Source organism: Oxalicibacterium solurbis (assembly GCF_014635845.1).
Taxonomy (GTDB): Bacteria; Pseudomonadota; Gammaproteobacteria; order Burkholderiales; family Burkholderiaceae_D; genus Oxalicibacterium; species Oxalicibacterium solurbis.
On record NZ_BMDP01000004.1, the window covers coordinates 230,687 to 288,357 of the forward strand.

A 57,671-nucleotide genomic window follows, 5' to 3' on the forward strand; every position below is an offset into this window, starting at 1 on the left:
TGCACGGCACGCGTCAGGGCGGCGAATTCGCCGACGAAATTCTCGCGCAGCAGCTGGCGGCGCGCGTTGGCGACGTGTGCGGCGAAATTGTCGTTGTCGCCGGTCAGTTCCGCCCACAACTTGCCGAGCGGCGTGGCGCCGCTGTCGTCGTGCAGCAAGGCGCCGACCTGTTCCATGAAATCGTAGCCGGTGGTGCCGTCGATGGCCCAGTCGGTGCGCAGCGTTTCGCCATGCGCGAGAATTTTTTCGACGACGATGTAGGGATGGGTATCCGGCGCGTCGGCCGGCCGCTTCGCGGACAGTGCGGAAAGCGCGGCACGCAGTTTCCGGCAATAGGCGATCGGATCGGCCAGGCCGTCGACATGGTCGATGCGCACGCCGTCGATCAGGCCTTCTTCGTACAGCCGCAGGATCAGCGCATGCGTGGCGTCGAAAACGTCGTTGAGTTCGACGCGGATGCCGGCCAGGTCGCTGACTTCGAAGAAGCGGCGCCAGTTGATTTCTTCCGCCGCATTGCGCCACCAGGTCAGCCGATAATTCTGCCGCTCCAGCAGGCGATGCAATCGACTCACGCCGCCTTGCGCATCGGGCGCGAAGGCGTGCAATGCCTGCGCGATCGCCGTCATGCCGTCGCTGCTGCGCGCGATGTTGCGCAAGATCGCACAGCGCTGATCGTGGCGCTGGCAGGCATCGTCGCCGTTCGGATCGATTTCGGAGAAGCCGGCGGTGGCGGCATGGATCGCGGTGCCGCCGTGCCGCAGCACGAGTCCGTAGGTCCACGGCGCCAGCGGAAAGCGATGCGCGAAGTAGCCGAGATACAGCTGGCCGCTTTCCGCATCGAAGTGCAGGCGCAGGTCGCCGGAACGCAGCGTCTGCGCGTACTGGTCGCCGAGGAAGGGCAGCAGGATCTTGCCGCGCAGCATCGGGTCCGGCGAATTCCAGTCGATGTCGAACCAGCGCGCGTAACGGCTGTGGCGTCCCCATTCGAGCACGTGCAGCCACCACGGATTGTCGGCGCCGCCGACGCCCATGTGGTTGGGCACGATGTCGACGATCAGGCCCATGCGTGCGCCGCGCAGCTTTTGCACGAGGCGGCGCAGTGCCGGTTCGCCGCCGAGCTCGGGATTGATGTGCGTCGGGTCGACGATGTCGTAGCCGTGCATGGAGCCGGGCCGCGCGGTCAGGATGGGCGACAGGTACAGATGGCTGATGCCGAGCGCCGCGTAGTAATCGACAACGCCGGCGGCATCGTCGAAGGTGAATTCCTTGTGCAACTGCAGGCGCGCGGTGGCGCGGGGAATGCTCATCGTTTTTCTTCTTTCTATTTTGTTTTTCTACGTTTCTTTTCCTGCTTCCTTTGCGTTACGTGTGTTGCGTGCCTGCGCGAGAACGGCCAGTCTTTCCGCCGCGTCGCCCTCCAGCATCGCACTCACCGGCAGCGGCAGGCGGCGTCGCCAGTTCGGATGCGTATCGATGGTGCCGGGCAGGTTCGGTTGTTCTTCGAGGCCGAGCATGTCCTCCAGCGGCACGATGACCAGCGGCGCAGGCGTCATTCCGACGAAGCGCAGGATGGCGTTCAACGGCGGCTGCGAATCGTTGCCGTCGACATGCGTATCTGGAAAAACCTCGGGCAGCGCTTCGTTCAACGCATGCGTCAGCATCCAGCGTTCGTGCGCGCGCGCCGCATATTCGTGTTCGGCGCTGGCGTCGGCGGCCAGCAGATCGAGTTTGGCGCGCCATGCCACATCGCGGGCGTGCCACCAGCCGGCGACGGTCGGCAGATCGTGCGTGTCGGTGGTGGCGATCGCATGCGGCGACCAGTGCGACGGCGGACGGAAGCGATCGCCTTCGCGTTCGAACCACAGTACGCGTATGCCCATCAGTCCCGTATCGGCCAGCGCTTCGCCGAAGCCGGCCGGCACGGTGCCGAGGTCTTCGCCGATCACGATCGCCTTGTAGCGATGGCTTTCCAGCGCGATCAGTCGCATCAGGTCTTCGCGCGGATAGCGCAGGTAGACGCCGTGCGTGCCGTCCATGCCTTCGGGCACCAGCCACAATCGCTGCAGGCCGAGGATGTGATCGATGCGCACGCCGCCGGCGTAGTGAAAGGCCGCGCGCAGCATTTCGATGTAGGCCTGATAGCCATACTGCCGCAGCGCGCGCGGCGAGAAGGCGGCCAGTCCCCAGTTCTGTCCGCGCGGGCCGAGCAGGTCGGGCGGCGCGCCGACGGAAAGCCCCGTCAGCATCTGTTGCTGGCGGCTCCATGCCTGGCTGCCGCCGCTTTCGGCGCCGACTGCCAGATCGGTGATCAGGCCGATCTTCATGCCGGCCTCGCGCGCGGCGCGTTGCGCGTGCTGCAGTCCGCGCGCGGCCTGCCATTGCAGGAAGGCGTGAAACATCACTTCGTTGTCCTGCGCTTCGGCAAAGGATGCGACGGCATCGCCGCGCGGATCGCGGAACTGTTCCGGCCAGTCGCGCCAGCTGCCTTCGATGCCTTGCGCGCGCATCGTCGCGTGCAGCGCCTCGAAGCGTGCATGGTCTTCCAGCATGACGCCGCCTTCGAGGCGGAATGCTTCGAATTCCTTCCAGTCGTCGTTGCGGATGTCGTACTGGTCGAACAGTTCGCGCAGCACGGACAGCTTCCAGCGTGCCGCCGCCGGCCAGTCGATCAGTTCGCAGGCCTGCAGGCGCTGCCGTTCTTCTTCGAGGCCGAGTCGGGCAATCGCATCGGCCAATGCCTGCGTACCGCTGACGGCGGCCGGATCGATGTGCCACACGTTGAAGAACAGCCGGCTCGACGGGCCGTACGGGCTGTAGTGATGGGGATTGGCGCTGAACATCGCATGCACCGGGCTGATCGCGATCGCCGATGCACCATGCGCGGCAGCCGACTGCACCAGCGTTTCCAGTGCGGAGAAATCGCCGAAGCCGGTATCCGCCGTGCCCGGTTTTGCCGCATCGCCATCCTTGCGCAGCGAATACAGTTGCGCGGCCAGCGCCCATAGCCGTGGATGCGCATCGGCATCGCCGCAGGCATCGGCGACGCTGAAGCAGCGCGGCGGCGCGATCGCCAGCGTCACGCTGTGCTGTTCACCAATGTAGAGCCGGTGATAGCCGATGCGATCGATGGCCGGCAGCCGCGCCGGCTGATGGGTGTCGTCGGAAACATTGCCGTCCGCCGTGTCGCCGTCTTCGTAGTTCAGCCGATACGGTTGCCCATGCACTTGTGCATGCGGCGACAGCACGATTTCCTGCCCGATCTGTGCCGTGATCAGCGGCGGAATCGCAAGCTGGATATCTTCCTGCGCCAATGCTGCAACCGATGCGTCGCAGGCGGCATCGTCGCTGCAGTCGAGCTGCAATGCCGCCAGCACCTTGCGCAGCGTGCCGGCCGGCACCGTCTGGCGGTGGCCGAAGGCATCCGTCCATTCAACGGACAGGCCGGCAGCCTGTGCGAGGCGATGCAGCGTTTCGCTGGCCGGTGCATCGTCGACGGCAGGGTGTTGTGCAGGGAGGCGGTCGGCTTGTGCGCTCATGCGGCAGGCTCCAGCAGGGCGATGAAGGAATCGGCAGGCAGGCAGTCGCGGCCGAGCGCGGCCAGCGTGCCGGGCGTTTCGAACAGCAGGTCGGCGCCGGCGGTCCTGGCGATGGCGTCGAGTTTTACATTGATGTCTTTCTCCGCGAGATTGATCGCGACCGACAGCACGCTGCCGTCGGCCAACTGCCAGCGCGCGGCGACGGCAGCTTCGCTCTTGCCGTCTTCCAGCACGCAGGCATCGAGCGAGCGGCAGCCTTCGAGACGCGGTACGAGTTGCGCATGGCGCAGCGTCAGCAGCGCGTGCACCCATGCGTGCCATTCGCCGGCGCGGTCTTGCGCTTGCGGGATCGACGCGGCGAAGGTTTGCACATCGTTTGGATCTGGAATCGATTCGCGTGCCGCTTCGTCGGCGAACGCGGCGAAGCCGGAAAATTCCTGGCGACGACCGTCGCGCACGGCGGCGGCCAGTGCCGCTTCGCTGTAGCTGGTGAAGTAGAGGAAAGGTTGTGTGGCGCCGATTTCCTCGCCCATGAACAGCAGCGGAATCTGCGGCGACAGCAGCACCAGCGCCATCGCCGCACGTAGTGCGGACGGCCGCGCCAGCGTCGTCAAGCGTTCGCCGAAGGCGCGGTTGCCGGCCTGGTCGTGGTTCTGCAGGAACAGCACGAAAGCCGATGGCGGCAGGTCCGCGCTCGGCTCGCCGCGCGGTTCGCCATGGCGCAACGGCGAACATTCGCCCTGATAGACGAAGCCTTCGGCGAGGCAGCGCGCCAGCCGTTCGGCCGGCCGTTCGCAATAGTCCTGATAGTAGTGTTCGCGTTCGCCGGTCAGCAGCACGTGCAGCACGTGGTGGCCGTCGTCGTTCCATTGCGCATTGAATGGAGCATTGAAGGGCGCACCGGATGTCGGGCCGTCGTTGCCGGTCAGCAGGTGCGCAGCGTTGCCGTCATGTTCCAGTACCAGATGTACGTGGCGCGCATTGTTTTCTTCCTTGCCGCCGGCTTGCCCGATGACCTGCCTGATGCGTTCACCCATTTCCTGCAGCCAGTCCTGTTCGCTGATCGCGTGCACGGCATCGAAGCGCAGGCCGTCGAAGCGGTATTCGGTCAGCCAGTACAGCGCATTTTCGGTGAAGAAATCGCGTACCTCGCGGCGACGGAAATCGATGGCCTGTCCCCACGGCGTGTGGATGTCGTCGCGGAAGAAATCTTTGGCGTATGCGCCAAGGTAGTTGCCGTCCGGCCCGAAGTGGTTGTAGACGACATCGAGGAAGACCATCATGCCGAGGCCGTGCGCGGTATCGACCAGCGCCTTCAGCTGTTCCGGCGAGCCGTACGATGCGTCGGGCGCATATGGCAGCACGCCGTCGTACCCCCAGTTGCGCGCACCAGGGAATTCGGCCACCGGCATCAGCTCGACGGCGGTGATGCCGAGTTCGGCCAGCGCCGGCAGCTGGCGCGTGACGCCTTCGAAGCCGCCCATGATGCCGACGTGCAGTTCGTACAGAACCGTCTCGCGCCACGGCCGGCCGCGCCACAGCGGATACAGCCAGTGATAGCCGCGCGGATCGACGACGATGCTTGCGTCGTGCACATCGCCGGCCTGCGCGCGCGATGCGGGATCGGCGACGGCGAGGATGCCGCCGTCCTCATTGATGACTTCGTAGCGGTAGCGCGTGCCGGCACCGCAGCGTATCGTTGCCTCGTACCAGTCGTGCGGCAGCGACTGCATCGGCAGTGCGGCGTTGTCGATCAGGACGTTGGCTGCGCGTGCGCTCGGCGCCCACAGGCGGAAGCGCGTATGGCCGTCTTCGTGCAGCTGCGCGCCAAAAGAGAATTCAAAGCGCGACATGATCGGCTACCAGCAGCATGGCGCTGTGCGAGGCGACGGTGATGCGGTTGTCGCGTGGTTTACGTACGCTGGGTCCGTCATTACTTTCGGCGGCATCGATCAGCACGATCCAGTCGAGATGCGGTTCCGGCAGGATGAATTCGCGATCTTCCGAATGTGCGTTGACCAGCAGCAGCGTGGCCGATACTTCGCCTTCGACGCCGCGCTTGTGTTCGGCGCGCGCGACGCGGCGCAGTGCCAGCAGGCGGCCTTCGGCGTAATCCCAGTTTTCCTGATCCATCGGCGTGCCGCTTTCGTCGAACCAGTCGGTGTCGAGCAGGCCCGGCAGTATTTCCGTTTCGCCGGTATAAAAATGCGCGGCATGCAGCGTGGGTCGTTCGGCGCGTACCGCGATGCAGTGTGTGACGAATGCCAGCAGCGCGCGGCCGGCGTCGCTCTCCACCTGTTCCCAGTCCATCCACGACAGTTCGTCGTCATGGCAGTAGGCGTTGTTGTTGCCGCGCTGTGTGCGGCCGAATTCGTCGCCGGCCAGCAGCATCGGCGTGCCGTTCGAGAAGAACAGCGTCATCAGCATCGCGCGCTTGACCTTTTCGCGCGTGGCGAGGATGCCTTCGTCGTCGGTCGGTCCTTCGGCGCCCCAGTTGAAGCTTTCGTTGTCGTTGCCGCCGTCGCGGTTGTCTTCGCCGTTGGCTTCGTTGTGCTTGTCGTTGTAGCTGACCAGGTCCTGCAGCGTGAAACCGTCGTGCGCGGTGACGAAGTTGACCGAGGCCCACGGCCGCCGGCGGTGATGCGCGAACAGATCGGATGAGCCGAGCAGGCGTGCCGCCAGTGCACCGCGCATTTCGGCATCGCCCTTCCAGAAGCGGCGCACGTCGTCGCGGAAGCGGCCGTTCCATTCGGCGAAGCCGGCTGGATGGTTGCCGATCTGGTAGCCGCCGGGGCCGATGTCCCACGGTTCGGAAATCAGCTTGGTCTGCGCCAGCACCGGATCCTGCCGCAAGGCATCGAAGAAGCCGCAGCCCGGATCGAAGCCGTGAATTTCGCGGCCGAGCGTGACACCGAGGTCGAAACGGAAGCCGTCGACGTGGAACGATTGCACCCAGTAGCGCAGCGAATCCATCACCAGCTGGATCACGCGCGGATGCGACAGGTTGACCGTGTTGCCGCAGCCGGTATCGTTGATGCAGTGGCGCAGGCGATCCGGCAACAGCCGGTAGTAACTGCAGTTGTCGAGACCGCGGAACGACAGCGTCGGGCCGAGTTCGCTTTCCTCGGCGGTGTGGTTGTAGACGACGTCGAGGATCACTTCGATGCCGGCCGAGTGCAGCTGATGGATGGCGCGCCGCATTTCGTTCAGCGAGCCGTCGGACAGATACGACGGTTCCGGTGCGAAATAGGACAGCGTGTTGTAGCCCCAGTAATTGCGCAGGTCTTTTTCCAGCAGGCGTCGATCCTGCACGTTCGCATGCACCGGCAGCAGTTCGATCGAAGTGACGCCGAGCTTGACCAGGTGATCGATCACGTCCGGATCGGCCAGCGCGGCGAAGGTGCCGCGTTCGTTTGCCGGAATCCAGCCGGCGCGCATCGTCATGCCGCGCACGTGCGCTTCGTAGATGACGGTGCGCTCCCAGGGTTTGTTCAGCGGTGTGTCATGGCCCCAGTGGAAATTGTCGTCGACCACCACGCATTTCGGCATGGCCGGTGCGCTGTCGCGGCGATCGAAACTGAGATCGCCGCGCGTGCCGCCGACGCGATAACCGTACAGCGCATCGCTCCAGCGCAACTGGCCGTGGAGGCGTTTCGCATATGGATCGATCAGCAACTTGTTCGGATTGAAGCGGTGACCGTGCTCCGGCTGGTAGGGGCCGTAGGCGCGATAGCCGTACAACTGGCCGGGCTGCACGTCGGGCAGATAGCCGTGCCAGACTTCATCTGTGCATTCGGGCAGCACGTGGCGTGCGATTTCGTGCTTGCCGCCGGCATCGAACAGGCACAGTTCGATGCGTTCGGCGTGCGCGGAGAAGACGGCGAAGTTGGTGCCGTGGCTGTCGCTGGTGGCGCCCAGCGGATACGGGCTGCCGCTGTGGATGCGCGCGCGGTATTGCTGATTGTGCTGACTATGGCTGGCGTGTGTCATTTCAGGCGTGCTTTCTGAAAACGAGCGTGGACAGCGGCGGCAGCGTCAGCACTACTGAATGTGAATGGCCGTGCGCCGGCTGGTCGGTGACGATGACACGGCCTTCGTTGCCGAGGTTGCTGCCGCCGTAGACGGCGGCGTCGGTGTTGAGGACTTCTTCCCAGGCCGGTGCTTCTCGTACATCGCTGGTCGCAGTGTCAATTGAGGCATTGGACAAATCCGGCAGGCCGATGCGGTAGCCACTGCGCGGCACCGGCGTCATGTTGACGACGATCAGCATCGGCGCGGCATTGGCGCTCAGGCGCAGGAAGGCGTAGACGCTGTGGGCCGCATCGTCGCCGACCAGCCAGCGGAAGCCTGCCGGTTCGCCATCGCTTTCGTGCAGCGCCGGCTCTTCCACGTAAAGACGATTCAGGTCGCGCACCAGCCGCTGCGCGCCGCGATGGCGCGGATCGTCGAGCAGATGCCATTCGGGCGAGGCATCGTGGTTCCATTCGCCGAGCTGGCCGAACTCGCAACCCATGAACAGCAGCTTCTTGCCCGGATGCGTCCACATGAAGCCGAGATAGGCGCGCAGGTTGGCGAGCTTCTGCCAGTCGTCGCCCGGCATCTTGCCGTACAGCGAACCCTTGCCGTGCACCACTTCGTCGTGCGAGATCGGCAGCACGAAATGTTCGGAGTAGGCGTACACCATGCCGAAAGTCATGTCGTGATGGTGATGGCGGCGATGGATGGGATCGTGGCCGATGTAGCGCAGCGTATCGTGCATCCAGCCCATGTTCCACTTGTAGGTAAAGCCGAGGCCGTCGTTCTTCACCGGCGCGGTGACGCCCGGCCAGGCGGTCGATTCCTCGGCGATCATCAGCGCACCGGGGCAGCGCGCGGCGATGGTGTCGTTCAACTCTTTGAGGAAAGCGACCGATTCAAGGTTCTCGCGGCCGCCGTGGATATTGGGTACCCATTCGCCTTCCTTGCGGCTGTAGTCGCGATACAGCATCGAGGCCACCGCATCGACGCGCAGGCCATCGACGTGGAAATGTTCCAGCCATTCCAGCGCGGAGGCGATCAGGAAGCCGCGCACTTCGTTGCGGCCGAGGTTGTAGATCAGCGTGTTCCAGTCCTGGTGGAAGCCTTCGCGCGGATCGGCGTGTTCGTACAGCGCACTGCCGTCGAAATGCGCGAGGCCGTGCGCATCGGACGGGAAGTGCGCTGGCACCCAGTCGAGGATCACGCCGAGTCCCGCGTTGTGGCAGCGGTCGACGAAATTGGCGAAGGCGGCCGGCGTGCCGAAGCGCGCGCTGGGAGCGAACTGCGACAGCGGCTGATAGCCCCACGAACCGGCGAACGGATGCTCCATGATCGGCAGGAATTCCAGGTGCGTGAAGCCCATTTCCAGTGCATACGGAATCAGGCGGTCGCCGAGTTCGTGCCAGTCGAGGCTGCGGCCTTCTTCTTCTGGTACGCGCAGCCAGGAGCCGGCATGCACTTCGTAGATCGACAGCGGCGCCGACAGGCTGGGCAATTCGGTACGCGTCTTCATCCATGCCTCGTCGCTCCAGCGGAACGGCGTGGCCGGTGCGATCACCGATGCGGTCGATGGCGGCAGCTCGGTGGCGCGTGCGACCGGATCGGCTTTCAGTGGCAGCACGCGACCATGCGCGTCCAGCAGTTCGTATTTGTAGCGCTCGCCTGGCATGAGACGCGGAATGAAGATTTCCCACACGCCGGCCGGCGCACGCAAGCGCATCGGATGGCGGCGGCCATCCCAGGCGTTGAAATCGCCGACCACCGATACGCGCTGCGCATTCGGCGCCCACACGGCGAAGCGCGTGCCGGCCACGCCGTCTATCGTCATCGGCAGTGCGCCCAGGCAGCGGCCCAGTTCGCGATGGCGGCCTTCGGCGATCAGGTGCAGGTCGAGCTCGCCCAGCAGCAGGCCGAAGACATACGGGTCTTCGGTCTCGAAGGTGGTGGTGTCGCCATCGGCATGCGGCCAGTCTGTTTGCAGCGTATAGGAAGGTATTTCATTCGCGTCCTTGGACAGCGTGCCGACGAATACACCGGTGTCAGCGATCTGTTCGAGTGCGTGGCAGCCATTCTTCGTCTGCAGCCGCACGGCGATTGCGCCGGGCTGATAGCTGCGCACTTCGATCACGTCGCCGCTCCTGTGCGGGCCGAGAAAGGCGAACGGATCGGCAAGCCGTCCCTGCGTCGTTGCGAGGACGGCATCGTCGCTGGCGGAGGCGGCACGGGTGTCGCGGGCGGCGGAAACCGCCGTGGGTGCCGCGAGAGAAATATTGAAAGAAGCGTCGGACATCTTCATTTTTCCTGTCTTTCCTGCTGTTCCTGTTTCAGAAGCCGGTCGGCCAGTTCGCTCAGGCCGCGCAACGGCACCGGCAGCCAGGTCGGCCGGTTGGCTGCTTCATAGCAGATTTCGTAGGCGGTCTTTTCCAGCGTGAACAAGTCGAGCAGCACGTCGGAGGCAGTGGCATCCGGTGCGAGCGCGGCGTAGGCATCGAGGAAGGCGGCGCGCGATTCGGGCACGTAGCGCTGCAGGATTTTCTGGCGGCGTGCCAGCGCGACGTCGCCAAGGTCAGATGACGCGCTGTTGGCCGAGAAATAGGCGGCGTAGTCGTAGGAGCGCAGCAGGCCGGCGACATCGCGCCAGGGACTGTTCTTCTCGCGGCGCTGCGCCAGTGAACGTTGCGGCTCGCCTTCGAAATCGAGCAGATAGACGTCGCCGGAGGCGACCAGCACCTGGCCCAGATGGAAATCGCCATGAATGCGCGTGCGCAGCGTGCCGACTGCCTGTGCCGCGAGGCGATCGGCCAGAGCGCACAGCGCCTCCTTCCGGCCGTACAGGGTATCGGCCATTGCGGCGTATTCCGCATCCAGCGCATCGTTGTCGTGCAACAGCTCGAGTGCACATTCCAGTTGCTGCCGGATGTTGCGGGCGAGGTATCGGCAGTCTTCTGCGGTCGCATGCTCGGGCGTGAAGGCGGGATCGTCGCATTCCTGCGCCAGTACCGCATGCAATTCCGCCAGGCGCTTGCCGAGTGTGGCGGCAAACTGCAGCAGGTCGACAATGGGATCGGCCATCTCGGCCATTTCCGGCGTTTCCACGCTTGTGGCCTGGCTTGTGCCCGGACTTGTACTTGCACTTGCGCCGGCAGCCGTATTTGCGGTGGCATGATTGGCGCCGCCATTGACACCGTCCGCTTGCTGCGAGGCGCGTGCCAGCGTGTCCAGCGTCCAGCGCCAGGCATCGCCCTGGCTGTGGATGAAGCCTTGCAGCACGATCAGTGTGTGCGGCGTGCCGTCGGCGCCGATGCGCGTCATGTCGCCGAGAATGGTCGGCGCGTTTGCGTAACCGCGCGCGGTCAGCACGCGGCCGATTTCCAGTTCCGGATGGATGCCGGCAGTCAGGTGACGGATCACCTTGACGACGACGGTATCGGCGATTGTCAGCGAGCTGTTCGATTGTTCGACCGTCATGCGGCGCACGTCGCATTGTTCCGGCAACTCAACCTTCTCGATCAGCGGCGTGGTGCTGCAAACGATGCTGCCGTCTTCGGTCTCGATGCTTGCCTGTTCGTGGATCAGTTCGAAGACGCGCAGCGCGAATGCGTCGAGCGAGAACGCATCGGTCAGCATGCCGACGCGGCGGTCGCGCCGCACGCGTGCCAGCGCCAGCTGTTGCGGCAGGCCGGAGGCGGCGCTGTCGTCGGCATCGGCGTAAACGCCCAGCGGCAGGAAATAGCGGTCGCCATTATGGTCGGCATCGACGACCAGTTCGGTCAGCATCATCGGCAGCTTGCCGGCTGGCATCGGCAGTGTGGTGGCGAGCGCGATGTGCACGGATTCCAGCTTCTTCTGCTTGCCGGCATACCAGCGGCGCAGCGACAGGTAATGCGGCAGCGTGTCGTATTCGAGGGTCATGCGCGCGGCGCCGCGCAGCAGGTCGGGCGCGCCGTGCGGCAGCACCAGTGTGCGATAGTCGGGCAGCGGCTGTGCCGGCTGCACGTACCAGGCCGGCATGCTGGATTCGTTGGCGAGGATGAACCAGTAGAAGCCGAACGGCGGCAGCGTCAGCAGATACGGCAACTGGCCGATCGGTGGGAAGGCGGTGCCGCCCAGCAGTTCGACCGGCACCTTGCCATTGAAGACGGAGAGATCGATTTCGACCGCCTGCGCAGCGTGCGACACGTTGGCTACGCACAGGATGGTTTCGCAATTGCCATCGGCATCTTCGTGTTCGCGCAGGTAGGAGAGAATCTTGCGGTTGGTCGGATAGATCAGCTTCAGCGTGCCGCGGCCGAACGAGCGGTGCTTGCCGCGCACCTGCAGCATGCGGCGCATCCAGTTCAGCAGCGAATACGGATCGCTGTGCTGCGCCTCGACATTGTTTGCCTGGAACCCATAGATCGGGTCCATGATCGCCGGCAGCACCAGGCTTTGCGGATTGGCGCGCGAGAAGCCGCCGTTGCGGTCCGATGTCCATTGCATCGGCGTACGCACGCCGTCGCGGTCGCCGAGGTGGATGTTGTCGCCCATGCCGATCTCGTCGCCGTAGTACATGACCGGCGTGCCCGGCATCGACAGCAGGAAGCTGTGCAGCAGTTCGATGCGGCGGCGGTCGTGTTCCAGCAGCGGTGCGAGGCGGCGACGGATGCCGAGATTGATGCGCGCGCGCTTATCGGATGCGTAGTGGTTCCACAGGTAATCGCGCTCGCGGTCTGTCACCATTTCCAGTGTCAGCTCGTCGTGGTTGCGCAGGAAGACGGCCCACTGGCAATCGTTCGGAATGTCCGGCGTCTGCCGCAGGATGTCGGTGATTGGAAAACGGTCTTCCTGCGCCAGCGCCATGTACATGCGCGGCATCAGCGGAAAGTGGAAGGCCATGTGGCATTCGTCGTCGTCGCCGAAATACTGCTGCACGTCTTCCGGCCACATGTTGGCTTCGGCCAGCAGCATGCGGTCCGGATATTTTTGATCCATGTGCGCGCGTATCTTCTTCAGGATCGTGTGCGTCTCGGGCAGGTTTTCGTTGGTCGTGCCTTCGCGCTCGATCAGGTAGGGCACGGCGTCGAGTCGCAGGCCGTCCACACCCATGTCCAGCCAGTAGTCCATCACTTCGAGCACGGCCTTGAGCACTTCCGGGTTGTCGTAGTTCAGGTCCGGCTGGTGCGAATAGAAGCGATGCCAGAAGTAGGCGTTGGCGATCGGGTCCCAGGTCCAGTTCGATTTTTCGGTATCGCAGAAGATGATGCGCGTGCCGTCGTAGCCGACATCGGTATCGGCCCACACGTAGAAATTGCGCTCGGGCGAACCGGGCGGCGCATTGCGCGCACGCTGGAACCACGGATGCTGGTCCGACGTATGGTTGACGACCAGTTCGGTGATCACGCGCAGGCCGCGCGCATGGGCGGCGTCGATGAAGCGGCGCGCGTCTTCCATCGTGCCGTAGTCGGGATGCACGCCGATATAGGCTGCGATGTCGTAACCGTCGTCGCGCCGCGGCGATGGATAGAACGGCAGCAGCCACACCGTGTTGACGCCGAGCTGCGCGATGTAATCGAGTTTGTCGATCAGGCCGGCGAAGTCGCCGACGCCGTCGTTGTTCGCATCGAAGAAGGACTTGATGTGCAGCTGATAGACGACCGCGTCCTTGTACCACAGCGGATCGTCGGTAAAACGGACCGACGGTTCGGCGGCGTCCTGTTCGGCAAGTTGTGCAGTGCGCGGATTGGTCATTGTTCTTTCCCTGTCTGCTGCGTGTGCGGCGCCTGGTGCGGTATTGCTGTCCTGCAGATGCGGTTTCAGCCGGGGCGAAGGCGCCAGATTGCAAACGGCTGTTGCTGCGGATCAAGACGAATCTGTTGCTGCCTGCCGTGCCAGACGAAATGCGCGTCGCTGGTCAGTTCCTCGACGTGCACCGAGCTATCGTCCGGCAGGCCGAAGCGCCACAGCGGCACATCGATCGCGGCATCGTGCGCATGGAAGGGATCGAGATTGATCGCCACCAGCAGCGCGTTGTCGCCGAAACGCTCGTCGTTGCCGTCCTGCGGATCGCGCGTGAATTTGGCGAAATACAGAATCGCGTCGTCGGATGCGTAATGGAAACGCACGCCAAGATGCGTGTGCAGCGCCGGATTGGCGCGGCGGATGCGGTTGAGCATCGCGATCTCGCGCACGATGTTGCCGGGGCGACTCCAGTCCCACGCGCGGATTTCGTATTTCTCCGAATCCAGATATTCCTCTTTCCCTGTGACCGCCTGCGCCTCGCACAGTTCGAATCCGCTGTACATGCCCCACAATCCGGAAAGCGTGGTCGCCAGCGCGGCGCGGATCAGGAAGCCGGGCCGGCCCGAGCGTTGCAGGAAGACCGGATTGATGTCCGGCGTGTTGACGAAGAAATGCGGACGGAAGAAATCGCGAGGGCCGCCACCGCATTGTGAATCGGCCGTCAGTTCCGTCAGGTAATCGATGAATTCCTGCTTGCCGTGGCGCCATGTGAAATACGTGTACGACTGCGAGAAGCCGACCTTGGCCAGTCGATACATCGGCTTGGGCCGCGTGAACGCTTCCGACAGGAAGATCACATCCGGCGCGCGGGCGCGCACGTCGTCGATCATCCATTCCCAGAACGGCAGCGGCTTGGTGTGCGGATTGTCGACGCGGAATACGCGCACGCCTTCCCGCACCCACAGCAGCACGACGTCGCGTAGCGCCAGCCACAGGTCGGGAATCGCCGGATCGTCTTCGTTCTCTGCATAGAAATCGACGTTGACGATGTCTTCGTATTTCTTCGGCGGATTTTCTGCATAGCGGATCGAGCCGTCCGGCCGCCAGGCGAACCAGCCGGGATGTTCCTTCAGCCATGGATGATCGGGCGAGCACTGGATCGCGAAATCGAGCGCGACTTCCATGCCGTGTTCGGCGGCTGCCACCAGCAGGCGGCGGAAATCCTGCAGCGTGCCGAGCTGCGGATGAATCGCATCGTGGCCACCGAGTTCGGAGCCGATCGCATACGGGCTGCCAGGATCGTCAGGCGCCGGCGTCAGGCTGTTGTTCTTTCCTTTCTTGTTCTTGCTGCCGATCGGATGGATGGGCGGGAAGTACAGCGTGTCGAAGCCCATGTCGCGCACGGCAGGCAGGCGGCGGATCACGTCGTCGAAAGTGCCGTGGCGCAACGGATCGCCGCTCTGCGAGCGCGGGAACAGTTCGTACCAGTTGGCGAAGGCGGCTTCGCGCCGCTCGGCATCGATGCGGTATTCGTCGCTGCGCGTGCAGAAGGCGCGCAGGTCGGCCGACTGCATCAGTTGCGCGGTCTCGGCCGAGAGCAGCAGCGCCAGCGCTTCGTCTGCATTGTCGAGTTTCTTCTTTGCAGGTAACTGTTTCAGCAGCTTCTTCAGCGTGTCTGCATGCTTATTTTCATACTTATTTGCATGCAGGTTTGTCGCCGGCTGTTGCGATGCGGTTTTTTCGATCAGCTGGCAGCCTTCGCGGATTTCCAGCGTGACGTCCAGTCCGGCTTTCAGTTTCTTTTCCAGCTCGTCGCGGAAGGTGGCGAAATCGTCGCGCCACGCGATGACGGCGAACAGATGGCGGCCTATGCGCTGCAGCGGCAGGATGGCGCGCCAGCGATCGTTGCCGATCGGCAGCATCGGCGCTTCCTGCCATGCCTCGTCGTCGGCGGCGCGCCACAGCACGGCTGCCGCCAGCTTGTCGTGGCCGTCGCCGAAGATGTCGGCTGCGACGGCAACCGGATCGCCGGCGATGCGCTTGGCGACGAAGCGGCCGTGATCGACGACCGGCGCGATGTTTTCGATCGCGATGCGCGGCGCTTTTGCGGCACGCAAGGCGGCGCGCAGCGTGGCGGTTTTTCCGCCGGCAGGCAGCACGACGGGTTGCGCCGGCTGCAGTTCGTGCACCTGTACTTCCGACGGCGCCAGCGTTGGGCCGTGCTGCATCTGTTGCAGCGGCAGCGCCCAGCCGCTCAATCGTTCGCGCAGCAGCGCGGCGGAAATCTGCCGCTGCTGATGCGCATCGGCGTTGACGATCGCAAGTTCGGCGGCAGACGAAGCGAACGGTTCGATCTGCCGCAGCAGAAATGCGATATCGGCATGCGGCGCGGACAACTGCTGCAGCGGCTGGCGCGGGTTGTCGGCATGACGATGCAGATGGCGATTGACTGCTGCGATGTCCTGCGTCAGGTCGAACAGCGGCTGTTCATGCCAGCGCGCATCCTGATGCAGTTCGCCCAGTGCCGCGTCGGCACCGAATGCGAATCCCTCGGTCAGCAGGATGCCGTCGCCGGCCAGTGCGGCGACCTGCAGCGCACGCAGGCAGGCGCAGCGCGCGGCTTCGGTGTCGTCCAGATGCAGGCGATGGATCAGACGGCCGCCGGCCGGATCTTCGGGCACGGCGATGACGGGCGCAACGGCTGACAGCCGCCGATTCTCTTCGGCGAACCAACTGGCGCGGTAGTCCCACCATGCGTCGGACGAGAACACGGCGTCGAAGCCGCAGCCGGCGATTGTCGTCAGTTGCTCCGGCGTGCAGCCGGGCGTCCAGGCGAGGAAGGCGGCACCGCCGACGGTGGAGCGTGCGTGTGCGATCAGCGTCTGCCACAGCGAAGGTGTCATGCGCGCCATGCCAAGGCAGCGAAAGCCGCCGACACCGGCGGCCAGCCATTGCGTCAGTTGCGTCTGCCAGATCTGCGTGGCGAGTTGCGTGCCGGCCGCGTCCATGCGCAATTGGGCATGGCGGTCGTCATGCGTCGCCGCGCTGAAGCGCGGATCGGGCAGCGTATGCGTATCGTGTTCCGGCAGGAAGAAGTTTTCCTCGTGGTGCGTGTAGCAGTGGTGTGTGACCGGGAAGCGATCCAGTTCCAGATCGAGCAGCACGCGCAGGCCGGCTGCGCGGCATGCGCGTGCAAAGCGCGCGAGCGCGCTGTCGCCGTCGTGTTCGCCGGCGAACGATGTCAACGCGTGGCCGGCCAGCAGGATGCTGTCGAATTCCATTGCCGCCACGCGCGCGAGCAGGGGCTGCCAGTCGTCCGTGCGAACGATGTCTTCGGCAGCAATGCAATGGAGTCGCGGCGGGCGCAAGCCCGGAACGGCCTGGCTTTCCATGATCAGCGTGGCGCGGTGGATGAAGCTTGTGAATCGAAAAATCGTGAATCGGAAGCTTGCGAATCAGAAACTGGTGCTTCGGAAAGCGATGATTCGAGAGCCGATGATTCGGAAACTGGCGACGCAAAAACCGGTGCATCCATGCTGCGGAAATTGCGCCCCGCATTCAGCCATGCGCTGCGTCGCGCACAGGAAACCCCGGCGGCGATTGCCGTCATCGCTGCCGTTGCCTTCATTGTGCGCGTCGTTTGCAGTACGTCGGCTCCCCTCATGCAATGAGTTTGTAGTGGGACGGGTTTACGACGACAGGCTGTTTGCTGGGACGGGACTTGAGCAGGTCGAGGAACAGCTGCCGTGCCGGCAGCGGCGCGATCTTCGCGTACAGCTGAATGTATTGCGCGGCCGGGCCGCTCCACGAATAGTTGCCCTGCATCGCATGGCGCTGCATCGATTGCCAGGCGGCCGGGCGCATGTAGAGATGCAGCGCGTGCGTGATCGCTGCGACCAGATCGTCGGCTTCTTCGCCGTCGAACAGGATGCCGTTGGCTTCGGAAACCGGCAGGTAGTCGCGTCCGGCATCGACGATGGTGTCGCACAGGCCGCCGACCCGCGATGCAACGGGAATCGTGCCGTACAGCATCGAATAGAGCGGTGTCAGGCCGAACGGTTCGAAGCGCGTCGGATGCAGCAGGATGTCGGCGCCGGCGTGCAGCGCGTGCGCGCGCCGTTCGTCGTAGCCGATGTAGACGCCGATGCGGTCCGGATGCTGCTCGGCCAGCTGGCGGAACTGTTCCTCGTACTGCGGTTCGCCGCAGCCGAGCACTGCGATCTGCAGATGCGGATGCTCGTGCAGGATGCGCGGCATCGCGGCCAGGATCAGGTCTGCCATCTTCTGGTGCGTGATGCGGCTGCCGATCGCCATCAGCGGCGTGAACTGCTGAATCGGCAGGCCGAACTGTTTCTGCAGATCGCGCTTGCAGGCAGATTTTCCGGCGAGGTTGTCGACGCTGAAGTTGCGTTTGATCAGCTTGTCGGTTTCCGGATGCCAGACGTCGAGATCGACGGCATTCGGAATCGCGTGCAGCACATGCCTGCGGCGGTTCAGCATGTCCTGCATGCCGTAGCCGAAACGCTCGGTCAGGATTTCCTTCGCATACGTTTTACTGACGGTGGTGATGCAGTCGGACCAGGCGATGCCGGCCTTCAGGTAGCTCATCTTGCCCCAGAATTCCATGCCGTCCTCGGTGATCATCTCTTGCGGGATGCCGATCTGCGGTGCGATCTCGATTGGGTAGTTGCCCTGAAAGGCGAGATTGTGGATCGTCATCACGGAGCCGACGTCGGTGATGTTTTCCAGCTTCATCAGTGCGGCGATCAGGCCGGCGTGCCAGTCGTTGGCTTGCACTACATGCGGCACCGGATAGTTTGCGCGGCCGGCGCAGATGCGCACGGCGGCATGCGCGAGCGATGCGAAGGCGATTGCATTGTCGTCCAGCTCGTGGCCGCTGTGATCGATATAGGGATTGGCCGTGCGCCTGTCGAACAGCGGCGAACGCAGCAGCAAGACCTTGACGCGGCTGTCCGGCATCGTGCCCAGGAACAGTTCGGCGTCGCCGCCGGGCAGTGCGGGCAGGTCGGCGATTTTCTTCAGGCCGAGCGTATTGCGCACGGCCGATGGATAACCGGGAATCAGGATGGTGACATCCACATAGGATGTCGACAACGATGCCGCCAATGCGCCGATGACGTCTGCCAGACCGCCGGTCTTGACCAGCGGCACTGCTTCCGAGGTGACGAGAAGAACACGTGGTTGCGGCATTTGCTTCTCCCTTTTCATTAGTCGGCGGCGACAAGGAGCGGATTGCATCGTTGCTCACCGTACGTTCACGATACCGAACGATATGTGTCGGGCGAATCAGACACTGCCGCGACAATTTGTAAGAAAACGTTACCTGATGAAGGTTCGCATCTTGGTATGTCAGAAAAATTTCCTGTCGGGAAAATTTTTCCCGCATGGCGAAACGACGGTGCACACATGTGATGCAGATTCATGCCTGACATCAATTGCCTATGCATGATCCATGCCCGTGAATTTGCATGGATTCGTGTCGATGCATATCAATCCTTATTGATTCGTATCGATCCGGACCCGTTCACATTTCTTCCGCGTTGCTTCATAAGCGGCATTTATCGGCAAATAAAAATAAATGCCTGCCGGGTGTCGCATTTCATTATGTAGTTGAAATACATATATGGATATACTCGTCGTTTTTGCGCCGGCGAACCATGTCGGCGCTCACTGTGTGCAAGGAGAAAGCGAGATGTCCGCCATCGAGTATTGCGGCTACCGGATCGAGGTGTTTGTGGAGGAGCAGGATTGGGGATTCGCGTCCGGCCAGTGGCGCGGCGGTTTCCGTTTCTGGCGCGACGGCGGTGCGGCGGCGCGCGCATGCACGATCAGCCGCACCGAGCGTTCTGCCTACGACGCGCGGCAGAAGGCGTTGCGTATTGCGATGTCGTTCATCCGCGCCGAAATCGCGATGGAGGAACCACAGCCGGACGAACAGGGCAGGGCAGCCTCACACCGCGCGGTGGTGCGCTACGCCTGATACGGGTGGTGTTCTGTGCGATGCGGGCCGTGCTATCGTTCGTTTCCCGTCTCACAAGACACGCCAGACTTGCGTGAACAGATTTCTGTGAAGTGGCAGCGAACATGAATGCAACCATGAGCACGAACATGCGCGATGCAATGCGCCGCCTGCTGGCGTTATGTCTGCTGGCCGTGCCGCTGGCTGCGCCGGCGCAGGAATCCATTCCGGCTGCCGAGGTCGCGCTGTCGCACGACGCGCCGGTGCAATTGCTCGGCAAGCTGAAGGGCACACAGCGCGATGCGCAGGATTACATCGTTCATCTGGAAGCAGGCGACACGCTGGATGTGGCGCTGAAGGCGTCTGCGGCTTCCTCCACCGCGTTCAATGTGCTGTCGCCCGGCAGCGAGACGGCGCTGTATGTCGGCATGATCGAAGGCGAGATGCACTGGATGCACGAAGTCGAGCAGGCAGGCAACTACACGGTGCGGGTCTACCTGATACGGGCCGCCGCACGGCAGGGAACGTCGTCGCGCTATACGCTGACATTGATTCGCCGCTGAACCGGCACGCTGCCCGGCTGACGGGCGGGAGCTTGCCGTTTGCCGCAAATCGTTGATAAATCACGGATTTTATGCTTCGGGCGTATAATGTCGGCTTTCCGTCGAGGCGGGGCCGCGGCGGCCGGGAATGCAGCGTCGCATCGGATTTTCTCCCGGTCGCGGCCGGGCATTCCCCTCATCGTCATCAAGCCAATCACTATCTGAAAGAAACCGGGTCTTCGCGGAAGACGCTGCGGCAGCGCTGCACTTTTCAATCCGCCCGCCTGTATTGACGGCAAGACCAGCCGACCACCATGTCCGACAACCAATCTGCACCATCCACCGCACCTACCGTCCGTTTCGAGGATTTCGGCCTTGCGCCGGAAATCCTGCGCGCCTTGAGCGACCAGGGCTATGTGCATCCGACGCCGATCCAGGCCGAGGCGATTCCCGTGGTGTTGCAGGGACGTGATGTGATGGGCGCGGCGCAGACCGGTACCGGCAAGACCGCCGGCTTCTCGCTGCCGATCATCCAGCGCCTGCTGGCGCATGCGAACGCCAGCGCCTCGCCGGCGCGCCATCCTGTGCGCGCGCTGATCCTGACGCCGACGCGCGAACTGGCCGACCAGGTGGCCGATAACGTGAAAGCCTACGCCCAGCACACGCCGCTGCGTTCGACTGTGGTGTTTGGCGGCATGGACATGAAGCCGCAGACCGTGATCCTGAAAGGCGGCGTTGAAATTGTCATCGCCACGCCGGGCCGCCTGCTGGACCACGTGGAACAGAAAAACATCAACCTCGGCCAAGTGCAGATGCTGGTGATGGACGAAGCCGACCGCATGCTGGACATGGGTTTCCTGCCCGACCTGCAGCGCATCATCAACCTGCTGCCGAAGCAGCGGCAGAACCTGATGTTCTCCGCAACCTTCTCGCCGGAGATCAAGAAACTGGCCGGCAGCTTCCTGAGGAATCCGGTGACGATCGAAGTCGCGCGCAGCAACGCGACCAACGAAAACGTCACGCAGATCATCTACAAGGTCGAAGAGGAAGCGAAGCGCGATGCCGTCTCGCACCTGATTCGCGAACGCAACCTGAAGCAGGTGATCGTGTTCTCGAACACCAAGATCGGCGCCTCGCGCCTGGCGCGCCATCTGGTTGCCGAAGGCGTCAAGGCCTCGGCGATCCATGGCGACAAATCGCAGTCGGAACGCATGCAGGCGCTGGAGCAGTTCAAGGTTGGCGGCGTCGAAGTGCTGGTCGCCACCGACGTCGCCGCGCGCGGCCTCGATATCGCCGAACTGCCGTGCGTGATCAACTTCGACCTGCCGTACAACGCGGAAGACTATGTGCACCGCATCGGCCGCACCGGCCGTGCCGGCGCCACCGGCGATGCGCTGTCGCTGTGTTCGGAAAAGGATGCGCGCTTGCTGGCTGATATCGAAAAACTGACCAAGCAGAAGCTGACACCGGTCGAGCTGACGGGCTTCGTGCCGCGTAGCGGACGTGATCGTGGATCGGATCGCGGCGCGGAACGCGGCGGACGCCGCGAGCGTGACCGCGACGATGGACGCGGCAGCCGCAATTCCCATGGCGCGCAAGGTGCACACAACACGCATAGCGGCCACAGCTATACGCCGGGTGCGCGCGGTGCCTATGCCGCGCCGCGCAAGCAGCCGTTGGACCCGTTTTTCACCCAGCCTTATGTGCCGTCGTCCGAGACAGCAGGCGAAACCAAGCTGGCGGAGAATAAGTCATCGATCAAGCCGCAGAAACAGAAAGTCGCCGCGTTATTGGGCGGCAAGCGCTAGGTTCCTGGGGCTTCCTGGCAGAATGAAAAAGGGCGCTGCGGCGCCCTTTTTCATTGTGTCCCTTTTATTCCCTTTTCGTTAATCCGGTAACCACACCTTGCGCCACGCATGCAGGTGTTCGCCTTCCAGCATCCAGTCCTTGCGGACTGCCTGCCGCAATTCGTCTCCCATGCGCGCCGTGGCATCGAGATCGGCAAGATGCATGCGAATGGCATCCACCCAGTCACGGAATCGATTCTTCACCCGCGTAACCGGCAGATCCGTGCCTTGATAGCAGCGCACATCGCTGCAGATGACGGGGAAGCCGCAGGCACCATATTCCAGCAGCCGCAGATTGCTCTTGCATTGATTGAAGAGATTGTCTTCCACCGGCGCCAGCGCCAGGTCGAGATCGAGGCCGGCGAGCGCCTGCGGATATTGTGTGATCGGCACGCCCGGATGGTATTCATGAATGAAGGGCCGCAGCTTTGCGGGACACATGCCGAAGAACACCCATTCGACTTCGTTTGCCAGTTCGCGCACGACGTCGGCGATCATCTCCAGGTCGCCGCTGTGGCTGGCGCTGCCGGCCCAGCCGACACGCGGCTTGCCGGAAATCCGGCGGCGGCTCTGCAGATCGCTCCACCAGCTTACCGGCAGACGATTCTCGATCACGCGGATATCCGGATGCAGGCCGGCGAACGCTTCCTTCAGCGCCTCGGTCGAGACCACGAAGCGGTCTACCATTCCCATGCTCTGTCGCAGCAGTTTGAGAACGCCCTGCGAGATTCGCTGCCGATATTGATGCTTCATCGGCAGGTTGGGCAGATAGTCGTCAAGTTCGTAGACCTTGAACGCCCGCGAGAACGTCTTGATCCTGCGCATGGCTTCGATGCGTTCCGGCGTGGTCTGCCGTTGCAGCACGATGGCGTCGGGCGCGTGACGTTCGAGCGCGGCCGGCAGCAGCAGGCTGGCGGTGAGGGCGACATCGATCAGTCCGGCATCCGCCATTGCCAGTGCCGGCTGGATGACGCGATAGTGGCCGCATCCGTACAAGTCGGCATGGTGCGCGAGGACGGTCGGCAGGGGGCGCCAGCTTTGCAGCGGTTGCCATGCCAGCTCCGGTTCCGCCAGCCGGAAAGCCTGTTCCTCCTGCAGGGAAAAGCCTCGGTTATAGGATGGATCGTGCGCGAGCACGGGCAGCCAGCGTGCGTACATTGCATCCTCTTCCGCCGTGCCGGCAGCGGTGTCGGGCGGCATGTCCATCAGCAGCGTGGCTCGAGGTGTCCAGACGTTCAGATAGCCGGCCTGCTGCAGCTTCAGGCACAGGTCGACGTCGGTCCAGCGCGCCAGCAGTGGTTCTTCGTCGAAGCCGCCGGTCTGCAGGAACAGCTCGCGTCGCAGCATCAGGCATTCGCCGCTGAGTGCCGCGTAGTTCTGCTCCACTTGCAGGCGATACATGTAGCCGCTGTCGTTGTGCGCCAATCCTTCGAAGGCACGGCCGACGGGGCCGTGAAGTCCGAGTAGCAGTCCTGCGTGGCGGATCGTGCCGTCGGCCGACAGCAGTTTGGCACCAACCGCGCCGACCTCTGACCGTAGCGCATGATTGAGAAGCTGCTGCAGCCAGTCCTTGTGCAGGAGGCCGGCGCCATCTTCCAGCCACAGCAGAAAATCGCCGCGAGCCTGTTGCGCCGCTTCGTTGCAAATGCTCGCACGTGAACGGGCCGCATCGAAGCGCAGTACGCGCAGCTGTGGACTGTTCAGTGCCGCAATGCCGTCCAGCCAGTTGCGGATGGCCGATTCGTGATTGCCGTGATCGAGCAGCAGCACTTCGTATTTGGCGTAGCCGGTGTTTTCCAGCAGGGTTTCGAGACAGCGCTGAATCTGCAGCAACCTGTCGTGAACCACGATCAGGATACTGACGACGGGTTGTGCGTCGTGACCGTAGTCGATCTGGTGACAGCCGGGCAGGTGATTGTTGACGACGGCATATTTGTAGCCGCGCCGTTGCAGGTGCTGCCGGATGACGGCTTGTCGTTGTTCGGAATGAGTCTGCATACCGACTGCATCGGCGACATCTGTCGGAGTCGCCGTCAATAGCGGTTCGGCGATGTGTCCGATGCTGCCCAGGCCGAATTGCTCGATCAGGCGCAACTGGTAATCGAGTTCGAACGCCTGTCCGCAATCGGTTTTGAAGCCACTTTGCTCGAGCAGCGTCGCGCGACGGAACAGCCAGTGTGCGGACAAGCCGGCGGGAGAGCTCAACAGCAGATCGAGATTCATGTCCGGGCGCAGCAGTATGCCGAGCGCATCGTCGCCATGGCGTACGAGTTCGTCCGCATACGCGGCGTGGCAGGTATCGGGCAGAGTAGGCAGATCGAGTGCCGCCATCAGCAGGCCGCTCGGCAGAAACTCGCTACCGGCTTGTGTCAGCAGTACCCAGTCCGCTTCAGTTTCGGCAACGATGCGATTGACGACATCCGCACATTCGCAGCCCGACTCGAGACGAACAGTCTTCGCACGGCCTTCGAAGGTGGAAAGTGGCAACGGCGAGCATACCCATGCTTCCACATTGCGATAGAGATTGACCTGTTCCAGATTATCCAGCGTGCGTGCGATTGCCTCAGGCGCACCGGTGCGGTCGAGCAGCACGACAGCAATGCGGGGACCACCGTTCAACGCAGTGAGTCGCTGCTCGATCAGCTGTTGCTGCGCCGGACTTGGATAGCGTGCGCCGAGCCAGTTGGACAATGTCACGCTACCGAGGCCGTAAGCGCGTTGCAGTGAGGCCAGCAGGTCCACCGGTTTGAACAGGCGCGTCTGGACCCGCGTGATCGGTGCAACTTGCACGAGACGGTTGTTGCCGTTGGTGCGATACCAGCCGAGATTACGCACAGCTTGGCGGAAAGCGACGTGCCATTTTTCGCCGATGTTTGCTCGATCGCGGCCCGCCTGGCTGTACTGTGCGCGAGAAACGCGAAACCTGGTCAACGGTTGCGCAAGAAAAGCCAGATTGCCTTTCTGCAGCAGCTTGGCATAAAGCGCCAGATCGCCAACCCAGTGGATGATATTGCCATCGAGCGACATCAGTTCATCGGCTATTTCCAGCAAATCATCGCGCCGCGCCAGGATGCAACTCGGTTCGCCGATGAAATTGATGGTGTGGTCGCCGAGAAACGAGACCAGCTCCTTGCCGTTGATGATTACATCGCCGGAAAACGGGAAAGAGGTGGCGAGGATGTCTGGCAGCGGTTCGCCTTCGTCGTCGATACGCCGGCGCCTTGATGAAGCCAGCGCGATGTCGGCTTCGTTCTCCATCACGGCCACTAGCGACGCGATGCAATCGGGCTCGAGCTCATCGTCGTCATGCAGGAACTTGATGTACTTCCCTTTGGCAAGCTTGATGCCCTTGGCGGTGCCGGCAAGTTCTCCAATGCGCGTCTCGTTCTTCATGTAGCAGATGGCGAAGTTGACGCTTTCCGACATCTTCTCAACTATATCTTTGATACGGTTATCTGCACTGTCATCGCAGATGATCAGTTCCAGCATTGGATAGGTTTGGATGGATATGCTGTTGAGTGCTCGTTCCAGATATTGAAATTTATAGGCAGGTATGACGACACTGACTAGTATTTCTTTATTCATTGCGTTCTGATTTATGAAATTGCAAGAGCGTTCGGACTTCAGTGCCAATTCAGTAGAGAGAAGTTCTTTTCCGCCAGTTCAGCCAATTGATGAAACCGGGCGTCTTCCTCTTTGCCAAAAGAGTCTTCAAAAAGAGCAAAGGCTTTGCCCTTGAATTGAGGATCGAAGCCGGAAAGTGCCGGATTACATCCCAAAGTTTCAAGCATGCCTGAAATTTTTGGAGTGTTGCTTTCCATGACTATGAATGGTGTGCCAAGACATAATGCTGCAATCGTATGATGGAATCGTCCTGAAATGAGGAGGCTCGCTTCTGCAATGGTTTGAAACCAGGAATCCAGGCTGGTTGCCTGTATCAGACGCCATTTGCCGATGTTACAGGTGCTTAGCTGATTAACGAAGGCCTTGTCGTCGAGTGAGAAGTGATCGGCTGCTCCGATCAGAAATTCGACCTCGATACCTTTGCGATTGGCATAACCGATGATATCGGTATACAGCTTGATCATTTGATCGCTGAAGGAAACGCATCCCGAAAGCAGTAACGTATTTTTCCTTTTCGTGTTGGAAAAATCAAAATGGCGCTTTAGCGTCAAAGGCATGCAATCGAATGCCAATGTGGCATCGCATCCCATCTTTTTGCAATTTTCCAGACTTCTTGTTTCGCGCACGGCGATATGGTCCAGGACACGATAAATCTTTGTATAAAACGATTCGGCGCGCCCTTGCGCTTCAAACGTTCCATCGCTTTGCGGATAGACGGAGTGATTGATGATGGAAACCGGTAATCCGAATCGGGTCTTTGCTATATAAGCCAGATACAGCAATCCAGAGCTATGCGGCTTCATGCCATGCAATGTGCCTTCGCCATTGATGATGATGGCGTTCGTTTCCTTGAATCGCCTGATCCATTGCGGATTTGCCACGGAGAACTCAGCAAAATAAGCATCATCATCCAGCACGTCTGTCTCTGTAGCTTGCGTACCGTTCTGTGCACTCCATTCTGTGGGGGAAAGTTTGATGCCATAGGTTTCCAGAATCGGAATAGGAGTGATGTTCCATCCACTGTCACGTAATGCATCTCCCACGCCGCGACTAGTTGCGGTACAGCCCCAGTGATACCAGGCTGAGGTGTCATTAAGCAGTAATGCGTTCTTCAAATCGTTTGCCATTGATTTTTCATCACGTGTCAGGTGTGATTTCCCGCGCTCATTGAAAATAGTTTTTCTGGCTGCCGGCATCGGCAAGCACTTCTGGATCTTCGATGTATTCCAATGGAAGATTGGGAGAAGGGGTGATCTTTGCCAACGTCCTGCCGTGACGTTCAAAGTGCTTTCTCGCTACCAGAAACGATTGCCGCATGCGATCGGTAATCGTATCGATCGGCAAGGTATTGCGTGCAGTTCCGCCCCAGAAGTAGGCTTGCTTTTTATAGTCCAGATCGACGCCGCCGACATAAACCTTGTCGTATCCCATATAAAAAGCGAATTGAATGGCATCCATCACGACTGTCCATCCGCTGTAGAGATGAACGGATGGATCGTAAGAAAAATTCTCTTCGTCGTCACACATGGCCGAACCGGGAATTTGAATCGATTCAAATGCGATGATATTTTGTTTTTTCGATTCCTCTGGATGACTTTTCTGCGCGAGGCTATAAATCTCGTTGCGAAAGAATTTGATTTCGGCCGGTACTTGCATGACATGATCGGCTGCTTCCTGAAAAAAGAAGCGATCGGCAACGAAATAGTATTTCGGCTGAAAGCGCAGACCATCTTTTTCCAGGTCATAAGCTTTGTTGCACCAGAAGGATTCGCGTTTCAGCAGTGTGTCTATGTCAAGCAGATTAAGTGAGGGGGCTGTCCCTAGAATATAGGCCGTCTGCCCGCGCTTGCTATCTTTTAACTGGGAAATGGGCGTGGACGTTTTGCTGTACGTATCCGTATGCTTGAAGGACGTTGGCGATTTTTCCATCGTTGCCATTTTTTGTCGCAGCAATCCACCCCCTGACCGCTCGAAAAACTGGTAAGGCAGCGTTCGCTCCCAACTCAACACTTTCTCGTAATCCCCCCAGACATCCAGCGTTTCGCGCGCGTGATGTCGTGAAAGTAGAGGTAAACGCGACAGTCGGGGCGGTGTCGTGGAGGGCGTCAAGATTTGATGCCAGAAGGCCGGAGCGATCAGATCCTGAAAACGTATCGCAGCATATCCCGCTGCGACGGAGTCATGTCCCTGTGTCATTGGTGTGAAAGGCGCGCTCAAAGGATGTGCTGGTTTGTCAAACCATGTGGCTTCCTGCAGCAGTCCAGCAGAAATGCCGGTCAGGATGACATCGTCGTCACTGCTTAAAATTTGATAACTATTCTGAAGACAGGGGGGAACAACGGTGCCGAGCAATTCGGATAGTTCGGCTCTTTGTACATTGGCGGGTGTTGGGAATGTGAAGTGATCTTCCCCGAAATCGGGTAGATGAAGTACGCGTCGACCCTGCGCCAATTGGCGTAGCTCGTTCGCAAACTCTGTAAATGTCTGCTTTCGTCCTTGTGAGTCAATCAGTGCCGCACTATCCGGATGCTGGCCGACAATGATCAGACAATCATTCAGGTTGAAGTTATAGCGCGATGTTTCTTCAAGACGTCTTCTGTGTGCACGGATGTTCGCAGCCAGCAAAGCGGCTTCCAGTCGCAGTTCTTCTTCGCCGACTTGTTGTTTGGCGATGCGCAATTTCAACGTTGAGACCGATGCATCAATGGCGATGAACAGGTCTCTGCCGAACCCCAGTGGCGCATGGCGCAAATCGATGAACGGAATACTGCGCGCCAGACATTGCTGTCTCAGCCATGGCGGAATATCGCAGCTCAAAAGCAGCGTATCGTCGGGAATGTGGGAGAAAAGGTAGTCCTGTGCTGCGGCCGGCATCCGGTGATACGTCGCGGCCCACAGTGTCGCCAGAGGTATGGACTCTTCCTGTGAGGCGAAGCGACGGAACTGTTCTAGATCGAAAGACGGTAGCAGGCCATGTGGCTTCCTTCCTCCCGGTGCGTAGCCGATATCGATACCGCTGCCTTGGCGGATCGGTTCGCGCACTAGATCGAAGAAGCCCTCGGATGTCGCGCGCGATACCTGCAGTGGATCGGACAGGCAGGCAATACGGGAAAAATTCATGGAAACCGATTCAGCTCAGTAAAAGTAAAGGCAAGTATCCCAGCGATCCGGCGTGTGGTGACGCAAGCCGATCTGATAGTCAGGGCGGATCGAGAGGATATAGCTGGTCAAGTCCAGCAAGTCAGTCGAACGGTGATACGCAGAAATGGCCAGTTTGGGTTTGTGTGCCGAGATTACTTGGCGTGCCCCCTTGAGGGCTGACAGTTCTGAACCCTCGATATCCATTTTGATGAAGGTCGGTGCATCATCGATGATGTCGTCGATAGGACGAATGTCGATCAAGTCGGCTGGTTCGTAGTCGGCATCTGTCGGTTTGACGAAGCCACCGTGACCGCCTTCGTGGTTGAAGGGGGCTTGGGTAGTGCTTTCGCCGGCGCCGCAGCCATGCACTGTGATCCTGGAAGCAAAGCTGGTGCCGGCATAGCGGCGCAGAACGTTTTGCAGGGTTTGCAGGTTGATACGGTCTGGCTCGATCATCCATACACGTTCGAAGCTTCCCTTCGTCACACCGATCAAGCCAGTCAGCGATTCACCAATGGAAGCACCACAATCCACCATCTTTTCCGAATCGGAAAAGCGCAGCAATCCCGAGCGGAAATAAAGCGTGGAATAAGGGCGTTCAACCTCATGGTAATACTCCGGTTCACAGGTGAGGTGAAAATTCAGCACAGCATAAAGCGTCTGCACGGAATAGTCGTCGGCCAAACGTTGTGCCAACCTCTGGAATGCCGGAATGTTGCATGCGATGTCGGCTCCCCAGTCATCGACGCGATAATCGACTTTGTCTTGTAGGCTGAAGGCACGTACCGCTTGTTCGAAATTGAGATGCGGAATGTCGTGCGTGCGACATATCTGATCGAAGAAGCGCTTGGGCCTGTCGTAACGACAGGTATTGAGCGCGACGAGATCACGATCATGCCTGGCGAGTTCGATGAAACGATCGGTGGAGATGATCGGCAGACCATAGTAGAGAGCTCCCGAATGGTAGCGAAAATCGTCCACTGCGGCGATGACGTCACAAGGCCGTTCGTGCCTGACGTTCATCAAATGCGCACCAAAGCCCTTGGTGCCGAGAATGACCAGCTTGGTCGCATTGCCGCAGCGTGCGATGACTTCGCGTACGTTGGGAGGGATGCCGAACATGGGATCGGCAGCCAACGCGTGCGCTGCCGCCAGAAAATGGTCAGCCATGGCAAGAGGGGCAATGTCGGTCTTGCTCTGCAGGTTGGTTCGTGCAGTCATGCAATTGAGCATGCGTCAGCCCTCGTAGGTGAAGATGGGTTCATCGTAGCGAACATCGAATACTGTCTTGTTCGGTACGTCGCTGCTGTAGAGCTGGGGCCAGCCCAGTTCGGCACCACGGCCGATCTTGATGCCGGTACGAATTGCAGCGCCCATGCGTATCGTGCAATGGGTGCCGATCTCGACGCTAGCGCCGAGCTGTACGCCATTCTCCACCCAGCAGGAGGCCTTGATGCGACTGCCGGGTCCCACGTGCACACCGGCATGGAGGACGGTGTTGTAGTCGATGCGGCTGCCATGGCCGATGACGGTGTGTGGACCGATAAAGACGTTCATGCCGATGTTGACGTCCGCACTGATGGCAGCGCTCGGATGGATGAATGGTTCCAGCTTGAAGCCGCGCTCCATTGCTGCCTGCATCAGTTCCATGCGCTTGAAATTGCCGAAGCGTTCATCGAATGCCACGAACATGGTGCCCTGCGCCGGATTCAATTCATCGAGTATGCCAAGATCGAAACGGTAATCGCGACCTTGCGACAATTCAATTTTTTTGACAGCGTCGTCCGGCCGTGCCTGTTGCCAGGCTTGGAATGCCTGCTCGAGATAGGTGCCACCGCCTACTATCCATCTAGATGTCATGATCATCATCCATCAATGTCGTGTACCAGCGTTCGACCAGCCGGTTAGTGGATTCATAGGCGCCCTGGGTCGGCAGCGGCGCGTCGGCATGCAAGGCTGCCTGCACCCGTTCCATGATTTCCACATCTTCGCCGACCACCAGTTTGCTGCCGTGCATCTGTGCCAGCAGCACTTGATGCGAGAAAGCATAAGCCTGCTTCTTGCGCGCAGTGAACCAGTAGATTTCGAGATCGGTGCGGTCGGGCGCGATTGGAATGTGATGTTCGAGCGTGAACGAGAATCCGCCGTTGGCGCTGGCGATGTGCAAATTGGGAAAGGCCAGCCAGTTGTAATAGGAATCCTGATCACCCCAGCGCTCCACCGATTCATGCCAGCCTAAGTGTTGTAGATCGGGAATTGGCGCGTCGGCACCTGCATAGCTGAAGCGCCGCATCTCGTGACGCAATGCGGAGGGCGAGGTGTCCGTCAGCGGCAGGCCGGATTCACGGAAGAGCGCGTCATCGACCGAGGGCGTGAACTTGACCGTTTTCGCCAGACTTTTAGGATGCACGAAACGTGGATGATTGGCATCGCGCAAGTTTTCGTAAGCCAGCTTCCAGTTGAACTTGCCATGCCACGTGGTCACCATGACTTCGGAGTCGTAGGTATTTGAGCTGCTTTCCAGAAGCTCAATGAATTCAGGCGAAAACTGTTCTTCGAACGGTATCGGTTTGTCAGCCAGATTAATGAACAACACGTTACCTACGACATGGAGCGCAAACTGACGTAGTTTCAGATTGCACTTTTCCTTGCTGTCAAATCGATAAATGGTGTCGCAGTCAGGAATGTGGTCAACCTGCCCATTCGCATCATAACGCCATGCATGATAGGTGCAGACCAAAGGGCGTCGGCCAACCGGTTGTGTTTGCAACAAGGCATTGCGGTGCAGGCATATATTTTCGAAGGCACGCAACTCGCCATGGAAATTTTGTATGACGATGGGAATGCCGGAAATTTTTCGCGTAATAAAGGCATTCTGTTTGGACAGTAGCGTCTTCAGTCCTGCAAACAGCCAGGCCTTGCGAAAAATCTTGCTTTGCTCACGCTGAAATATTTCTGTCGACAGATAGTAATGGGGACGCATTCTGGAATGCATGGCCGCTATTCTTTCTCGGTCTTTTGAAAGACGATTTTGGCCGGATTGCCGAATACCGTAGCGCCAGCGGGCACGTCTTTCAGGACGACCGATCCAGCTCCCACGACCGCATCATCGCCCACTTTGATGCCAGGAAGGATCGTGGCCCGTGGATGGATGACTGCAAAATTGCCGATTTGCACTCCGCCCCCCATGAATACCTGGGCACCGATGTGCGCATAGTTTCCTATACGTACATCATGTCCCATCACGGTCAATGCATGGATAGTGACAAAATCGCCTATCTGCACGTCGGGGCCGGAGTGAACCCAATGTCCGAGAAAACAACCTGTGCCGAGTTGCACACGGTTACTCAGAAAAGATTCGGTACAAACAGGAATGAACGTGCCGCCCTTTTCGAGAATCGGCTGGGCATACTGGTATCGCAAGTGCGGATCGCCCAGCGCGCATACGAAAACGTCTTCTTCCTGCGGTACGTAAGTTAGCGGATCACCAAGGATGGGCACCCCGACCTCGTAGCCGTCGAGGACGTTTGAACGATTATCCAGAAATCCGGCGATGGACCAGAGCTTGTCGTGGTCCGCATCGGCCAGCATCTGATGCAGTACTTCCCGCCCCCAGCCACCGGCCCCGATAATCAGTACGCGCAGCATCAGAGTACTGCCCCGCCGTCCATGATCAGGCTGGTACCGGTTACCCAGCGACTGGCATCCGACAGCAAATAGACCGACGCATTGGCAACGTCCTGCGGTGTGCCAAGCCCCAGCGGGTGGCGCGCACGCTGCTGCTTCAGGTAATCGTTTTGTTCATTGTCTTCGCCCCAGATCGGAGTCGGGATAGCTGAGGGCGATATGCCGTTGACGCGCATCTTGTGTTTGGCTTGTTCCAGTGCAAGGCAGCGAATGATGCCCAACAACCCGGACTTCATCGCAGAGTAGGGACCAACGCCGCGCGTACCGATATGCGCGGAAGTAGACAGCATGAAAATAATCGATCCTTGCGATGCAATTCTGTTTGTCTGTAACAGGCGCTGGGTCAGCATGACTGGCGCTAGAAAGTGGAGTCGATACATTTCTGTCATCAGCTCCTCCTTCAGCAGTCGGATCGGCGACAGCATCTGCCCACCGAAGCAGTGCACCAAACCATTGATGGTCGGTGTGGCTTGCACGAGGCGTTCACGATTTTCGGCAGAAGTCAGATCAGTTTGTATTTGTATATGTCCGTCGCTCACCAGTGCATCATGAGTTGCCTGCAGGCGTGCGGTATCGCGACCGGTGAGCACAAGACGCGCACCGCGTTGTGCGCAGGTAATGGCAATCTGTTTGCCCAGGCCGGATGAAGCACCGGTCACGAGTATGGTTTTCCCTTTCAGGGAGAAAGCTTGTTGGGCATCGTTCATGCGTAGACGTCCATAGGTACGGTCAGGCCGCCATCGACGACAAAATAATTGCGGGTAATCCAGCGGCTGGCATCCGACAGATAGAACACGGCGGCATATGCAACATCCTCTGGTTCGCCCAGACCCAGCGGCGTCAGCTTGGTGTATTCGTCGATGTTGCCGCCATTCTGGTTCAGTCTTTCAAGCATGGGTGTACGCACATAACCGGGTACGATGCAGTTGGCGCGAATGCCTTGCTTGGTTACTTCCAGCGCGAGCGTTCTCATGGCGCCGAGCAGCGCTGCTTTGCTGGCTGAATACGCGATGCTCGCCAGAGGACCGATATGCGAGGCCACCGCCGAAACGAACAGGATGGAGCCATTTGCGGCGATGCTCTTTTTTGCCAGTATTTTCCTGGTTAACAATAATGGGGCATACACATTGCTGCCGAACGTTTCATCCAAGTGCGCTTGATTGATCTGTCTTGCCGGAGTCAGGCGTGAAATTCCTGCTGCATGCACGATGCCGTTGACTATCCCTGCTTCGGAAGCAAGGCGTTCCAGATCATCCGTCTGAATCAGGTCTGCCTTAATCTGCAAATGCCCGCTGCCTTCCAGTGCGGCGAAAGTGGAAGACAGGCGTGTTTCATTTCTTCCAGTGATGATGACCTTTGCGCCCATCTGTGCGCAGGTAATGGCAATCTGGTGCCCGATCCCGGACGAGGCGCCCGTAACAAGAATGCGCTTGCCTTCCAGGTTGAAGGCGTCTGCAGAATTTGCATGTTCCATCTTATGCCTCGATCAGATCCGGGAACTTGGCATTTTCAATGTCAACCAAGGCCGTTCCCCATGACAGGCCGATGCCAAAGCCGGATAGCAAAAGTCGCTTTTTGCCGGATTCCAGTTCCTTGTTGATTCTTGCCGTCATGGTCAAGGGCAGGGAGGCGCCGCTGCTGTTGCCAAAGTCGCGCAAGGTCGAAGGAACCTTTTCTGCTGGCAGTCCAAGTTTTTTACGGATGGTTTCATTGATCATGCGGTTGGCCTGATGGAATATGAAGTAATCCACCTCATCCTTGCCGGCACTCGCATAGGCCAGTAGTTTTTCGACAGCAGGTGGCACACGTTGAGTCGAAAAGCTCAATACCGCAGTACCGTCAAGCACCAGATCGGTTGCACGATGCCAATGATCATTTTCATCTTCGCGGAATGGCACCAGGTGCTGCATGCCGACCGGTTCGCGCTGGCCACCGACTGGCAGCATGATGGCCTTGTAGCCGCTGCCGTCGCTGTTGAGATCGAAATACATCGGTGGCGCATTCTCGTCGAATTCGAGTGCGGTCGCGGTGCCGGCATCGGAAAAAATCGGATCGTTCAGTGTGGCGCTACGGTCGCCGACCAGCAGCAGGCCCTTCCTGATGCCGCCGGCCGAAATCATCGAGCCCAGCAGGTGGATGCCGAATGGATAGGCCGAGCAGCCGAGATTAACGTCGAAGGCAACCGTGGTGTGAGGCAGACCAAGGCGGTCCTGCAGGATGATCGCAGTGGCCGGAATCGGATAGTCGGGCGACTGGGTGACGATGATCAGCGCGTCGATCTCGTCCTTCCGCCATTGCAGGCTGTCCAGCAGTTTTTCCGTCGCGTCAAAGGCGAGATCGGAGAAGCATTGCCACTCTGGCGCCATGCGTCGCGTTTCGATGCCGATGTTGCGCACCAGTCGTTCGCGCTCGGCGCGAATCTGCGGTTTGCAGTCGGTCAGGTTGGAGACGATGCGTTTGGGAACGCAGCTCGCCATGCCGGCGAAGCGCACGTTTTTCAGCGTGGAGGCGGCCATGTCGGGTTCAGCCCAGCAGTTGATGGAGATCCTGGATGGTGACGGCCTTCGCCAGGTGTTCGCCTGTGATGGTCTTGCCGTATTCCAGATCGAACATGACGATGACGCCGAGCGCTGCAAGCGAATCCCATTCCGGCAGGCTTTCCAGTTTGGTGTCGGCTGTGATGGTCACAGGCTCCTGAAAGTCAACGGCAGCATTGAAATTTTCGATAAATGTTTCCAGGTTATCCATGATGGCTATCCAGAGTGAGTGAAGATTGAATACGGGTGTTTGCCGTCGCTAGGCCGACGGCCTCTGCGACATGGGTGATGTCGTCCTGCGTCATGAAGCTCGAAAACGGCAGGCCGATCAGGCCTGACGCCACGGATTCCGCCACGGGTACCGGCAACTTGATCGTTGGCTCCACCTTGGCCGCGTGCTGGTGCAGCAGAGGTTGATACCAGCGTCGCGTGGCAATGCCTCTCGCATGGCAGAGTTGTTCCAGGCGCGCGCGCGCTTCCTGCGCCATGCCCACGCAGAAGGTGGTCGGCGCGGCGAGTATGGCGCCAGCCTGCCATTGCAGATGTTCGCCGCAAGACGCATCCAGCGTCTGCCGGTAGGTGCGATGGATCCGCTGCCGCAGCGCGGCCTGTGCCGGCCATTGATCGAGACTCGCATGCGCGACGGCGGCGTGATATTCGGACAATTTGGCATTGCTGCCGACCTGCGACAGATGGCCGACCGGGAGCCCTGCATGGGTATCGAGGTTGATGCCGAAATTGCTGAGCTGGCGCACTTCGTCGATGAGATCGGAGTTGCCGCTGGCGACAAAGCCGCCTTCGCCGGCAGCCAGCGATTTGGTCGCATGCATGCTGTAGACCACCGGAATGTCGGCTGCTTCGGTCCACTGGCTGCCGAATGCGCCGGCGGCATCGATGACGACCTTGATGCCGGTTTTTTGCTGAAATGCACTCCAGCGTTGCGTATTCTGGGGTTGTCCAAAAGCGGCAACCGCGAGCACGGCCCTGGCGCCTGTCTTGGTTGCGGCTTCGGCGGCGATCTCGGGTGTGATGAGCCAGTTGTCGGGATCGATGTCGGCGATCACGGGTACGTAACCTGCGCGCAGGATGGCGGTCAGCGAGGCGACGAAGGTCAGGGCCGGCACCACCACGCCGCTGCCGGGTGGCAGGTCCAGGTTGTGCAGCGTGAGTTCCAGTCCCAGCGTGGCGCTGCTGGTGGTGGCGATGTGGACCGCATGCGTGGCATGTTCTTCGAACAAGCTTGCCAGTCGTGCCTCCAGCGCATGGTTGAGCGGGCCGAAGTTGGAATAGTGACGGTTGTGATCAATCTGTTCCAGATAAGGCGCAAGCGCATGCCTGTCGGGCAAATGGGGCACCAGCAATGGAATGGGGCGAAAGTGGGTCATGGTGCGCCGCGTATGGCAAAACGTGCTTGATAGTCAATGTACGTTGATCGAGCCCGGTTCGGTTTGCAAACATGCATGGCATCGGTTTGATAGCGCAGAAGCTCGCCGCTGAAATGTGCGTCGAACAGTACTGCGAAATCTGCATATGCCTCTGCCACGTTCGCTGCCTTGTTTTTTTACTTGATGAGCCGACGCGTTTCTAGTCGAGCAAGACTAATATGCGGTCCCATATGCGTCAAGCAGGAGAAGAGACGCTTCCATCCCTCTATTCTTGCTATCGGATGAGATGGCAGAAATTGAAGGCCTAACGATGCGGAACAAGAAAATTCATGCGCCATATTGTCGTGGCTTGTTCCCAGAAGTGGGCCAGAGAGGATGCCGGGGCGATGTCAAGTTGCAAAAAGCGTGCAGCCAGCAGCAGTTCATCCAGCGGTCGTGTCAGGTCCAGTGCGCGTGCGCCAGTCTGTTTCGATAGTTTCTCGCCCTGCGCATTGCGCACTACCGGCACGTGCATGTAAGAAGGCGTCGGATAGTCGAGCAGATGCTGCAGATAGATCTGCCGTCCGGTCGATTCCAGCAGGTCGGTGCCGCGCACGATGTGTGTGATGCCTTGTTCCGCATCGTCGACGACGACGGCCAGTTGATAGGCCCAGAAACCGTCGGCGCGCTTCAGCACGAAATCGCCGACTTCGGTTGCCAGATGCTGCACCTGCGGACCGAGCCAGCGGTCGTCGAAGATGATCGTTTCGTCCGGTTGGCCGACGTCCGGCACGCGCAGCCGCAGCGCGCGTGCTACGCGTCCCGGCGCGAGGCCGTGGCGGCAGGTGCCCGGATAGATGGCTGCGCCGTCGGCCGCGGTGCCTAACCGCGAGTCGGCGATTTCGCGGCGCGTGCAGCCGCAGGGATAGGTATAGTCAGTCAGCCGGTCGAACGCACGCTGGTATACATCCTTGCGCCGGCTTTGCACAAGAATGTCGCCGTCGTGTTGCATACCGAATGCCTGCAGCGCATGCAGGATGGCATCCGCCGCGCCGGCGACGGTGCGGGCCTCGTCGATGTCTTCGATGCGGACCAGCCAGCGGCCGCCGTGAGCACGCGCATCCAGGTAACTGGCCATTGCCGCCACCAGCGAACCGGCATGCAGCGGGCCGCTGGGCGACGGCGCGAAACGGCCGATGTAACCGGAGAAAGAAGATGTCGAATGAGTCATGGCTTACTTGTTCTTGCGCATTGCATCTGCGCCTAGCAGCATCTGCTGGGCCTGCGGTTCTGCCAGTTTGGCGAGGAACCATTTCAGGCATTTGCCGCGGCCGTCGGTGCGCCACGCATATTGCGGCGCGCCGCCGGGTTTGATGGCGTCGGTCTGTTTTTCGACCAGCGCACCGGAGTCCAGATGCGGTTGCGCCCACTTGCGCGGCAGATAGCCGCATCCGAGGCCTGCCAGTTGCGCCGCCAGCTTGTCGCGCACGGTCGGTACTGTCAGCGTCGGTTGTCCGGTCAGCAGGCCGGCCGTCACGCCGGGCAGCATGCGGCCGCTGTCGCCGACGGCCACGGCACGATGCTGCTGCACGATCTCGGCTGGCAGGGGATCGGGCAAGGCGGCCAGTGGATGATCAGGCGCGACGGCGAATACCCATTCGACTTCGCCCAGCGGCCGCACGCGAAAGCCGCTGCTGCCGCGTATCAGTTCGGGACCGTCGTACGATGCGCCGATGGCAAGATCGGCTTCGCCGTCGAGCAGTTTTTCCCAGACGCCGGACATCACTTCGGTCGAAAAGCGCAGCCGCGTGCCGGCATTCTGGCTGTCGAATTCGTCGATCAGCGGCATCATCCGTTCGAACGGGATGAGGGCATCGAGCACGATGCGCAGTTCGACTTCCCAACCAGTGGCGGTGCGCTTGACGCGCTGTTCCAGCTCGGCGGCGGCGCGCAGCAGGTGGCGGCCTTCGTTCAGTAGTTCCTGGCCGGCCGGCGTCAGCTTGGCGCGGTGGCCGCGGCGGTCGAACAGCAGGACGTCCAGCTCGTCTTCCAGCTTGCGCACGCTGTAGGTCAGCGCCGACGGCACGCGATCGAGCGCGACGGCCGCTGCGCCGAAGCTGCCCTTGCGGTCTATCGTATCGAGGATGCGTATGGCTTCCAACGTCAGGGTCATGGAAAACGAGTATTCAAAATATTTGAATAAGTTGTCCTGAATTATGCCCTTATTCGTTTGCTTTTACGAGTCTATAGTGGAACCCAGTTGCACAATAAAACTCACGGAAAGGACAACATCATGCTCGAAATCCGCAAAAGCGAAGACCGCGGCCACGCCAACCACGGCTGGCTCGATTCCTATCATTCGTTCTCGTTCGCCGATTACTACGATCCGGACCACATGGGTTTCGGTCCGCTGCGCGTGATCAACGACGACCGTATCGTGGCCGGTGCCGGCTTCGGCACGCACGGTCATCGCGATATGGAAATCATCACCTACGTGCTGGAGGGCGAGGTGGCGCATCGCGACAGCATGGGCACCGGCAGCACGATCCGTCCGGGCGATGTGCAACGCATGAGCGCAGGCACCGGCGTGCAGCATTCGGAATTCAATCCGTCACAGGAAAACGGAACGCACTTGCTGCAGATCTGGATTCAGCCGGCAGTACAAGGAATTCCGCCGAGCTATGAAGAGAAACATTTCGATGCGGCGGAAAAGCGCGGCCGGCTGCGCCTGATCGCCAGTCCCGATGCCGCCGACGGTTCGACGCTGATCCATCAGGATGCGAAGGTCTATGTCGGCCTGTTCGATGGTGCCGAGCGGACGTCGCTGCCGCTGGCGCAGGGTCGGCGCGCCTATCTGCATGTCGCGCGCGGCGAGGTCGAAGTCAACGGCGTGTCGCTGAAGGCTGGCGATGCGTTGAAGATGACCGATGCGGCATCGGTCGATATCGCCCATGGCAAGGCGGCGGAAGTGCTGCTGTTCGATATGGTGTGATGCCGTATTGCCTGCAATCATCGCGCGCGGCGTATGCGCGATGATTGCAGCAGCCCGTGCACGATTTCATGGCCGGGCTTAACGTTTTCATGAAATACGTGAATTACGATGGTGCATCCGGCGCTTGCCGATGTCGCAACACTACTGCACCAGTATGGTGTGCGGTCTTCCGCGGCCATGTCTTCATGGCGCGGCCCCCCTCCGGAAGCGACCAGCCGGCGCGGTTTGCGAAGCCGCTGGCACGATATCTGCATTTCCTCTACATCTTTATTCATCATGAAAGGGGAAAGTGATGGCTTATCTGGCACCGTCGGAATTTGTGACAAAGATGGTCGACATCGGGGAATCCAAGGTGTTCATGGCAACCAAGGACACCTTGATTCGTGCATACATGGCGGGCGCAATCCTTGCGCTGGCGGTAGCGTTTTCAATCACGATCAACGTGCAGACGGGCAATCCGCTGATTGGTGCGGTATTGTTTCCGATCGGTTTCTGCATGCTTAACTTGCTGGGTTTCGATCTGCTGACGGGGGTGTTTGTGTTGACGCCGCTGGCCTTGTTCGACAGGCGTGCCGGTGTCACAGTCGGTGGCATCTTGCGCAACTGGGGATTGGTCGCCTTCGGTAATCTGCTTGGTGCGTTGACGACGGCAGTGTTGATTGCGATCGTGCTGACCTCGGGTTTTTCGGGAGAGCCGAACAAGGTGGGGCAGGTCATTGCGCATATCGGTGAAGCGCGTACGCTGGGTTTCGAGAATCTGGGCGCGGCCGGCATGCTGACCTTGTTTGTGCGTGCCGTGCTGTGCAACTGGATGGTATCGACCGGTGTGGTCGGTGCCATGATCTCCACCACAGTCGGCGGCAAGGTCATCGCAATGTGGATGCCGATCATGCTGTTCTTCTACATGGTGTTCGAGCATTCGGTCGTCAACATGTTCCTGTTTCCGCTGGCGATGATGATGGGAGGGAATTTCACAGTCGGCGATTACCTGATCTGGAATGAGATTCCGACGCTGCTGGGCAATCTGGTTGGCGGCCTGACCTTTACCGGCCTGACGCTGTACGCGACCCATGTGAAAACCGGCGCCAAGCGCGCCATCCGTTGAGCGTTTCCGTGCACAGTGCGCCGCGCGCTCCCGATAAGCGCGTGGCGCATGACACTTCCATGACCGACGTTGCGCCGGATGTCCTGCGCATTGCGACAGGGCAGTACTCCGACAAGGGTCGCAAGCCGGCCAATCAGGATTTCCACGGCATCGTCGTGCCGATGGAACCGCAATTGAGCGCCAAGGGCGTCGCCGTGGCCTTGTCCGACGGCATCAGCAGCAGCGATGTCAGCCAGCATGCAAGTCAGTCGGCGGTGACGGGATTTCTGGAAGACTACTATTGCACGTCGGAGACGTGGTCGGTCAAGACGTCGGCCGAACGCGTGCTGACGGCGGTGAATTCGTGGCTGCATGCGCAGAACCAGCGCAGTCCGTATCGCTACGATCGCGATCGCGGTTACGTTTGCACGTTCAGCGCACTGGTGCTGAAATCGAATACCGCGCACCTGTTTCATGTTGGTGATACGCGTATCTATCGCTTGCACGGCAACGCCCTCGAACAACTGACGCAGGATCATCGCGTACGCATTCACGAAGAACAGAGCTATCTGGGACGTGCGCTTGGCGTCAATCCGCAGGTCGAGATCGATTATCTCGGCGTACCGCTCGAGCTTGGCGATTGCTTCGTGCTGGCAACCGATGGTGTCTATGAGTATGTCGATGCCGCCTTCGTCACCGAGAGCATCGAAAAAAACGGCGATGATCTCGATCGTGCTGCCACGCTGATTGCGCAGCAGGCATACCGGAACGGCAGCGACGACAATCTGACGCTGCAGATCGTGCGTATCGATGCGCTGCCGGCGCGCAATGCCGGCGAGCTCTACCGGCAGTTGACGGAGCTGCCATTGCCGCCGCTGCTCGACGCGCGCGCAACACTCGACGGTTATCGTATTGTGCGTCCCTTGCATGCCAGCGCGCGCAGTCACCTGTACCTGGCGACCGATGAGGCGAGTGGCGACACCGTCGTGCTGAAGACGCCATCGATCGACATGCATGGCGATGCCTCTCATCTGGAACGCTTCCTGATGGAGGAGTGGGTGGCACGGCGCATCGACAGCCCGCATGTGCTGAAACCGTATCGACAGACGCGACGGCGCAATTACCTGTATGTGGTGACCGAATTCGTCGAAGGACAGACGCTGGCGCAATGGATGATCGATCATCCGAAGCCGGATCTGGAAACGGTACGTGGCATCGTCGAACAGATTGCTGCCGGTCTGCGTGCCTTTCATCGACTGGAAATGCTGCATCAGGACCTGCGGCCCGACAACATCATGATCGATGCCACCGGCACCGTGAAGATCATCGATTTCGGCGCGGCCAGCGTAGCGGGGCTGGACGAGGCATCGCCCACGCCGGCCAGCCGGGAAATGCTCGGCACGCTGCAATACACGGCGCCGGAATATTTTCTTGGTGAAGGCGGTTCGCCGCGCGCCGATCTGTTCTCGCTCGGCGTGATCGCCTATCAATTGCTGACCGGCCGTTTGCCGTATGGTGCGCAGGCAGCACGGGCATGGACGCGTTCGGCGCAGCAGAAATTGCGCTACACACCGGTGCTGGACGACGATCTCGCGATTCCGTTATGGATAGACGATGTATTGCGCAAGGCCGTGCATCCCGATCCGGGAAAGCGTTATGCGGAGCTTTCCGAATTTGTGTTCGACCTGCGGCATCCGAACCGGGCCTTTCTGAATCGCACGCGCGCGCCGCTGATTGAGCGCAATCCGCTGGCTTTCTGGAAAAGTCTGTCGCTGCTGTTGTCCGTAACGATCGTCGTGCTGGTCTACCTGTTGACGATGCATGGCCATGGCTAGCCGTTCTGACGGTTGCGAATGCCGGCGCGGCCGAGTAATCGTCTGCACGACGATGCGGTGACCGCGGGCAGAAACGCAAAGGGCGTCGCAATCGACGCCCTTTTTTCTTGCGACACGAAATCAGTCAGGCTTCGATGTCGAGTGCAGGGAAGGATTTGACCAGATCGTCCAGTTGCTTCAATTGCGCGAGGAAGGGCTCCAGCTTCGCCAATGGCAGCGCACTCGGGCCGTCGCACTTCGCTGCCTTCGGATCGGGATGTGCTTCGAGAAACAATCCGGCCAGGCCGACACCCATGCCGGCGCGCGCCAGATCCAGCACCTGCTCGCGGCGACCGCCGGATGCGGCACCGCCCGGATCGCGTTGTTGCAATGCATGTGTCACGTCGAAGATGACGGGCAGATTGTTGCAGGTCTTCTTCATCACGCCGAAACCGAGCATGTCGACCACCAGATTGTCGTAGCCGAAATTGCTGCCGCGGTCGCACAGGATCAATTGCTCGTTGCCGGCTTCGCGGAATTTGTCGACGATGTTGCGCATCTGCGATGGGCTGAGGAACTGCGGCTTCTTGATGTTGACGACGCGGCCGGTCTTCGCCAGCGCGGTGACCAGATCGGTCTGGCGTGCGAGAAAGGCCGGCAACTGCAGCACATCGACCACTTCCGCGACCGGTGCTGCCTGATGCGGCTCGTGCACATCGGTGATTAGCGGCACACCGAAGGTCTTTTTCACGTCTTCGAAGATGCGCAGGCCTTCTTCCAGGCCGGGACCGCGATACGAATGGATGGACGAGCGGTTTGCCTTGTCGAACGAAGCCTTGAACACGTAGGGAATGCCGAGTTTGCTCGTCACGCGCACGTATTCTTCGCAGGACTGCATCGCCAGATCGCGCGATTCCAGCACGTTGATGCCGCCGAACAGTACGAAGGGCAGGCTGTTGTCGACCTTGATGTCGCCGATATTGATCATGGTGTGGGTCTCGCTGGTTGGGCGCTTGTTGTGCGTTGATTAGTTTTTAGTTCAGCAATGCGGGCAGGATTTTCCTGCAACGAATGCCGGCGACAGTTGCTCGCGCGGCGACACGACGCTCTTGCACGCAGGGCAGGTGAGCGACACGCTGCTCGGTTCCAGTTGCGGATTCAGCGCCGTGCGGTGATCGAACACGAAGCAGTCGCCGGTGTAGTGCGCGCCGCCGACCTTCTCGAAGTATTTCAGGATGCCGCCTTCGAGCTGGTACACGCTGTCGTAACCGATGTTCTTCATGTGGATCGCCGCCTTCTCGCAGCGGATGCCGCCGGTGCAGAAGGTGACGACGGTCTTGTCTGCCAATGCATCCTTTTGCTGTGCGACGACGTCCGGAAATTCGCTGAATTTTTCGATGCGGTAATCCAGCGTGTTGTCGAAGGTGCCGACATCGACTTCGAAGGCGTTGCGCGTGTCCATCATTACCACCGGCTTGCCGGCATCGTCGTGGCCTTGATCCAGCCAGCGTTTCAGAGTTTCGGCATCGACGGCGGGCGCGCGGCCTTCCTCGGGTTTGATCAGCGGATGCTTCATCGTGATGATCTCGCGCTTGAGCTTGACCAGCATCTTGTTGAATGGCTGGTCGTCGGACAGGCTTTCCTTGACTTCGATGTCGGCAAAGCGCGCATCGCTGCGCAGCCAGGACAGGAAGCCGTCGATCGCTGCGCGCGTGCCGGCCAGAAACAGGTTGATGCCTTCCGGGCTCAGTAGCACTGTGCCTTTCAGCCCGAGGGACTGGCATTGTTCCAGGAAAGCGGCGCGTTTTTCCGCCGTATCGTCGAAGGTGACGAATTTGTAGGCGGCGATGTTGACGAATGAGGAAGCTGCTTGCATGGCGCGTGTTTCGGGTGACCGTCCTTGCGATTTGAATAACGATAAAAACAACAATAAAACAACGATAGCGGCGGTCTGCAAGGACAAGCCGCCATTATAAACTTTGCGGGCCTTTGTATGCCGGATCGCGAGGGCATCGCGGTAGAATACCGGCCATGACAGATCCGCAATTCATCCATCTCCGCCTGCACTCCGAATACTCGATCGTCGACGGCCTGACGCGCATTGACGACGTGATCGACGCCGCGGCGAAGGACGGCCAGCCGGCGCTGGCGATCACCGATCTGGCCAACCTGTTCGGCATGGTCAAGTTCTACAAGGAAGCGCGCGGCCGCGGCATCAAGCCGGTGGTCGGCTGCGACGTCTGGATCAGCAACGACAACGACCGCGACAAGCCGTTCCGCCTGTTGTTGCTGGTGAAAAACCATGGCGGTTACCTGCAGTTGTGCGACTTGCTGTCGCGTGCCTGGCTGACGAACATCCATCGCGGCCGCGCCGAACTGCGGCCCGAATGGCTGGAGGAAATTGCGCGACAGGAACAGAAGGGCCTGATCGTGCTGTCCGGCGCGCATTTCGGCGACGTCGGCATCGCGATCGACAACGGCAATGTGGCTGGCGCCGAACGCGCGGCGCAACGCTGGGCTGAACTCTTTCCCGGCCATTTCTATATCGAAGTGCAGCGTGCCAGCCAGCCGAACATGGAAGTGCACGTGCGCCAGGCGGTGGCATTGGCAGCCAAGCTGAATCTGCCGGTGGTCGCCACGCATCCGGTGCAGTTCCTGTCGGCCGAAGAATTCACCGCGCACGAGGCGCGTACCTGTATTTCCGAAGGTGAGATTCTTGCGAACCCGCGCCGCGTCAAACGCTTCAACGAGCAGCAGCGTTTCCTGACGCAGGCCGAGATGGCCGAATTGTTCGCCGACATGCCGCATGCGTTGCGCAACGCGGTCGAAATCGCCAAGCGCTGCAATCTGGTGCTGACGCTGGGCAAGCCGCAACTGCCGAACTTCCCGACGCCGAACGGCGTATCGATTGACGAATTCCTGGTGCAGGAAGCCTCGCGCGGACTGGAAGTGCGGCTCGAACACCTGTATCCCGATCCGGCCGAACGCGAGAAGCAACGGTCGCGCTACGTCGAACGGTTGAAGTTCGAGACCGATACCATCATCAAGATGAAATTCCCCGGTTACTTCCTGATCGTGGCCGATTTCATCCAGTGGGCGAAGAACAACGGCGTGCCGGTCGGCCCGGGCCGTGGTTCCGGCGCCGGTTCGCTGGTCGCGTATTCGCTGCTGATTACCGATCTCGATCCGCTGAAATACAACCTGCTGTTCGAGCGCTTCCTGAACCCGGAACGCGTGTCGATGCCCGACTTCGATATCGACTTCTGCCAGGAAGGCCGCGATCGCGTGATCCAGTACGTGAAGGATCGCTACGGCAAGGAAGCCGTGTCGCAGATCGCCACCTTCGGCACGATGGCGGCCAAGGGCGCGGTGCGCGACGTCGGCCGCGTGCTCGATTTCAATTACACGTTCTGTGACGGTCTCTCGAAACTGATTCCGTTCAAGCCCGGCAAGCAGGTCACGATCGCCGATGCGATCAAGGAAGAGCCGATGCTGGCCGAACGGATGGAGAAGGAAGAAGAGGTCAAGCAGTTGCTCGATCTGGCGCAGCAGGTCGAAGGCATCGCGCGCAACATCGGCATGCACGCCGGCGGCGTGCTGATCGCGCCGGGCAAGCTGACCGATTTCTGTCCGCTGTATACGCAGGGTGGCGATGCGGGCGTGGTGTCGCAATACGACAAGGACGATGTCGAAGCGGTCGGCCTCGTCAAGTTCGACTTTCTGGGTTTGACCACGCTGACCATCCTCGATCGCGCGGTGCGCTATATCAAGCAACTCGATCCGGCGCTGGCCGATTTCGATCTGGCGAAACTGCCGCTCGACGATCGCCCTTCTTACGAACTGTTGACCAAGGCAAAAACGGTCGCCGTGTTCCAGCTGGAAAGCCGCGGCATGCAAGGCATGCTGAAGGATGCGCGTCCCGACCGTTTCGAGGACATCATCGCGCTGGTGGCACTGTACCGTCCTGGCCCGATGGACCTGATCCCGGATTTCTGCCGACGCAAGCACGGCGAGAAGTTCGAGTATCCCGATCCGCGTACCGAAAGCATCCTGTCCGAAACCTACGGCATCATGGTTTATCAGGAGCAGGTGATGCAGATGGCGCAGGTGATCGGCGGTTATTCGCTGGGCGGCGCCGACTTGCTGCGCCGCGCGATGGGCAAGAAGAAGGCCGAGGAAATGGCCAAGCATCGCGAACTGTTCCGCGAAGGTGCGGCGAAGAACGATCTGTCCGCCGACAAGGCTGACGAAATCTTCGACCTGATGGAGAAGTTCGCCGGCTACGGCTTCAACAAGTCGCACGCCGCCGCTTACGCGCTGCTGTCGTATCACACCGCTTACCTGAAGGCGCATCACCCGGCCGCGTTCATGGCAGCCAACATGTCGCTCGCGATGGACGACACCGACAAGGTGAAGATCCTGGTCGAGGATGCAATCGATATCTGCGGCCTGACGCTGCTGCCGCCGGATGTCAACCAATCCGACTATCGTTTCACGCCGGTCGGCGAGCCGGGCAAGAAGGCGACGCAGATTCGTTACGGCCTCGGCGCCGTCAAGGGCTCTGGCAAGAGTGCGATCGATGCGATCATCGTCGCGCGTCAGGAAAAACCGTTCACCGACCTGTTCGATTTCTGCAAGCGTGTCGACAAGAAGCAGATCAATCGCCGCACCATCGAATCGCTGATCCGCGGTGGTGCCTTCGACTGCTTCAACGTCGATCGCGCAATCCTGCTGGCATCGGTCGGCTTTGCAATGGAATGCGCGGAGCAGGCGGAAGCGGCAGCCAATCAGGTCAGCCTGTTCGGCGGCGAAGACGGCGACGAAGCGCCGCCGGATTACGTGAAGGCGACGCCGTGGAGCGAGAAGCAGAAGTTGTCGGAAGAAAAGGCAGCGCTCGGCTTCTATCTGTCCGGCCATCCGTTCAATTACTACGCGCCGGAAGTGCGCCGTTTTGTGCGAACCAGATTGTCCGATCTGCAGCCGTCGCGTGAGCCGCGCCTGATCGCCGGCGTGATTGCCGGCATGCGCGTGCAGATGACGCAGCGCGGCCGTATGGTGATCGCCACGCTGGACGATGGCAGCGGACCGGTGGAAGTGACCGTCTACAACGAGGTCTACGACGCCAATCGCCATCTGTTCAAGGAAGACGAATTCCTCGCAGTGCAGGGCAAGGTGTCGGAAGACCGTTTCTCCGGCGGTTTGCGCATCACCGCCGAGAAGGTGATGGACATCGCCGCTGCGCGCATCCAGTATGCGAAGTCGGTCAACATCTCGCTGCAGGCATCGGCCGACGTCAATGCATTGATGGCGACACTACAGGCGGCGGTGCGGCCGGATGGCAGCCCGGTCGTCGTGCAGTATCGCAATCCGAAGGGCGTATCGGAACTGCGCCTGGGGGATCAATGGCGCATCAATCCCGACGATATGACGCGGCAGAAGCTCATCGATCTGTATTCGGAGCAGAACGTGCAGATCGCCTACGAATGAGCGCAGGCATCTGAACCATAGAAGCATACGAACCAGCGCATCGACATGCACATCAATCACGGAGTCCGCGCCATGACGGACCGCACGGAGAGGCGCAAGCCATGAAGTTACCCACACATATCAAACGCCTGCTCGGCATGCTGAAGCCCTACAAGGGGCGGTTGCTGCTGGCTCTCGTCGGCATGATCATTACCGCCGGCACCGAACCGATGTTCCCGGCCATCCTGCGTCCCTTGCTGGACAAAGGCTTCACCGGCAAGCCGAGTTTCTCGCTGTGGCTGGTGCCGGTCGCCATCATCGGCATCTTTGTTATTCGTGGTATTTCGACTTTTGTCACCAATTACACGATGACGTGGATCACGTCGCGCCTGCTGAACACGCTGCGTCAGCAGATGTTCAATCGCATGCTGGACGTGCCGCTGAATTTCTACAACGGCCATCCGGTCGGCCGCGTCATCAACTCGATGATGTTCGAGGTGCAGCAGGTAATCGAGATGATCACCAAGATTCTCGTGCCGCTGATCCGCGACACGCTGACCGTCTTCGGCCTGCTGGCCTATCTGCTGTGGCTGAACTGGCGGCTGACGGTGGTGGCGCTGATTCTGCTGCCGCTGATCGCGACCGTCGTGCGTCTGACCGGCAAGCGCGTGCGCCGGCTGACGCGCGAATATCAGAAAGTGAACGGCGAACTGACGCAGGTGATCGAAGAAACCGCACGCGCCAGCCAGGTCATCAAGATTTTCGGCGGGCAGGAATACGAACGCGATCGTTTCGAGAAGCGTGCCGACAAGCTGCGCGGTTACACGATGCGCATGGTGACCTCGCTGGCTGCGACCACGCCGTTGACGCAGATCATGGCTTCATGTGCGGTGGCGATCGTCATTGTCATCGCATTGATCCAGTCAGGCCAGAACCAGACCACGGTCGGCGGCTTTGTCGCCTTCATTACGGCGATGCTGATGATGCTGTCGCCACTGAAGAGCATCGCCGAGGTCAACGGTCCGCTACAGCGCGGCCTGACGGCAGCCGAAGCGGTATTCGGCCTGATCGACGAACGGCCGGAGCGTACCGACGGTCGTGAACTGGCGCAGCGTGCAGCTGGCAAGCTGGAGTTCGTCAATCTTGGTTTCTCCTATCCCGGTCATGTGCAGCGTGCGCTGCACGACATCAACCTGACTGTGATGCCGGGCGAGACGGTGGCCTTCGTCGGCATGTCCGGCGGCGGTAAATCGACGCTGGTCAATCTGGTGCCGGGTTTCTATCCGGTGACGCAAGGCGAGATTCGTCTGGATGGCGAATCGATTGCCGGCATTGCGCTGTCCAGCCTGCGCAAGCAGATTGCGATGGTCAACCAGCACGTCGTGCTGTTCGATGACACGGTGGCGGCCAATATAGCCTACGGCGATCCGCAGCCGGACCGCGAACGCATCGTCGCGGCGGCGAAAGCCGCACATCTGGACGATGTGATCGCCGGATTGCCGGAAGGGCTGGAAACGATGATCGGCGACAATGGCGGCCGCCTGTCCGGCGGTCAGCGCCAGCGTCTGGCGATTGCGCGTGCGATCTACAAGGATGCGCCCATCCTGATCCTGGACGAGGCGACGTCGGCGCTGGATTCCGAATCGGAACGTGCGGTACAGGCAGCGCTGGATGAATTGATGCGCGGCCGGACCACGCTGGTGATTGCGCATCGCCTGTCGACCATCGAACGTGCGGATCGCATCGTCGTGCTGGCCGAGGGCGGTATTGTCGAAACCGGATCGCATCAGCAACTGCTGGAACAGGGCGGCGTGTATGCCAATCTGTATCACCTGCAGTTTGCAAAAGAGCCAGACTGATTTTCCAGTATCGGTTCGGCTTTTGCGCCATCGACGACTGTACAAGTTGCCGATGGTGAAATGGGAAAAGTTGGGAAAAGTTGTTTCCGGAACGCCCGGCGGGTCTAGGATCTAGCGGCGCTTCCGGTGCGGTTCAGGTTCTCAGGCCAATGCTTCCTTCGCCGCCTCTTCCGGTGTCAGGCCATCGTAGAACTGGTCGGTGAACCATTCGATCTGTTCCTCGATGTGTTCCTGTGCCTGTTCGACCGTCGCGCCGCCTGCCACCAGGAAACCCTCCACCTCGATGCACCAGTTGATCAGTGCGAGGGTTTCTTCGTCCAGTTCTTCCTTCTTTGCCATGGTGTGCTTTCAGATTGCTTGAGATTGTGCCGCTTCGGGAGCGCAGCAGAGGTGCAGCAGAGCGTGAGCGTGTGGTTACAGCAGGATCACGTCGTACTGTTCCTGGTGATAGACAGTTTCCACCTGCAGCGAGATTGGCTTGCCGAGGAAGTCGCTCAGCATCGCCAGATGCTGCGATTCTTCCTCGAGGAACATGTCGATGACGACCTGCGAGGCGAGGATGCGGAATTCGCGCGGGTTGAACTGCTTGGCTTCGCGCGTCAGTTCGCGCAGGATTTCGTAACAAATCGTGCGCGCCGTCTTCACCTGGCCCTTGCCGCCGCAGGCGGGGCAGGGTTCGCACAGGATGTGCGCCAGCGATTCGCGCGTGCGCTTGCGCGTCATTTCCACCAGCCCCAGTGCCGAGAAGCCCGACACCGATACCTTGGTGCGGTCGCGTGCGAGCGCGCGGTTCAGTTCGTTCAGCACGGCGGTCTTGTGGTCCTCGTTTTCCATGTCGATGAAATCGAGGATGACAATGCCGCCCAGATTGCGCAGCCGCAGCTGGCGCGCGATCGCGTGCGATGCTTCGAGATTGGTCTTGAAGATCGTGTCGTCGAAGTTGCGGCCGTTGACGAAGCTGCCGGTGTTGACGTCTATCGTCGTCATCGCTTCGGTCTGGTCGACGATCAGATAGCCGCCAGATTTCAGATCGACGCGGCGGCCCAGCGCACGCTGGATTTCCTCTTCCACGCCGTACAGGTCGAACAGCGGACGTTCGCCCGGATAGTGGACCAGTTTGGACAGCACAGACGGCGTGTACAGTTCGCCGAAAGACTTCAGCTTCAGGAAGTTCTCGCGCGAGTCGACCTGGATGATGGCAGTCTGGTCGTTGACGAAATCGCGCATCACGCGCTGCGCCAGATCCAGATCCTGATACAGCAACGATGGCGCCGGACGCGTCTTCGCCATCTGCGTGATGTTGCTCCAGGTCTTGCGCAGGTATTCGATGTCGGACTGCAAATCGGCATCGGAGGCGTCTTCCGCCATCGTGCGGATGATGAAGCCGCCTTTCTCGCCGGGCTGCATCAGGTTCTGCACCTTTTCGCGCAGCATCTCGCGCTCGGCCTCGTTCTCGATGCGCTGCGAAATGCCGATGTGCGATTCCTGCGGCAGGTAGACCAGCATGCGGCCGGCGATCGAGATCTGCGTCGACAGCCGTGCGCCCTTGGTACCGATCGGATCCTTGATGACCTGTACGGTAAGTGTCTGGCCGTCGTGCAGCATGCGTTCGATCGGTAGCGGCGACGACGGCGGGCCGGCGTGCGGGCGCGCGTCCCAGATATCGGCCACGTGCAGGAAGGCAGCGCGTTCCAGGCCGATATCGACGAAGGCCGACTGCATGCCGGGCAGCACGCGCACGACCTTGCCGACGTAGATGTTGCCCGCCATGCCGCGCGACAGTGTGCGTTCGACATGAAGCTCTTGCACCGCGCCCTGCAGCACGAGGGCGACGCGGGTTTCCTGCGGGGTGACGTTGACGAGAATGACTTCGCTCATAGGATGTGCAGGCCAGCCTGCTTCAATAATTGTCCGGTTTCGTACAGCGGCAACCCCATGATGCCCGAGTAGCTGCCGGCGATGTCTTGTATGAACAGCGCAGCCTGGCCCTGAATACCGTAGCCGCCGGCCTTGTCGTAGGGTTCGGCGGTCGCGCAGTAGGCGCGTATCGTCTCGTCCGACAATGCCGCGAAGGCGACGTCGGAGCGCTGCGTAAGTTGATGGGTACGTTCTTCGTGCAATACGGCGACATGCGTCAGCACCTGGTGCGTGCGGCCGGAAAGCGCGTGCATCATCGCGATCGCTTCGGCTTCGTCAGCCGGCTTGCCGAGAATACGGCCGTCCAGTACGACGGTGGTATCGGCGGCGAGTATGGGGCGCGACGGCAGCTTGCGCCACCACATCGTCTTTTGCGCGAACTGCGCCTTTTCCAGCGTTACGCGCGCAACGTAGTCTTCCGCGCGCTCGTTCGGCAATACTTCCTCGCTGACTTCCGGGCCGCGCGGCGTCTGGTCGCGCAACAGCAGCAATTCGAAATCGATGCCGATCTGGCGCAGCAGCTCGCGGCGGCGCGGGCTTTTCGAGGCGAGATAGATTTTCTGCGGGATCGGCTTCATGGGTTCATGTCGGCTTGGTGCGCCTTTTCGTCCGTCTGTGCGTTCTGTCGGTATCTACACGCGGTGATATGGATGATTCTGCGTGATCGACCACGCGCGATACAGTTGCTCGGCCAGCAGCACGCGCACCATGCCGTGCGGCATCGTCAGACTGGAAAGTCGCACCAGCATATCGGCATTACGCTTGAATTCCGGATCGAGGCCGTCGGCGCCGCCGATGACGAAAACGACGTCGCGGCCATCCTGCTGCCATTGCGTCAGATGTTGCGCCAGTTGCACCGAGGTCAGATCCTTGCCGCGTTCGTCCAGCGCAATGATGCGCGCACCTTTCGGCACGGCTGCTTCGATCTTGGTGCGTTCCAGCGCCATCGCCGTTTCGGCGGTCTTGCTGCCGGAACGCTCGATCGGCTTGATTTCCTTCAGGACGATGCGGCAGTCAGGCGGCATGCGCTTCGCATATTCGCCGAAGCCGCTTTCGATCCACGCGGGCATCTTGTGGCCGACTGCCGCGATTACCAACTGCATGCGAACATCCGATCAGGTTGAGGACTCAGTGTCGATCAGTTCGACGATTTCCTGGCGGCTTTTTTTGCCGGTGTCTTCGTTGCCGTCTTCTTCGCGGCAGTTTTACCTGCCGGCTTGGCTGCCGATTTCACTACGGATTTGGCTGCAGTCTTTGCGGGACTCTTGGCAGGTGCCTTGGCCGTGGCTTTTTTCGCTACTGCCTTTTTCGCCGGCGCTTTTTTTGCCGCCGTTTTGGCTACCGTCTTGCGGGCAGGTTTCTCTTCGGCTTCGACCTTCGCTGTCGTGCGTGTCGTTTTCTTCGCGGCCGGGGCTTTCTCGCCGCGTTTGGCCACGCTCAGGCTGACTTCCTTGTCGCCCCAGATTTCTTCCAGGCGGTAGTAGGCGCGGATGGCCGGCTGCATGATGTGGACGATCATGTCGCCCAGATCGACCAGCACCCATTCGCCGGTGCCTTCGCCTTCGATGCTGACGATGTCGCCGCCGTTGGATTTGACCTTGTCGCGCACCGAAGCGGCGAGCGCCTTGGTCTGGCGGTTCGACGTACCCGATGCAACCACGAGCCGGTCGAACAGGCTGGTCATGTGCACGGTGTCGAACAGTTTGATGTCTTGTGCCTTGACGTCTTCCAGCGCGTCGATGACCAGAGCTTGCAGTTTCTTGATATCCATTAGTTTCTATAGAGATGATGTTGTTCGATATAGTCTAGCACCCCGGCCGGGGCCAGAGTATCAGGGCGTTCGCCGCGCTGCAGGGCGGCGCGGATTGCCGTGGCGGAAATGTCGACTTCCAGATCCGTCGCGAGATAGGCCAGGCCGTGCGGCGTGGCGCGTATTTTCTCCGGTGTGGCGGTGCGCGATGCGAACTGCCGTATCACGTTTTGCGGTACATGGCCGGCGTCGATGGCGAAACCGGGGCGCGAGGCGGCGCAGATGTGCGCATGGTCGAACATCTGTTCCCATTGCTGCCAGGTATTCAGATGCTGCAACTGATCGGCGCCGATCAGGAAGACGAGGGAAACGTCCTGACCCAGCTCCGCACGTACGGCACGCAGCGTGTCGATGGTGTAAGTCGCTCTGTCGCGTTCGATTTCCTGTCTATCGATGCTGACCGGAACCTCCTGCGAGGCGAAGGCGCGCCGCACCATTTCCACGCGATCATAGCCGGCCGCCTGCAGGCCATGCTTCTGCCACGGATTGCCGGCCGGGATGATGCGTAGTTCGTCCGGCTGCAGCAAGTGCACGAAGTAATCGGCCAGTGCGACATGGCCGTTGTGTACCGGATCGAAGCTGCCGCCGAGCAGAACGATGCAGCGACGAGGAAGTGTCTGCGTCACGTCAGATCCAGTCGCGATGAATCAGGAAATCCGAATACAGCCGCGCTTCTTCGCTGCCGGCTTCGGGCTGCCAGTCGTAGCGCCATTTGACGATGGGCGGCATCGACATCAGGATGGATTCGGTGCGGCCGCCCGACTGCAGGCCGAACAGCGTGCCGCGGTCGAAGACCAGATTGAATTCGACATAGCGGCCGCGCCGGTAGGCCTGGAAATCGCGTTCGCGCTCGCCGTAGGGTGCATCCTTGCGGCGCTGCAGGATGGGCAGGTAGGCATCCAGGAAGGCGTCGCCGACGCTGCGCTGCAGGGCGAAGCAGCGTTCGAAGCCGCCTTCGTTCAGGTCGTCGAAAAAGATGCCGCCGACGCCGCGCGGTTCCTTGCGATGCTTCAGGTAGAAATAGTCGTCGCACCACTTCTTGTAGCGCGGATACAGATCGCCGCCGAACGGCTGCAATGCATCGCGGCAGGTGCGATGGAAATGCTGCGCGTCTTCGTCGTAGCCGTAATACGGTGTCAGGTCCATGCCGCCGCCGAACCACCAGACGGCTTCCGCGCCTTCCTTCGTGGCGACGAAGCAGCGCACGTTCATGTGCACGGTCGGCGCATACGGATTGCGTGGATGCAGCACCAGCGACACGCCCATCGCTTCCCAGTTGCGGCCGGCGAGTTCGGGGCGGTTCGCTGCGGCGGAAGGCGGCAGGTTGCTGCCGAGCACGTGCGAGAAACCGACGCCGCCGCGCTCGAAGACATTGCCTTCCTCGATGATGTGCGAAATGCCGCCGCCGCCTTCGGGGCGCTGCCAGCCGTCGGTCAGGAAAGACTTGCCGTCGGCCTGTTCCAGTCCGGCGACGATGCGTGCCTGCAGATCCTGCAGATAGTTGCGTACGGCGGCAGTGTCGGGAGAAGTCATGGATGTCTGTAGGGTGGATTCAGCGGATTTTACTCTGCGCGATTCCTGTTCGCGGGATGTGCGTGGCTCAGGGTTTGCCAAGGTTGCGTGAAGGTGGCTGCTGCGGAAACGTGCGCAGGTAGGCCAGCAGATCGTCGATTTCCCTGTCGCTGCGCAATCCCCAGAAACGCATCTTGTTGCCGGGGACGACATCGTCCGGCGCTTTGAGAAAGGCACGCAGCCTGTCTTCCGTCCAGATAAAACCGGCCTGCTTCATCGCAGGCGAATAACGGAAATCGGAGGTGGAGCCGGCCCGACGGCCGACGATGCCGTTCAGCTGCGGGCCGAAACCGCCGTGCGCCGAGCGGCCGACTTCATGACAGCTCGCGCATTTGGCGAAGGCGTTGCGGCCTTTCTTTGCATCACCCGCAACGACATTGTTTGCCGCCGCTTTCTTCGCCATCGCATCATCTGTCGCTTGTGCAACTGCGGCTTGCAGTGCCAGCAGCAGAAGCGGTGCGACGCGTGATACGGCGTAACGGTGAATCATGCAGCGCAGCAGACGGCGTGCATCAGGGGCGCTATCAAGATCGCTTCGGGACGCTTTAGGGGCGCTTCAGCGCGCGCCAGCCGATGTCGCGGCGGAACTGCATGCCGTCGAAATGGATCTGGTCGACCGCTTCGTAGGCTTTCTTCTGCGCCATCTTCACGCTGTCGCCGAGGCCGACCACGCACAGCACGCGGCCGCCGGAGGTCTTCAGCTTGTCGCCTTCCAGCACGGTGCCGGCATGGAAGGTCACACTGTCCGGCGTTTCGGCGGCGATGCCGGTGATCAGGTCGCCCTTGCGCGGCGATTCCGGATAGCCGTGCGCGGCCATCACCACGCCCAGCGCGGTGCGTCTATCCCATTCGAGTTCGATGCTGTCCAGCGTGCCGCTGACGGCGTGTTCCATCACGGTGACCAGATCGGTCTTCAGGCGCGACATGATCGGCTGCGTTTCCGGATCGCCCATGCGGCAGTTGAATTCCAGCGTCTTCGGATTGCCCTTGTCGTCGATCATCAGGCCGGCGTACAGGAAACCGGTGAACGGAATGCCGTCCTTGTGCATGCCTTGCACGGTCGGCTGGATGATTTCACGCATCACGCGTGCATGCAGCGACGGCGTGACGATAGGCGCAGGAGAATACGCGCCCATGCCGCCGGTGTTCGGGCCTTCGTCGTCGTCCAGCAGGCGTTTGTGATCCTGACTGGTTGCCAGTGGCAGGATGTTCTTGCCATCGACCATGACGATGAAGCTGGCTTCCTCGCCGTCGAGGAATTCCTCGATGACGACGCGCGCGCCGGCGTCGCCCAGCTTGTTGTCCGACAGCATCATGTCGACTGCCGCATGCGCTTCCGCGCGCGACATGGCGACGACCACGCCCTTGCCGGCTGCCAGGCCGTCGGCCTTGATGACGATGGGCGCGCCCTTGGCGTCGATGTAGTCGTGCGCGGCTTGCAGCTCGGAGAAGGTCTGGTATTCGGCGGTCGGGATGTCGTGGCGCTTCATGAAGGCCTTGGCGAAATCCTTGGAGCTTTCCAGTTGCGCGGCTTCGCGCGTCGGGCCGAATATCTTCAGGCCGTTGTCGCGGAAGATGTTGACGATGCCGGCGGCCAGCGGGGTTTCCGGGCCGACCACGGTCAGCGCGATGTTTTCCTTCTTGGCGAATTCGGCTAGCGCGGCCGGATCGGTGATCGCGAGGTTTTCCAGGCGATCATCCAGTGCGGTGCCGCCGTTGCCCGGTGCGACGTAGACCATCTGGATGCGCTCGGATTGCGCCAGTTTCCATGCGAGGGCGTGTTCGCGGCCGCCTGAGCCGACTACCAGAATTTTCATGAGATGTTTGCTGCCTGATCGAAGCGGCATGCCGGCATGCCGCGCGTTGTTTTAAAAAGCCGTCTGCGGAAAGATGAAGTGCCAGAAAGAAGCGGAACCTGTCCGTAGAATCTGCGCACCTTCATCGTGCCGTCTTCATGCTTCGTTGATGACGGCGTTCGTATAAATCTCCTGTACGTCGTCCAGGTTTTCCAGCGCATCCAGCAGTTTCTGCATGCGCACGGCATCGTCGCCTTCGAATACGGTTTCGGTCGACGGCTTCATCACGACTTCGGCGACTTCGGCCTTGAAGCCGGCTGCTTCCAGCGCATCCTTGACGGCGGAGAAATCGTGCGGCGGGCACAGCACTTCAATGCCGCCTTCCTCGTCCGTCGCCACGTCTTCGGCGCCGGCTTCGAGCGCGGCTTCCATCAGTTTTTCTTCATCGGTGCCCGGTGCGAACAGGAACTGGCCGACATGGCTGAACAGGAAGGCGACCGAGCCTTCGGTGCCCATGTTGCCGCCGAATTTGGAAAAGGCGTGGCGCACTTCGGCCACCGTGCGTACGCGGTTGTCCGTCATGCAGTCGACGATGACGGCGGCACCGTTGATACCGTAGCCTTCGTAGCGGATTTCCTCGTAATTGACGCCGTCGAGTGCGCCGGTGCCGCGCTGGATTGCGCGTGTGACGTTGTCCTTCGGCATGTTGGCGTCGGCCGCCTTGTCGATGGCCAGGCGCAGGCGCGGATTGGCGTTCGGATCGCCGCCGCCCATGCGGGCCGCGACGGTGATTTCCTTGATCAAACGGGTCCAGATCTTGCCGCGTCTTTCGTCCTGACGGCCTTTACGATGCTGGATATTGGCCCATTTGCTGTGTCCTGCCATGACGAATTTCTTTCCAGAAGTGAGTTGCGTGACCGCTAAAAAATCGCCGTTTGTAGCGTTGTGCCGGCTTGCCTTGCATCCGTGCTGCCAGCCCCGGTACGCCGTGCCATCGACGATTTTTATCAGCCACTCTTGGCTATAATGAGACCGCGATTTTAACATATCGCCTGCCTGCCAAAATGAGGCGAAATGCCTCACCCGAAGCCAACCGGATGCCCACCTGACGCGGACAAGACCATGCCGAATCCACTGCTGATCGCCAAGAACAAGGAACAGGAACTCTGTCTGCTGCCGGCACTGGCGAATCGCCACGGCTGCATCACCGGCGCCACCGGCACCGGCAAGACGGTCACGCTGCAGACGCTGGCGCAGCAATTGTCGGACATCGGTGTGCCGGTCTTCATGGCCGACGTCAAGGGCGACCTGTCCGGCATCGGCAAGGCTGGCGTGGCGAACGTGCGCATCAAGGAGCGGCTGGACATG

44 protein-coding genes (2 of these 44 running past the window's edge) are annotated in these 57,671 nt (G+C 60.6%); 9 read left to right on the forward strand and 35 right to left on the reverse strand.

Annotated features, from left to right (window positions below; all coding sequences use genetic code 11):
• The 9 genes from treY to glgA all read right to left on the reverse strand — a co-directional run.
• Window positions 1–1,307: the beginning of a malto-oligosyltrehalose synthase gene (treY, locus tag IEV40_RS13995; RefSeq protein ID WP_188422691.1), read on the reverse strand. The gene continues 1,555 nt to the left of window position 1, outside the view; 1,307 of the gene's 2,862 nt are visible here — the first part of the coding sequence; its start codon is at window positions 1,305–1,307; its stop codon lies off the left edge, out of view.
• A 27-nt stretch (window positions 1,308–1,334) separates the two neighbouring features.
• Complete coding sequence (gene malQ / locus IEV40_RS14000) at window positions 1,335–3,536, reverse strand: 4-alpha-glucanotransferase (RefSeq protein WP_188422692.1); 2,202 nt, start codon at window positions 3,534–3,536, stop codon at window positions 1,335–1,337.
• Complete coding sequence (gene treZ, locus IEV40_RS14005) at window positions 3,533–5,389, reverse strand: malto-oligosyltrehalose trehalohydrolase (RefSeq protein ID WP_188422693.1); 1,857 nt, start codon at window positions 5,387–5,389, stop codon at window positions 3,533–3,535. The genes malQ and treZ overlap by 4 nt, the downstream gene beginning before the upstream one ends.
• Window positions 5,376–7,526 carry a glycogen debranching protein GlgX gene (gene glgX / locus IEV40_RS14010; RefSeq protein WP_188422694.1) on the reverse strand — a complete coding sequence of 717 codons (2,151 nt, stop codon included), beginning with the start codon at window positions 7,524–7,526 and terminating at the stop codon, window positions 5,376–5,378. The genes treZ and glgX overlap by 14 nt, the downstream gene beginning before the upstream one ends.
• Window position 7,527: 1 nt before the next feature.
• Complete coding sequence (gene glgB, locus IEV40_RS14015) at window positions 7,528–9,843, reverse strand: 1,4-alpha-glucan branching protein GlgB (protein ID WP_229724154.1); 2,316 nt, start codon at window positions 9,841–9,843, stop codon at window positions 7,528–7,530.
• A 2-nt stretch (window positions 9,844–9,845) separates the two neighbouring features.
• Window positions 9,846–13,280, reverse strand: coding sequence for a maltose alpha-D-glucosyltransferase (gene treS / locus IEV40_RS14020; RefSeq protein WP_188422696.1), 3,435 nt, complete (start codon window positions 13,278–13,280; stop codon window positions 9,846–9,848).
• 65 nt (window positions 13,281–13,345) lie between these two features.
• Window positions 13,346–16,663 (reverse strand): alpha-1,4-glucan--maltose-1-phosphate maltosyltransferase, encoded by a 3,318-nt coding sequence (locus IEV40_RS14025; RefSeq protein ID WP_229724155.1) that lies wholly within the window; start codon window positions 16,661–16,663, stop codon window positions 13,346–13,348.
• 2 nt (window positions 16,664–16,665) lie between these two features.
• Window positions 16,666–16,881: a hypothetical protein gene (locus IEV40_RS14030; RefSeq protein WP_188422697.1), complete on the reverse strand. Its 216-nt coding sequence runs from the start codon at window positions 16,879–16,881 to the stop codon at window positions 16,666–16,668.
• A gap of 50 nt (window positions 16,882–16,931) precedes the next feature.
• Window positions 16,932–18,482: a glycogen synthase GlgA gene (gene glgA / locus IEV40_RS14035; RefSeq protein WP_188422698.1), complete on the reverse strand. Its 1,551-nt coding sequence runs from the start codon at window positions 18,480–18,482 to the stop codon at window positions 16,932–16,934.
• A 502-nt stretch (window positions 18,483–18,984) separates the two neighbouring features.
• On the opposite strand from glgA, the gene IEV40_RS14040 reads away from it, so the two are divergent.
• The 3 genes from IEV40_RS14040 to IEV40_RS14050 all read left to right on the forward strand — a co-directional run bounded on the left by IEV40_RS14040 (window position 18,985) and on the right by IEV40_RS14050 (window position 21,601).
• Entirely contained in the window at window positions 18,985–19,272 is a 288-nt protein-coding gene (locus IEV40_RS14040) for a hypothetical protein (protein WP_188422699.1), read from the forward strand.
• Between the two features lie 116 nt (window positions 19,273–19,388).
• Window positions 19,389–19,814 carry a hypothetical protein gene (locus IEV40_RS14045; RefSeq protein WP_188422700.1) on the forward strand — a complete coding sequence of 142 codons (426 nt, stop codon included), beginning with the start codon at window positions 19,389–19,391 and terminating at the stop codon, window positions 19,812–19,814.
• 293 nt (window positions 19,815–20,107) lie between these two features.
• Complete coding sequence (locus IEV40_RS14050) at window positions 20,108–21,601, forward strand: DEAD/DEAH box helicase (protein ID WP_188422701.1); 1,494 nt, start codon at window positions 20,108–20,110, stop codon at window positions 21,599–21,601.
• Between the two features lie 78 nt (window positions 21,602–21,679).
• Here the strand turns inward: IEV40_RS14050 and IEV40_RS14055 are convergent, their stop codons facing one another.
• The 14 genes from IEV40_RS14055 to IEV40_RS14120 all read right to left on the reverse strand — a co-directional run bounded on the left by IEV40_RS14055 (window position 21,680) and on the right by IEV40_RS14120 (window position 38,166).
• Window positions 21,680–25,225, reverse strand: coding sequence for a glycosyltransferase (locus IEV40_RS14055; RefSeq protein WP_188422702.1), 3,546 nt, complete (start codon window positions 25,223–25,225; stop codon window positions 21,680–21,682).
• A gap of 38 nt (window positions 25,226–25,263) precedes the next feature.
• Window positions 25,264–26,460 carry a polysaccharide pyruvyl transferase family protein gene (locus tag IEV40_RS14060; protein ID WP_188422703.1) on the reverse strand — a complete coding sequence of 399 codons (1,197 nt, stop codon included), beginning with the start codon at window positions 26,458–26,460 and terminating at the stop codon, window positions 25,264–25,266.
• Entirely contained in the window at window positions 26,429–28,384 is a 1,956-nt protein-coding gene (locus IEV40_RS14065) for a motility associated factor glycosyltransferase family protein (RefSeq protein ID WP_188422704.1), read from the reverse strand. The genes IEV40_RS14060 and IEV40_RS14065 overlap by 32 nt, the downstream gene beginning before the upstream one ends.
• A gap of 15 nt (window positions 28,385–28,399) precedes the next feature.
• Complete coding sequence (locus IEV40_RS14070) at window positions 28,400–29,626, reverse strand: FkbM family methyltransferase (RefSeq protein ID WP_188422705.1); 1,227 nt, start codon at window positions 29,624–29,626, stop codon at window positions 28,400–28,402.
• A gap of 15 nt (window positions 29,627–29,641) precedes the next feature.
• Entirely contained in the window at window positions 29,642–30,265 is a 624-nt protein-coding gene (locus IEV40_RS14075) for an LbetaH domain-containing protein (protein ID WP_188422706.1), read from the reverse strand.
• Entirely contained in the window at window positions 30,255–31,388 is a 1,134-nt protein-coding gene (locus tag IEV40_RS14080; RefSeq protein WP_229724156.1) for an aromatic ring-hydroxylating oxygenase subunit alpha, read from the reverse strand. Before IEV40_RS14080 ends, IEV40_RS14075 begins: the two co-directional genes overlap by 11 nt.
• Before the next feature lie 17 nt (window positions 31,389–31,405).
• Window positions 31,406–32,053 carry an acetyltransferase gene (locus IEV40_RS14085; RefSeq protein WP_229724157.1) on the reverse strand — a complete coding sequence of 216 codons (648 nt, stop codon included), beginning with the start codon at window positions 32,051–32,053 and terminating at the stop codon, window positions 31,406–31,408.
• Window positions 32,053–32,799 (reverse strand): SDR family NAD(P)-dependent oxidoreductase, encoded by a 747-nt coding sequence (locus IEV40_RS14090; protein ID WP_188422708.1) that lies wholly within the window; start codon window positions 32,797–32,799, stop codon window positions 32,053–32,055. The genes IEV40_RS14085 and IEV40_RS14090 overlap by 1 nt, the downstream gene beginning before the upstream one ends.
• Entirely contained in the window at window positions 32,796–33,566 is a 771-nt protein-coding gene (locus tag IEV40_RS14095; RefSeq protein WP_188422709.1) for an SDR family NAD(P)-dependent oxidoreductase, read from the reverse strand. The genes IEV40_RS14090 and IEV40_RS14095 overlap by 4 nt, the downstream gene beginning before the upstream one ends.
• A 1-nt stretch (window position 33,567) precedes the next feature.
• Entirely contained in the window at window positions 33,568–34,608 is a 1,041-nt protein-coding gene (locus IEV40_RS14100) for a ketoacyl-ACP synthase III (RefSeq protein ID WP_188422710.1), read from the reverse strand.
• A gap of 7 nt (window positions 34,609–34,615) precedes the next feature.
• Window positions 34,616–34,780 (reverse strand): acyl carrier protein, encoded by a 165-nt coding sequence (locus IEV40_RS14105; RefSeq protein ID WP_229724158.1) that lies wholly within the window; start codon window positions 34,778–34,780, stop codon window positions 34,616–34,618.
• 52 nt (window positions 34,781–34,832) lie between these two features.
• Entirely contained in the window at window positions 34,833–36,014 is a 1,182-nt protein-coding gene (locus tag IEV40_RS14110; protein WP_188422712.1) for a DegT/DnrJ/EryC1/StrS family aminotransferase, read from the reverse strand.
• A gap of 304 nt (window positions 36,015–36,318) precedes the next feature.
• Window positions 36,319–37,224 (reverse strand): tRNA glutamyl-Q(34) synthetase GluQRS, encoded by a 906-nt coding sequence (gene gluQRS / locus IEV40_RS14115; RefSeq protein ID WP_188422713.1) that lies wholly within the window; start codon window positions 37,222–37,224, stop codon window positions 36,319–36,321.
• Between the two features lie 3 nt (window positions 37,225–37,227).
• Window positions 37,228–38,166, reverse strand: coding sequence for a LysR family transcriptional regulator (locus IEV40_RS14120; protein WP_188422714.1), 939 nt, complete (start codon window positions 38,164–38,166; stop codon window positions 37,228–37,230).
• A gap of 120 nt (window positions 38,167–38,286) precedes the next feature.
• Between IEV40_RS14120 and IEV40_RS14125 the strand changes: the two genes are divergently transcribed.
• The 3 genes from IEV40_RS14125 to IEV40_RS14135 all read left to right on the forward strand — a co-directional run bounded on the left by IEV40_RS14125 (window position 38,287) and on the right by IEV40_RS14135 (window position 41,904).
• On the forward strand, window positions 38,287–38,985 hold the full coding sequence (locus IEV40_RS14125; protein WP_188422715.1) for a pirin family protein: 699 nt from the start codon (window positions 38,287–38,289) through the stop codon (window positions 38,983–38,985).
• A 292-nt stretch (window positions 38,986–39,277) separates the two neighbouring features.
• Window positions 39,278–40,090: a formate/nitrite transporter family protein gene (locus tag IEV40_RS14130; protein ID WP_188422716.1), complete on the forward strand. Its 813-nt coding sequence runs from the start codon at window positions 39,278–39,280 to the stop codon at window positions 40,088–40,090.
• Between the two features lie 59 nt (window positions 40,091–40,149).
• Window positions 40,150–41,904 carry a bifunctional protein-serine/threonine kinase/phosphatase gene (locus IEV40_RS14135; protein WP_188422717.1) on the forward strand — a complete coding sequence of 585 codons (1,755 nt, stop codon included), beginning with the start codon at window positions 40,150–40,152 and terminating at the stop codon, window positions 41,902–41,904.
• Window positions 41,905–42,028: 124 nt separating this feature from the next.
• Here the strand turns inward: IEV40_RS14135 and kdsA are convergent, their stop codons facing one another.
• Both kdsA and IEV40_RS14145 read right to left on the reverse strand, forming a co-directional pair.
• Window positions 42,029–42,871 carry a 3-deoxy-8-phosphooctulonate synthase gene (gene kdsA / locus IEV40_RS14140; protein WP_188422718.1) on the reverse strand — a complete coding sequence of 281 codons (843 nt, stop codon included), beginning with the start codon at window positions 42,869–42,871 and terminating at the stop codon, window positions 42,029–42,031.
• Window positions 42,872–42,922: 51 nt separating this feature from the next.
• A complete protein-coding gene (locus tag IEV40_RS14145; RefSeq protein WP_188422719.1) occupies window positions 42,923–43,759 on the reverse strand; it encodes a sulfurtransferase in 837 nt (278 codons plus the stop codon).
• A 155-nt stretch (window positions 43,760–43,914) separates the two neighbouring features.
• Here IEV40_RS14145 and dnaE point away from each other — a divergent pair, with 155 nt between their 5' ends.
• Together dnaE and msbA are read left to right on the forward strand one after the other, a co-directional pair.
• Window positions 43,915–47,370, forward strand: a complete 3,456-nt coding sequence (gene dnaE / locus IEV40_RS14150) for a DNA polymerase III subunit alpha (protein ID WP_188422720.1) — start codon at window positions 43,915–43,917, stop codon at window positions 47,368–47,370.
• Window positions 47,371–47,471: 101 nt separating this feature from the next.
• Window positions 47,472–49,208 carry a lipid A export permease/ATP-binding protein MsbA gene (msbA, locus tag IEV40_RS14155; protein WP_188422721.1) on the forward strand — a complete coding sequence of 579 codons (1,737 nt, stop codon included), beginning with the start codon at window positions 47,472–47,474 and terminating at the stop codon, window positions 49,206–49,208.
• A 141-nt stretch (window positions 49,209–49,349) separates the two neighbouring features.
• Here the strand turns inward: msbA and IEV40_RS14160 are convergent, their stop codons facing one another.
• The 10 genes from IEV40_RS14160 to IEV40_RS14205 all read right to left on the reverse strand — a co-directional run bounded on the left by IEV40_RS14160 (window position 49,350) and on the right by IEV40_RS14205 (window position 57,188).
• Window positions 49,350–49,547, reverse strand: a complete 198-nt coding sequence (locus tag IEV40_RS14160) for a hypothetical protein (protein WP_188422722.1) — start codon at window positions 49,545–49,547, stop codon at window positions 49,350–49,352.
• Window positions 49,548–49,622: 75 nt separating this feature from the next.
• On the reverse strand, window positions 49,623–51,086 hold the full coding sequence (gene rng, locus IEV40_RS14165; RefSeq protein ID WP_188422723.1) for a ribonuclease G: 1,464 nt from the start codon (window positions 51,084–51,086) through the stop codon (window positions 49,623–49,625).
• Window positions 51,083–51,703: a Maf family protein gene (locus IEV40_RS14170; RefSeq protein WP_188422724.1), complete on the reverse strand. Its 621-nt coding sequence runs from the start codon at window positions 51,701–51,703 to the stop codon at window positions 51,083–51,085. Before IEV40_RS14170 ends, rng begins: the two co-directional genes overlap by 4 nt.
• 54 nt (window positions 51,704–51,757) lie before the next feature.
• The gene (gene rlmH, locus IEV40_RS14175; protein ID WP_188422725.1) at window positions 51,758–52,228 is read right to left on the reverse strand and encodes a 23S rRNA (pseudouridine(1915)-N(3))-methyltransferase RlmH; all 471 of its coding nucleotides are present in this window, start codon (window positions 52,226–52,228) and stop codon (window positions 51,758–51,760) included.
• Between the two features lie 35 nt (window positions 52,229–52,263).
• Window positions 52,264–52,896: a ribosome silencing factor gene (gene rsfS / locus IEV40_RS14180; protein WP_188422726.1), complete on the reverse strand. Its 633-nt coding sequence runs from the start codon at window positions 52,894–52,896 to the stop codon at window positions 52,264–52,266.
• Window positions 52,896–53,561 (reverse strand): nicotinate-nucleotide adenylyltransferase, encoded by a 666-nt coding sequence (locus tag IEV40_RS14185; RefSeq protein WP_188422727.1) that lies wholly within the window; start codon window positions 53,559–53,561, stop codon window positions 52,896–52,898. The genes rsfS and IEV40_RS14185 overlap by 1 nt, the downstream gene beginning before the upstream one ends.
• Before the next feature lies 1 nt (window position 53,562).
• Window positions 53,563–54,468 (reverse strand): oxygen-dependent coproporphyrinogen oxidase, encoded by a 906-nt coding sequence (gene hemF, locus IEV40_RS14190; RefSeq protein ID WP_188422728.1) that lies wholly within the window; start codon window positions 54,466–54,468, stop codon window positions 53,563–53,565.
• A 67-nt stretch (window positions 54,469–54,535) separates the two neighbouring features.
• On the reverse strand, window positions 54,536–54,910 hold the full coding sequence (locus IEV40_RS14195; protein WP_229724163.1) for a c-type cytochrome: 375 nt from the start codon (window positions 54,908–54,910) through the stop codon (window positions 54,536–54,538).
• Between the two features lie 142 nt (window positions 54,911–55,052).
• Window positions 55,053–56,324, reverse strand: a complete 1,272-nt coding sequence (gene purD / locus IEV40_RS14200) for a phosphoribosylamine--glycine ligase (protein WP_188422730.1) — start codon at window positions 56,322–56,324, stop codon at window positions 55,053–55,055.
• A 135-nt stretch (window positions 56,325–56,459) separates the two neighbouring features.
• Window positions 56,460–57,188 carry a YebC/PmpR family DNA-binding transcriptional regulator gene (locus IEV40_RS14205; protein ID WP_188422731.1) on the reverse strand — a complete coding sequence of 243 codons (729 nt, stop codon included), beginning with the start codon at window positions 57,186–57,188 and terminating at the stop codon, window positions 56,460–56,462.
• 237 nt (window positions 57,189–57,425) lie between these two features.
• Between IEV40_RS14205 and IEV40_RS14210 the strand changes: the two genes are divergently transcribed.
• A protein-coding gene (locus IEV40_RS14210) for a helicase HerA-like C-terminal domain-containing protein (RefSeq protein WP_188422732.1) crosses the window boundary here: on the forward strand, window positions 57,426–57,671 show its 5' end (the start). Its footprint extends 1,302 nt past the window's final position; only the first 246 of its 1,548 coding nucleotides appear in the window; the start codon lies at window positions 57,426–57,428; its stop codon lies off the right edge, out of view.

Excerpts from the sequence above, each read along its gene's own strand:
- IEV40_RS14025 (WP_229724155.1), bottom strand. The coding sequence starts at position 16,663 with ATGGAAAGCCAGGCCGTTCCGGGCTTGCGCCCGCCGCGACTCCATTGC.
- IEV40_RS14080 (WP_229724156.1), bottom strand. The coding sequence starts at position 31,388 with ATGCGTCCCCATTACTATCTGTCGACAGAAATATTTCAGCGTGAGCAA.
- hemF (WP_188422728.1), bottom strand. The coding sequence starts at position 54,468 with ATGACTTCTCCCGACACTGCCGCCGTACGCAACTATCTGCAGGATCTG.
- IEV40_RS14065 (WP_188422704.1), bottom strand. The coding sequence starts at position 28,384 with ATGAATTTTTCCCGTATTGCCTGCCTGTCCGATCCACTGCAGGTATCG.
- kdsA (WP_188422718.1), bottom strand. The coding sequence starts at position 42,871 with ATGATCAATATCGGCGACATCAAGGTCGACAACAGCCTGCCCTTCGTA.
- IEV40_RS14160 (WP_188422722.1), bottom strand. The coding sequence starts at position 49,547 with ATGGCAAAGAAGGAAGAACTGGACGAAGAAACCCTCGCACTGATCAAC.
- IEV40_RS14040 (WP_188422699.1), top strand. The coding sequence starts at position 18,985 with ATGTCCGCCATCGAGTATTGCGGCTACCGGATCGAGGTGTTTGTGGAG.
- IEV40_RS14205 (WP_188422731.1), bottom strand. The coding sequence starts at position 57,188 with ATGGCAGGACACAGCAAATGGGCCAATATCCAGCATCGTAAAGGCCGT.
- IEV40_RS14060 (WP_188422703.1), bottom strand. The coding sequence starts at position 26,460 with ATGCCGGCAGCCAGAAAAACTATTTTCAATGAGCGCGGGAAATCACAC.
- IEV40_RS14075 (WP_188422706.1), bottom strand. The coding sequence starts at position 30,265 with ATGACATCTAGATGGATAGTAGGCGGTGGCACCTATCTCGAGCAGGCA.
- treS (WP_188422696.1), bottom strand. The coding sequence starts at position 13,280 with ATGACCAATCCGCGCACTGCACAACTTGCCGAACAGGACGCCGCCGAA.
- IEV40_RS14120 (WP_188422714.1), bottom strand. The coding sequence starts at position 38,166 with ATGACCCTGACGTTGGAAGCCATACGCATCCTCGATACGATAGACCGC.
- rng (WP_188422723.1), bottom strand. The coding sequence starts at position 51,086 with ATGAGCGAAGTCATTCTCGTCAACGTCACCCCGCAGGAAACCCGCGTC.
- IEV40_RS14095 (WP_188422709.1), bottom strand. The coding sequence starts at position 33,566 with ATGGAACATGCAAATTCTGCAGACGCCTTCAACCTGGAAGGCAAGCGC.
- IEV40_RS14045 (WP_188422700.1), top strand. The coding sequence starts at position 19,389 with ATGAGCACGAACATGCGCGATGCAATGCGCCGCCTGCTGGCGTTATGT.
- IEV40_RS14030 (WP_188422697.1), bottom strand. The coding sequence starts at position 16,881 with ATGACGGCAATCGCCGCCGGGGTTTCCTGTGCGCGACGCAGCGCATGG.
- IEV40_RS14050 (WP_188422701.1), top strand. The coding sequence starts at position 20,108 with ATGTCCGACAACCAATCTGCACCATCCACCGCACCTACCGTCCGTTTC.
- IEV40_RS14070 (WP_188422705.1), bottom strand. The coding sequence starts at position 29,626 with ATGACTGCACGAACCAACCTGCAGAGCAAGACCGACATTGCCCCTCTT.
- IEV40_RS14110 (WP_188422712.1), bottom strand. The coding sequence starts at position 36,014 with ATGACCCACTTTCGCCCCATTCCATTGCTGGTGCCCCATTTGCCCGAC.
- rlmH (WP_188422725.1), bottom strand. The coding sequence starts at position 52,228 with ATGCAGTTGGTAATCGCGGCAGTCGGCCACAAGATGCCCGCGTGGATC.
- IEV40_RS14055 (WP_188422702.1), bottom strand. The coding sequence starts at position 25,225 with ATGAATAAAGAAATACTAGTCAGTGTCGTCATACCTGCCTATAAATTT.
- IEV40_RS14170 (WP_188422724.1), bottom strand. The coding sequence starts at position 51,703 with ATGAAGCCGATCCCGCAGAAAATCTATCTCGCCTCGAAAAGCCCGCGC.
- treZ (WP_188422693.1), bottom strand. The coding sequence starts at position 5,389 with ATGTCGCGCTTTGAATTCTCTTTTGGCGCGCAGCTGCACGAAGACGGC.
- IEV40_RS14090 (WP_188422708.1), bottom strand. The coding sequence starts at position 32,799 with ATGAACGATGCCCAACAAGCTTTCTCCCTGAAAGGGAAAACCATACTC.
- IEV40_RS14130 (WP_188422716.1), top strand. The coding sequence starts at position 39,278 with ATGGCTTATCTGGCACCGTCGGAATTTGTGACAAAGATGGTCGACATC.
- glgX (WP_188422694.1), bottom strand. The coding sequence starts at position 7,526 with ATGACACACGCCAGCCATAGTCAGCACAATCAGCAATACCGCGCGCGC.
- malQ (WP_188422692.1), bottom strand. The coding sequence starts at position 3,536 with ATGAGCGCACAAGCCGACCGCCTCCCTGCACAACACCCTGCCGTCGAC.
- purD (WP_188422730.1), bottom strand. The coding sequence starts at position 56,324 with ATGAAAATTCTGGTAGTCGGCTCAGGCGGCCGCGAACACGCCCTCGCA.
- msbA (WP_188422721.1), top strand. The coding sequence starts at position 47,472 with ATGAAGTTACCCACACATATCAAACGCCTGCTCGGCATGCTGAAGCCC.
- glgB (WP_229724154.1), bottom strand. The coding sequence starts at position 9,843 with ATGTCCGACGCTTCTTTCAATATTTCTCTCGCGGCACCCACGGCGGTT.
- gluQRS (WP_188422713.1), bottom strand. The coding sequence starts at position 37,224 with ATGACTCATTCGACATCTTCTTTCTCCGGTTACATCGGCCGTTTCGCG.
- glgA (WP_188422698.1), bottom strand. The coding sequence starts at position 18,482 with ATGCCGCAACCACGTGTTCTTCTCGTCACCTCGGAAGCAGTGCCGCTG.
- IEV40_RS14125 (WP_188422715.1), top strand. The coding sequence starts at position 38,287 with ATGCTCGAAATCCGCAAAAGCGAAGACCGCGGCCACGCCAACCACGGC.
- IEV40_RS14145 (WP_188422719.1), bottom strand. The coding sequence starts at position 43,759 with ATGCAAGCAGCTTCCTCATTCGTCAACATCGCCGCCTACAAATTCGTC.
- rsfS (WP_188422726.1), bottom strand. The coding sequence starts at position 52,896 with ATGGATATCAAGAAACTGCAAGCTCTGGTCATCGACGCGCTGGAAGAC.
- IEV40_RS14100 (WP_188422710.1), bottom strand. The coding sequence starts at position 34,608 with ATGGCCGCCTCCACGCTGAAAAACGTGCGCTTCGCCGGCATGGCGAGC.
- dnaE (WP_188422720.1), top strand. The coding sequence starts at position 43,915 with ATGACAGATCCGCAATTCATCCATCTCCGCCTGCACTCCGAATACTCG.
- IEV40_RS14085 (WP_229724157.1), bottom strand. The coding sequence starts at position 32,053 with ATGCTGCGCGTACTGATTATCGGGGCCGGTGGCTGGGGGCGGGAAGTA.
- IEV40_RS14135 (WP_188422717.1), top strand. The coding sequence starts at position 40,150 with ATGACCGACGTTGCGCCGGATGTCCTGCGCATTGCGACAGGGCAGTAC.
- IEV40_RS14195 (WP_229724163.1), bottom strand. The coding sequence starts at position 54,910 with ATGGCGAAGAAAGCGGCGGCAAACAATGTCGTTGCGGGTGATGCAAAG.